This is a genomic window from Streptomyces caeni (assembly GCF_042678285.1).
In the GTDB taxonomy this organism is placed as follows: domain Bacteria; phylum Actinomycetota; class Actinomycetes; order Streptomycetales; family Streptomycetaceae; genus Streptomyces; species Streptomyces caeni.
The window spans coordinates 57,204-102,302 of record NZ_JBHUDX010000016.1 but is presented as its reverse complement, the minus strand read 5'-3'; the positions used below and the strand labels follow the sequence as shown (position 1 = coordinate 102,302).

Genomic DNA, 45,099 nt, shown 5'->3' with positions numbered 1-45,099 from the left:
CACCCCGCCCGCCGGGACCGTGCCGCCGCCGGGCCCCGCGCCGTACGCCCAGCCGCCCGGGCAGTCCGGCCCACCGCCCGGCTACGGTCAGCAGCCCCCGGCCGCTCCGCCCGGCTACGGCCAGCAGCCGCCCGCACCGACGCCGCCCGGCTACGGTCAGCAGCCGCCCGCACCGACGCCGCCCGGCTACGGCCAGCAGCCCCCGGCCGCGCCCCCCGGCTACGGCCAGCAGCCGCCGTACGGTCAGGCCCCGGGCCCGTACCCGGGCCAGCCCGGCGCCCCCTCCCCGTACGGCGCTCCCCAGGGCGTCCCGCAGGGCGGCGCCGGAGTGGCCGCCGCACTGCAGGCGTTCAAGGAGACGCCCACCGGGCAGCGGTGGACGCAGCAGAACAAGAAGCTCGTCCGTGTCGACCTCGGTATCGGCGGCCAGCCGGTGCTGGCCCGCCAGGGCAGCATGGTGCTCTACCAGGGCAAGGTCGACTTCGGCTACAAGGGCGCCGGCTTCGCCGGGCGCATCGTGGGCAACGCCACCGGCCAGGAGATGCAGCTGATGCGCTGCACCGGCCACGGCCAGGTGTTCCTCGCCGAGAACGCCACCCATCTGCACCCGATCGAACTCCAGGGCGACGCCATCTGCGTCTCCGCGGAGAACGTCCTCGCCTTCGACGAGTCCCTCCAGCACGAGGTCCGGCGCATCGAGGGACACGGCATTCCCGGCGGCGCGCTGTTCACGATGCAGTTCCAGGGCACGGGGACGATCGTCGTGAAGACGCACGGCACGCCCGTGGTGCTCCCCGTCACCCCGACGACGTTCGCCGACTGCAACGCCGTCGTCGCCTGGTCGGCCGCCGCCCAGGTGATCGTCTCCAGCCAGGTGCGCATGCGCCGCAACGCCTACCTCGGAGACACCGGGGAGAGCGTGAACCTGCAGTTCCGGGCGGCGCCCGGCAATTTCGTCGTCGTCCAGCCGTACGAGGTCTGAGGGAGCCCGTCATGAACCAGCCGCTCGCGGGCTACGCCCCCGCACCTGTCGGCGCCCGCATGGAGAACCACGGCAGCCACATGCTCAAGGTCGCCATGCAGACAGGGAACGACCTCCTCGCGCGTGTGGGATCCATGGTCGCCTACGAAGGGTTCATCCAGTACGAGCCCAACCCTCCGGCCGTGCGTCAGATCGCGCGGGACTGGATCACGGGCGAGGGCGCGCCGCTCATGAAGTGCTCCGGCGACGGTCTGCTCTACCTCGCCGACTACGGGGCGAACGTCGTCGTCATCAACCTGGGCGGCGACGCGATCTCCGTCAACGCCACCAATCTGCTCGCCTTCGACGCGCACCTGCAGTGGGGCGTCGAACGCGTCAAGGGGCTCGCCAAGTTCGCCGGGCAGGGCCTGTGGAACACGAAGATCTCCGGGCAGGGCTGGGTCGCACTGACCTCCCGGGGCGAGCCGATCGTCGTCGACTGCGGTGGCGGCGAGGACGAGACATACGTCGACCCGGACGCCCTCGTCGCCTGGTCCCCGAACCTGAAGGTGAAGGGCAAGCGCAGCTTCAAGGCGCAGTCGCTCATCGGGCGCGGCAGCGGCGAGGCCTACCAGATGGCGTTCTCCGGGCAGGGCATCGTGGTCGTCCAGCCCAGCGAGGACAGCGCCGACCGCCTCCGGATCCGGGGCTGAGGGGAACCGCACACCATGCAGAGCACGCTTTTCGGCTACAACGAGCAGCAGACCCAGGAGCGCTACAGCCTGCAGAACACGCAGATGCTGCGCATCGTCCTGGAGGGCCACGACGACATCCTGGCGCGCAAGGGCACCATGGTCGCCTACCAGGGTCTCGTCGAGTTCGACGCCGAGTACCAGGACAGCGGTCAGCAGCGCGCGCGTGCGTACACGGGCGAGGGGCTGGACCTGATGCGCTGCCACGGGCAGGGCACCGTGTACCTGGCGAACCTCGCGCAGTACGTGCACATCATGGACGTCGGGCAGGACGGGCTCACCGTCGACAGCAGCTACGTCCTGGCGATGGACTCCTCGCTGCACCACGAGGTCATCGCCGTGGACAGCCAGTACGGCATCTCGGGCTCCGGCAAGTACCAGCTCAACATCACCGGCCGCGGCAAGGTCGCGCTGATGACATCGGGCGTGCCCCTGCTGATGCAGGTCACGCCGGACAAGTACGTCAACTGCGACGCCGACGCGATCGTCGCCTGGTCCACCGGCCTGCGGGCGCAGATGCAGGCCCAGACGCACTCCTCGGGGGTGTGGCGCCGCCGCGGCAACACCGGTGAGGGCTGGGAGCTCAGCTTCATGGGCAGCGGTTTCGCGCTCGTCCAGCCCAGCGAGTTGCTGCCGCCGCAGAACGCGGTGATCGGCCAGGGGCTGCGGGCCCAGTACGGCATGGGGCAGCACGGGGCGCGCGGGCAGAACCAGGGCAACGTCTGGAGCTGACCGGACGGTTCCCCGGGGAAGCCGTCCGGACGCACACGCAGACGCATTTCCGGACGCTCTTCCGGAGGCACATCCGGAGGCACATCCGGAGGCACATCCGGAGGCACATCCGGGCGCACGAGTCCGGACTCACATCCGGACACACGGGTAAGGGGCGGCCGCCCCTGCGGCCGCCCCTTACCCCTGACCGGGAGCGGTGGGGAGGGCCGGGCCGGGCGTCACAGCCTTGCGCGCGTGGCCTCCAGCAGGCGGACGACCGACCCGTCCGCCACGTCCGACACCTCGTGGTAGGGGAACCAGCGCACATCCAGCGACTCGTCGCTGACCGCGTACTCGGCACCGGGCGGCGCCACCACGGCGTACTGCACGTCGAAGTGCCAGTGGCACGGCGCGGGAATCCGATGCCGGTCCAGACGCACCGGGCCGCCCGGAAGCGGCTCCAGCCCGGCGATGCCGGACTCCTCCACGGCCTCGCGCAGCGCCGCCGCCCCGAGCGTCGCGTCGCCCGGTTCGCAGTGGCCGCCCGTCTGCAGCCACATCCTCAGCTTCCTGTGCAAGGTGAGCAGCACCCGGCCGCGCACCGGATCGACGACCAGCGCGCTGGCCGTGACGTGTCCGGCGTGGCACGACTTCCACACGCCGTCCGGGTGCGCCGCAAGGTGGTCCAGATACGCCTGGCGCAGCTCCTGCTGGTTCTCGTACCCCTTGAGCACGAGGACCGCGTCGTCGTGCAGGCTCACTCGGCGTCGTCGTTCTTGTGGAGGTCCGGCTTCTGCGCGGAGCCGCCGTCCGTCGCCGGGCCGCCGCCCGCCGCCTCGCCCAGCATCTTGTCCAGCTCCGAGAAATCCAGCTGCTCGCGGTGCACGAAGCCGTCCGGGTCGTCCAGGTCGGACGCCGTCGGCAGCATGTCCGGGTGCGCCCACAGGGCGTCACGGCCGTCCACGCCGCGCGCGTCCGTGAGCGACGCCCACAGGCGGGAGGCGTCCCGCAGACGGCGCGGGCGCAGCTGCAGACCGATCAGCGTGGCGAACGTCTGCTCGGCCGGGCCACCGGTGGCCCGGCGGCGGCGCAGGGTCTCGCGCAGCGCGTCCGCGGAGGCCAGACGCGGTTTCGCGGCCGCGTGCACCACGGCGTCCACCCAGCCCTCGACAAGCGCCAGCGCGGTCTCCAGACGGGCCAGGGCGGCCTTCTGCTCCGGTGTGTCCTCCGGCTGGAACATGCCCTGCTGGAGCGCCTGCTGCAGCTCCTCCGGATTCTGCGGGTCGAACTGGCCGACCACGTCCTCCAGCTTCGCCGTGTCGACCTTGATGCCGCGCGCGTAGCCCTCGACCGCGCCGAACAGGTGCGAGCGCAGCCACGGCACATGCGCGAACAGCCGCTGGTGGGCGGCCTCGCGCAGCGCGAGATACAGCCGCACCTCCTCCATCGGCACGCTCAGGTCCCTGCCGAACGCCTCGACGTTCAGCGGCAGCAGCGCGGCCTTGCCGGACGGGCCGAGCGGCAGGCCGATGTCGGTCGAGCCGACGACCTCGCCCGCGAGCACGCCCACGGCCTGCCCGATCTGCGTACCGAACATGGCGCCGCCCATGGAGCGCATCATGCCGATGAGCGGGCCCGCCATGGCCTGCATCTCCTCCGGCAGGACATCGCCCATGGCCGCGCCGACCCGCTCGGCGACCGGGTCGACGAGCTCCTTCCACACCGGCAGGGTCGCCTCGACCCACTCCGCCCGGCTCCAGGCCACGGCGGAACCCGCGCCGGACGGCAGCGACGTCGCTCCGTCGAGCCACAGGTCGGCGAGGCGGACGGCCTCCTGGACCGCGGAGCGCTCGCCGGGGCTCACGCTCGCGTCCTTCGTGCCGTCCGCGGTGCCCTGGGAGACCGTCTGGCGGGCGATCTGCTTGGCCATGTCCCAGTTCACCGGGCCGCCCTCGTACGAGAGCATCTGGCCCAGCTGCTGGAAGGCGGCGCCCAGGTCGCTGGGGTTCAGGGACCCGAACATCGCGGCGAGCGGGTTGTCGGCGCCGGCGCCGCCGGCTCCGGACAGCCCGAAGCCGAACGGGTTGGCCGGACCCTGACCACCGCCGCTCTGCTGGTCCTTCTTCTTGCCCTCGTCGCCGTTCTCCGGCTCCTCCGGCGGAAGGCCGAATCCGAATGGGGTGTCACTCACGGGATTCCTCGGCTGGTAAGGCCACCGGCTCCTCCGGCGGCTGGCTGCCCGACAACACCACCCAGCGTAGACACCCCGGCCCGATCGGGCCTGAGTGCTTCGCCGACACCTGGCCTGCGGCAGGATGGATGCCACCTGGTACGCACGCGTGCACCGCGCCCGTACTGAAGACAACCGCTGGAGACGCCCGGTGAGTTCCCCAGATCCGCAGGTTCGCGCAGCGCGAAACCGTTCAGCCCGCCCGTCACCCGACCACGGCCCCCGGGCGGCGCCGCTGCGCGCCGACGAGCCCACGGCGGTCCGCGGACCCGTCGTCGCGGTCACCGGCGCCGCGTCCGGCGTCGGCGCGCTGCTCACCGAGAGGCTCACCGCCTGCGAGGAGATCAAGCAGGTCGTGGCGATCGACGAGCGGCGCGGGGAGTGCGAGGCGGCGCAGTGGCACATCCTGGACGTGCGCGACCCGGCGATCGCGGACAAGCTGCGGGGCGCGGACGTCGTGGTGCACCTGGCCCTCGACCTGGATCTGGAGACCGATCCGGCGGCGCGCACCGCGTACAACGTCCGGGGGACGCAGACCGTGCTGACGGCCGCGGCGGCGGCCGGAGTGCACCGGGTGGTGCTGTGCACGTCCGCGATGGTGTACGGCGCCCTGCCCGACAACGAGCTGCCGATCTCCGAGGACGCCGAGCTGCGGGCGACGGCCGAGGCGACCGCGGTCGGTGACCTGCTGGAGATCGAGCGGCTCGCGCGGCGGGCGCCACGGGCCCATCCGGGACTGAACGTCACCGTGGTTCGGCCGGCGGTCCTGGTCGGAGGCACAGACACGGCGCTGACCAGGTACTTCGAGTCGCCGCGGCTGCTTGTGGTGGCCGGGTCGAGGCCCGCGTGGCAGTTCTGCCACGTCGAGGACCTGTGCAGCGCCCTGGAGTACGCCGTCCTGGAGAAGGTCGACGGTGAACTGGCCGTCGGGTGCGACGGGTGGCTGGAGCAGGAGGAGGTCGAGGAGCTGAGCGGGATCCGGCGGATGGAGCTGCCGTCGGCGGTCGCCCTGGGGGCGGCGGCCCGGCTGCACCGGATCGGGCTGACGCCCTCGCCCGCCGGGGACCTCGCGTACACCATGTACCCCTGGGTGGTGAGCGGCAGCCGGCTGCACGACGCCGGGTGGCGGCCGCAGTGGACGAACGAGGAGGTCCTCGCGGAGCTGCTGGAGGAGGTGGCGGGACGGCACACCGTCGCGGGCCGGCGGCTCGGCCGCAAGGACGCGACGGCGGCGGGGGCGGCCGGTGCGACCGTCGCCCTGCTGGGTGCGGCCGCGGTGGTGCGCCGGGCACGCAAGGCCCGGCGGCGCATCTGAGGGACCCGGCACCGTCCCCCGGCGCGGGCCGCTGGATGCGCCAGGGCTCCCGCCGTCATGGCGCACGACCACCGCAGGTCCGGTACGGCGTGGTACGGCGAGGCGGGACGGGCCGGAAGGGGCCTCGGCCGCGCGGTGCGAACCCCCGAGAAGCCGGCGCAGGCCGCGCGCCGGCCGCGAGAGACCCGCCCCCAGACACGCGCCTCGCGCGCATTTTGAAGGACCGCTGTTTCCCGTCGTCCGCGGTGTGCGGCACGATGGGGCCATGGCACCCAACAGCGACCACCCCGGTGAGTGGGCGGCGGACGACCCCATCAAGCTGCTCGCGATCCGCGACACACCCCTATCCGTCGACGAGGTGTTCCGGGCCGTCGGGGACGACGCCGCCGGGGGCACCGCCCTGTTCGTCGGAACCGTGCGCAACCACGACGGCGGGGCCGACGTCGAGGAACTGGGCTATTCCTGTCATCCCACCGCCGAGGCCGAGATGCGGCGGATCGCCGAGAAGGTGGCCGCGGAGTACCCGGTGCGGGCCCTCGCGGCCGTGCACCGCGTGGGGGACCTGCAGGTGGGCGACCTCGCGGTCGTCGTCGCCGTGGCGTGCCCCCACCGGGGCGAGGCGTTCGACGCCTGCCGCCGGCTGATCCACGACCTCAAGCACGATGTGCCCATCTGGAAGCACCAGAGGTTCTCCGACGGCACAGAGGACTGGGTCGGCGCGTAGCGCCGTCGTTGCGGGGTGGTGGCCGGGCGACGGGAGGGCGGGTCGGCGCGTAGCGCCGTCGTTGCGGGGTGGTGGCCGGGCGACGGGAGGGCGGGTCGGCGCCTGCTGAGCCTGGCTCCGCGCCTCGTTTCGCCTTTCTTTCCATGGTCCCACCGATCTCTCACCGTCCTCCGGTTGCGTAACCGGACCCCTGGCGTGAGCGTTGAGACTGCGGATGACTAATCTGCTGATCAGTCAGTTGCGGTCGCTCATGGGGTTGGGAGGTCGGCATGGCGGTGCTCGCCTGGTTGCTGATTCCGTTTTTGGCCGCGATCGGTGCCGGACTGTGGGGCAGTTGGGTCAGCCGTCACCGCACGACGGCGGGTGACGGCTCCGAGCTCGCCGGGTACGCACGTTTCCGCGAGGCCATGGAGAAGTCCCACACGGGCGGCTGAGCGCCTGGGAACCCAGGGGGCCGTCCGCTCGTACGGACGGCCCCGACGGTGCACCGACGGGACTGTCCCGTACTGTCGTTCCATGCCACGCCGCACCGCGACGATGCTCGCCTCCACCCTGATGCTGATCGCGCTCCTGTGCGCGGGAGTGTTCATCCCAGTGCCCTACTCCGAGCTGTCCCCGGGCCCCACGGTGAACACCCTCGGCGAGCACGGTGGCGAGCCGGTGCTGCAGATCTCCGGGCACAAGACCTATCGGACGACCGGCCATCTGAACATGACCACCGTCCGGGTCACCAGCGCCGACTACAGGATGAACCTCGTCGAGGCCGTCTACGGGTGGCTCGCGCACGACGACAAGATCGTGCCCCATGACACGCTCTACCCGGACGGCAAGACCGAGGAGCAGTCCACCCAGGAGAACGCGGAGGAGTTCAGCCAGTCACAGGAGAGCGCCAAGGTCGCCGCCCTGAACGAGCTGGGCATTCCCGTGAAGTCCTGGGTGATCGTCTCCACCGTCCTCAAGGACTCGCCCGCCGAGGGCAGGCTGCACGCGGGCGATGTCGTCAAGGCCGTCGACGGGACGGCCGTGAAGGCGCCCGACGACGTCGCCGAGCTGGTCACCCGGCACAAGCCCGGCGAGGACGTCGTGTTCACGATCATCACCGCCAGGGAGCAGGCCGCCGCCGAGAAGGCGCACAGGACGGCCACCGCGACCCAGGACGTGACGATCACCACGACGAAGTCCCACGACAGCGGCCGGCCGCGGGCCATCGTGGGGATCTCCGCCGGAACGGACCACACGTTCCCGTTCACCATCGACATCAAGCTCGCCGACGTCGGCGGACCGAGCGCCGGTCTGATGTTCGCGCTCGGCATCTACGACAAGCTCACTCCGGGAAGCCTCACCGGCGGCCGGTTCGTGGCCGGCACCGGCACCATCGACGACGGCGGCACGGTCGGTCCGATCGGCGGCGTCGAGATGAAGACCGTCGGCGCGCGCAGCAAGGGCGCCCAGTACTTCCTGACGCCCAAGGACAACTGCGCGGCCGCCGCCAAGGACGTCCCCGAGGGGCTCACGCTCGTCAGGGTCAACACCCTCGACGACGCCCTGAACGCCCTCAAGGACATCCGTACCGGCAGGACCGCGGACCTGCCGAAGTGCACCACCAAGGGCTGAGCCCGGAGGTCCACAGACCCTGAGGATGGGGAGGCCCGCGGGACGGGATGCCCGCAGGACCGGAGGGCAGGACGCCCCGGAGAAAATCAGTCCTCGAATGTCGCCGACAGCGCCTCCGCGAGGCCCGGCACCAGGTCCGGACCCGTCAGCACCTCCGTCGTGGAGTCCTTCTCGCGCAGCCGCAGCGCCGACTCGCGCGCGCCGTCCCGCAGGACCCCCACGGTCATCCGCACCTCCTGACGCTCGGGGTGACCGGCGACCCACCGCGCGAGCTTCTCGTCGCTGAGCCCCTCGGGGACCTCGGCCTCCGCGGACGGCGGCAGCATCAGCCGCTCCACCGTGAGTGCGCAGCCGGTCACCGCGTCGGGCCAGGCGATGGTGCCGAGGAACTCGTCCAGCGGCCTGTCGGCGGGGATCTCGTCCTGCTCGATCGGGGTGAGCCCGGCGGTCGCGGACTCGTCGGTCAGGCCGAGCTGGGCCGCGAGCGAGGGCTCCTGGGCCCGCAGTCGCGCGGTGTCTACCAGGGCGAACAGGCGGGCGGGCTGGTCCCAGCCGAGGCCGGAGGCGTACTCGTCGATCTCGAGCACGGCCCGGGTGAGGGGGCTCGCTGCCATGGGTGTGTTGGACATGGTCACAATCCTGCCTCGTTCTCACCCGGAAGCGGGAACCGAGTAAAGCGCCAGTAAGTTGCATAGGTGTGGCTCCCCGACCGTGGGGCCTCGTCCATGGTCCGCGATCACGGGGGCCTGACGGATCAACAGCGAACTTCGAGGTGCGCACCTTGGCTTTCCAGATGCCGGACCGCGGCGGAGGCCCGACGGGACCGCGGATCAGAGTGGGCCGCCCGTCCCGGCGGGCCCGGACGTTGCTCATGACCTTGGGCATCCTCGCCGTCCTCGGCATGGCGTTCGTGATGTTCGCCGGCTTCTGGACGGACTGGCTCTGGTACCGGTCGGTGAAGTACTCGTCGGTCTTCACGATCACTCTGTGGACCAAGATCGGGCTCTTCTCCGTCTTCGGACTGTTGATGGCGGCCGCGGTCGGCCTCAACATCTGGCTCGCGCACCGGCTGCGTCCGCCGCTGAGCGCGATGTCCATGGAGCAGCAGAGCCTCGACCGCTACCGGATGGGGATCGCGCCCTACAAGAAGTGGCTGCTCCTGGGGATCACGGTCCTGGTGGGCCTGATCGCGGGGGCGTCCGCGTCCAGCCAGTGGCGGACCTGGCTGATGTGGGTCAACGGCGTGCCCTTCCACCAGAAGGACCCCCAGTTCCACCTGGACGTCGCCTTCTACGCCTTCGACCTGCCCTGGTACCGGTTCCTGCTCGGTTTCGGCTTCGCCGCCACCGTGCTGTCGCTGATCGCCGCCGCGCTCACGCACTACCTGTACGGCGGCCTGCGGATCACCTCTCCCGGGGCGCGAGCCACGGCCGCCGCGACCGGGCACCTGTCGGTGCTGCTCGGCGTCTTCGTCGCCCTGAAGGCCGTCGCCTACTGGCTCGACCGGTACGGACTCGCGGTCAAGTCCAGCGACTTCAAGGCCACCGACAGCTGGACGGGCCTCAGGTATGTCGACGCGAACGCCTATCTGCCGGCCAAGACGATCCTGTTCTGCATCGCCGTCATCTGCGCGCTGCTCTTCTTCGCCACCCTGTGGCGGCGCACCTGGCAGCTGCCCGTCATCGGCTTCGGCCTGATGGTCCTCTCGGCGATCCTCATCGGCGGGCTGTACCCGGCGATCGTCCAGAAGTTCCAGGTCCAGCCGAACGAGCAGGCGAAGGAAGCGCCGTACGTCGCGAAGAACCTCAAGGCGACCCGCGAGGCGTACGGGATCGACGGCGCCCAGGTATCGGAGTACGCGGGCAGGAGCGACACCGAAGACAAGAGCAAGCTGCGCAACGCCGCCGACGCCACGGCGAGCATCCGCCTGCTGGACCCGAACATCGTCTCCCCGACGTTCCAGCAGCTCCAGCAGATGAAGAACTACTACGCGTTCCCGGCCAACCTCGACGTCGACCGCTACACGAAGGCCGGCAAGGACCAGGACACGGTCATCGGCCTGCGCGAGCTGAACCTCCGGGGCATCCCGAAGCGGAACTGGATCAACGACCACTTCCGCTACACACACGGCTTCGGCGTGGTCGCCGCCAAGGGCACCACCGCCGACGCCAACGGCCAGCCCGTCTTCACCGAGTCCGACCTGCCGTCCACCGGTGACCTGGGGACGTACCAGCAGCGGATCTACTACGGCGAGAAGACGACCGCGTACTCGATCGTCGGCGGCCCCCAGAAGGAGATCGACTACTCCGACGACAGCGGCGAGAAGACCACCAGTTATCAGGGCGGGAGCGGGGTCAGCCTCGCCAGCCCGGTCAACCGGGCCGCGTACGCGGTGACGTTCAGCGAGCCGCAGATCCTCTATTCCGGTGCCATCGGCGAGGGCTCGCGGATCCTGTACAACCGCACACCGAAGGAGCGCGTCGAGGCGGTCGCGCCGTGGCTGACCATCGACGGCGACGCCTATCCCGCGGTCGTCGACGGACACATCCAGTGGATCGTCGACGCGTACACGACGACGAACGGCTATCCGTACGCCTCCCGCACCACCCTCGGCGACACGACGGCCGACTCGCTGACCGCGGGCAACACACAGCGCGCGGTCATGGCCCAGCAGAACCAGGTCAACTACATCCGCAACTCGGTGAAGGCGACCGTCGACGCGTACACCGGCGAGGTCAGGCTCTACCAGTGGGACACCGAGGACCCGGTCCTGAAGACCTGGATGAAGGCGTTCCCGGGCACGGTCAAGCCCCGCGGTGACATCCCGCCGTCGCTGATGTCCCATCTGCGGTACCCGCAGGACCTGTTCAAGGTCCAGCGCGAGCTGCTGACCCGTTACCACGTCAAGGACGCGCAGACCTTCCTCAGCGGCAGCGAGGTGTGGCAGGTGCCGGACGACCCGACGAACAAGTCGGGCAACGCGGTGCCGCCGTACTACCTGAGCATGAAGATGCCCGACCAGCAGGCGCAGGCGTTCTCGCTGACGACGACGTTCACGCCCAACGGGCGTGACAACCTCAGCGCGTTCATGGCGGTCGACGCCGAGGCCGGCAGCAGCGACTACGGCAGGATCAGAATCCTGAAGCTGCCGACGAGCACCACCGTCGACGGACCCAAGCAGGTCCAGAGCCAGTTCAACTCCGAACAGGACATCGCCGAGTCCATCAGGCTGCTCAAGGGCGGCGACTCCGACATCGAGTACGGCAACCTGCTGACCGTGCCGCTCGACGGCGGACTGCTGTACGTGGAACCCGTCTACGTACGCGGCGGCGGGCTCAAGTACCCGCTGCTGCGCAAGGTCCTGGTGACCTACGGGGGCAAAACCGCGTTCGAGGACACGCTCGACCTGGCGCTCAACAAGGTCTTCGGCACGCAGGGTTCCACACCGCCGCCGGACACCGGCACCACCCAGCCGCCGGTCACCGGCAACCCGACGGTGCAACAGGCGCTCGACGACGCTCAGAAGGCCTTCGCCGCGGGCCAGGAGGCCCTCAAACAGGGCGACTGGGGAGCGTACGGACGGGCGCAGAAGGACCTCGAAGCCGCGCTGAAGCGGGCCGAGGAGGCCCAGTCCAAGGCCGGCGCGACCACAAGCAGCGGCGGCAGCAAGGGCAACAGCACGCCGTCCGCCGGTGCGAGCAACTCGCCCAGTGGTTCGCCGGGCAGCAGTCCGAGTGCCGGACCGAGCGGTTCGCCGGGCGGTTCGGGCGGCGGCTGAGCAAAGCCCCTCCCGCGCCGTGGTACGGTTGCCGAACAACGGCGCGGGGTGGAGCAGCTCGGTAGCTCGCTGGGCTCATAACCCAGAGGTCGCAGGTTCAAATCCTGTCCCCGCTACTGAAGTCGAGGGCCCGGATCCTGATCAGGATCCGGGCCCTCGACGTGTGTGCGACACGACGAGGCGTACACCGTGACCTGGCGACATTGCGTGAAGTGCGATTCCTTACGGGGGCAGTTGGCCGTTCTGTGTTTGACTTATCTCTCTGTGGGCATGTCGACAAAACGCTGAAGTGACCTCACTGGCTGCGGTATACCAGGTGTACCCGGGTTGCAGGTGGTGCGACGATGGACGTTATGGGGGAGAAGGCAACTCTGTTCGAGACAGGGCGATTTGTGCAGCTCGGCGACCAGCACGCCGATCGGGACGAGGCGGGCGAAGCGGCCGAGGAGGCGCGGCAGCGGCTCGCCGCCGAGGCCGGAGACGTCGAGGCGATGAGCGTCCTCGGGGCCATGCTGCTGCGTCGTGGCGATCTCGACGGAGCCGAGCCCCTGTTGCGTGCCGCCACCGCCGCGGGCGACCGCGCCGCGGCCAACAACCTGGGCGTGCTGCTGCACCAGCGCGGATACGCGGAGGAGGCCGCGGGCTGGTGGCGGATCGCCGCCGTCGCCGGCTCCGCCGCGGCCGCGCACGCGCTCGGACGGCACCACCGCGAGCGCGGCGACGAGCCCGCCGCCGAGTACTGGCTGCGCCAGGCCGCAGAACAGGGACACACCCTCGGTGCGTACGCGCTCGCCGATCTGCTGGAGCACCGAGGCGACGATGGCGGGGCCGAGCGGTGGATGCGGGCCGCCGCCGAACGCGGGCACCGCGAGGCCGCCTACCGGCTGGCGCGGGCCTACGACCGCAAGGCCCTGCGCACGCAGGAGGCCGGTGGCGACAACGGTGTCGCGCCGTCCCTGTTCGAAGAGGCCGAGCAGTGGTACCGGCGGGCCGCCGCGCGCGGGCACCGCCGGGCCGCGCTGCACCTCGGCGCGATCCTGGAGCGGCGGGGTGACCTCAAGGAGGCCGGGCGCTGGTACCTGACGAGCGCCAAGGACGGGGAGGTCCGCGCCGCCTGTGCGCTCGGCTTCCTGCTGCGTGACGCGGGCGACACCGAGAGCGCCGCGGTCTGGTGGCTGCGGGCCGCCCAGGAGGGCGACGGCAACGCGGCGAACGCGCTGGGCGCGCTGCACGCCGAGCGCGGCGAGACCCAGACCGCAGAGCGGTGGTACCGGGCGGCGATGGACGCCGGTGACGTCAACGGCGCGTACAACCTCGGGCTGCTCTGCGCCGAACAGGGACGGACCTCGCAGGCCGAGCAGTGGTACCGGCGGGCGGCGTACGCCGGGCACCGGGAGGCGGCGAACGCGCTCGCCATCCTGCTGCTGCAGGCCGGGGACCCGGCGGGTGCCGGACCGTGGTTCTCCAAGGCCGCGGAGGCGGGGAGCGTGGACGCCGCGTTCAACCTCGGGATCCTGTACGCGGGGCGCGGCGAGGCCGGGACGGCGCTGCGGTGGTACGAGCGGGCGGCGGCCGCAGGGCACACCGAGGCGGCGCTCCAGGTCGGGATCGCCCGGCTGCGCGACGGCGACGAGCGGACGGCCGAGCGGCATCTGCGCTGCGCCGCCGGGGGCGGCAGTCCGGAGGCCGCCTACCGGCTGGCCACCCTGCTGGACGCGCGCCGGCCGCCGGTGCGCGTCCATGAGCTGGGCGAGCCGTCGCACGACAAGAGCGAGTGCGAGGAGTGGTACGAGCGGGCGGCGTCGCAGGGGCACCGGCGGGCACAGGTACGGGTCGGGATGCTGGCGGCCGCGCGGGGCGACGTCGTGGAGGCGGCCCGGTGGTACCGGGAGGCGGCGGAGGGCGGATCGCGGAACGGGGCGTTCAATCTGGGTCTGCTGCTGGCGCGGGAGGGCAGCGAGCCGGAGGCCGCGCTGTGGTGGACACGGGCGGCGGACGCCGGGCACGGCCGGGCCGCGCTGCGTCTCGCCCTGGTCCACGCGCGCCATGGAGAGCTCGCGGAGGGGCAGCAGTGGGCCGACCGGGCGGTGTCGCTCGGTCCGGTGGAGGTCTCCGAGCGGGCGGCGCGGTTGAGTGACGCGCTGCGGCAGGAGCTGTCGGCCTGAGGGCGCGGCGTGACCGTGCGCCGCCTCCGTGCCGTTTCCTAAGTGATTTGCCTCTGTCCGCGTCGTTGACGTAGTGTTGCGTTCACCGACGCGGGGTGGAGCAGCTCGGTAGCTCGCTGGGCTCATAACCCAGAGGTCGCAGGTTCAAATCCTGTCCCCGCTACTGCAGGCCGAGGGCCGGAATCCGTACAGGGTTCCGGCCCTCGGCTGTTCATGACACGACGGGGTCGGCCTCGGCGCCGGTTCGTCCGTCTTCAGACGTCATCTCGTTTGGCGAGTCTGCGGTAGCAGATGAGGGTGCAGGCGATGCTGGTGAAGGCGAGGAAGTGGTCGGCCTTGCGTTCGTAGCGCCGGTGGAGGCGGCGGCAGCCGGCGAGCCAGGACATGGTTCGCTCGATGGTCCAGCGGTGCCGGCCCAGCCGTTGTGAGGACTCGATGCCTTTGCGAGCGATGCGGTGGGTGATGCCGCGTCCATGTAGCCATCGCCTCAGGTGGGGGTAGTCCCTTGTCCGCGTGGAGCTTTCCCGGCTTGCGCCGCCTGGGCCCGCGGCGGGAGCGGATCGGGGGTATGCCCTGGACCAGGGGGATCAGGGCTTGGCTGTCGTGCAGGTTCGCGTCCGAGATTCCGATGGATATGGGCAGACCAGTCCGCTCGGTGATCGAATGGATCTTCGAGCCGTACTTGCCCCGGTCGACAGGATTCGGACCTGTCAGGTCCCCCTATTCAGGGCCCGCATGTTCACCGAGTCGATCGCACAGCGTGACCAGTCCAGCTCGCCGCGGGCACCGAGCTCGTCGAGCACCACGCGGTGGAGCTTCGCCCACACCCGGGCCTTCGACCACTCGCTGAACCGTCGGTGGGCCGTCGCCCCTGACAAGCCGAAGGATGCTGTCGGCAGCTGCTGCCACGTGCAGCCCGACGTGGTCACGAACACGATCGCCGCCAGCACCTCCCGGTCGCCGTGCCGACGTCGGCCACCGCCCTGAGGTCGGACAGGAGCATCCGGCACCACCCGCTGGAACAACTCCCACAACTCGTCAGGCACCAGCCGTTCGACAATCCCCACGTCGGCAGGCTACCGACCGAAGGAGACCCGCAGTCAGCGCCCCTTACGGCGCTGCGCGTCGAAGCGGAGCAGTACCCGCACCAAACGCCACACTCCGGCCGACGCCCCAAGCAGGGCGCCCCCTGTCAGCGTGGCCTTTCCCGCTGGACTAGAGACCCCGAGAGCCAGGGCGGGAAGCAGGGCTACGGCAAAGACTGCCGCAGCCAGCGCGATGGCAGTCACCAGAGCGAAAACGATCTCCACCGTCATGGCGTCCTTCTCCCACCGCGACTCACGTCCCATGTCCATCCCGCAAGTCTCACATCACGGTCAAGCGCGCCGAAAGGCATCACCAAGGCGTCCCAACCAATTGAGATGGCCTCTCAGTGGGCGGGTCAGGTAGGCGAGGAAGTTCGCATCCTTCTTCCGGCCCGCCGCGAACCAGTGCCGACGGCCATATGACGGTTCGTCAGGCCCGGGAAGTCCGTACGCCGGAGCGGGCGCGCGCACGCCGAAAGGCCCCGGCGCCCCCGGGGTGCCGGGGCCTGGAGGTGGGTCGTGGTCAGGCCGCCGCGCAGCCGGGGCACAGTCCGCGGTACGTCACCTCGACGTCCGAGACCGTGAAGCCGAAGCGCTCCGAGTCGGGGAGGTCCGCCAGCGGGTTGCCTGTCGGGTGGACGTCCCGGATCGCGCCACAGTGGGCGCACACCAGGTGGTGGTGCGGCCGGTGCGCGTTCGGGTCGTACCGCTTGGCGCGCTTGTCCGTGGCGACCTCCAGCACCTCGCCGAGGGAGACCAGCTCGCCCAGCGTGTTGTAGACGGTCGCCCGGGAGATCTCGGGCAGCTTGGCGACGGCTCGGGCGTGCACCTCGTCGGCCGTCAGGTGGACGTGCTCACCGTCCAGGACCTCGGCGACGACGCGCCGCTGCGCGGTCATCCGCCATCCGCGTCCGCGCAGCCGTTCCAACAGGTCACTCATGCGGACCAGCCTAACAGCAGGGGGACCAGGTCCCGAACGGGTGTCATTTTGGATCATTACTTGACTTAGACCTCGTCCATCATAGGACCGCGGCCGCTACCGGCCAAGAGTCACGGGGAACGGGCCGGAACCGCGCCGTCGGGGTTCCGGCCCGTTCGCGCGCCCGTTCTAGGAGGCGGTCGCGACCGGGAGGGGCTGCCGGGCCGGTGTCCAGCAGCGGATGATGTCGCGGACCGAGACGATGCCGACCGGCTCGTCGCGGTCCAGGACGATCAGATGCCGGAAACCGCCGTGGGTCATGGCGCCCGCGGCCTCGTCGAGGGACCAGGTGGGGGTGGCGAACACCACGTCGGTGGTGGTGTGGGCGTGGGCGTGCTCGGTGTCCGGGCTCTGGCCCAGGCCGACGGAGTTGAGGATGTCGCGCTCGGTGAGGATGCCGAGGCCGCCGGCGTCCGGGTCGAGGACCACGGCCGCGCCGACGCGACGGGCGGACATCAGGGCTGCTGCCTGGCGGAGTGTGTGTGCGGGGCCGATGGTGAGGACCACCGTGCTCATGGCGTCGCGGACGAGCATGGGTGCGGAGCCACCTCCTAGGGCGCACGGGCTCGGATTCCGGTGGCGGGGGTGCCGTCGCCCGGGGGACTTTGTTCCGTGCTTCACAAATTCACAAATGAGGGGACTTTCAGAGTCGCAGGCAAAGGGCGGGTCAACAAGGGGGCGCACGCAGTGAGTTCCGGGGCGCTCGGGGTGCACGAAAGTATGCGTGCGTTCGGAGGTGTACGAGAGCCCCCCTGCGCTCGGCGGGACGCGGGAGTGCCCCCTGGTGCGCGGGGCGGGGCGCTTCTAGGGGGTGTTTCGAAAGTCCTGTGCGGTGCCCGCGGCGTCCGGTGCGTGTTCTCGGTGTGCCGGACGAAAGCCCTCGTACTGGACGTACTCGGGGTTTCGGCCGGTGCGGCGAGTGGGGGTGCCCCCTGCTCGAAGAGCCTGGGGGAGCGTGCCGGGCGCCGTGGGTGCTGTGCGGGACATCCGAAACACCCCCTAGTGGCGATCGTTCAAGTAGTCGAGCAGCGTGTCGTGCAGGAGACCGTTCGACGCGGCCGCGTTGCCGCTGTGCGGGCCGGGACGGCCGTCGAGTCCCGTGAAGGACCCACCTGCCTCCGTCACGATGATCGCGTTCGCCGCCATGTCCCACAGGGACAGCTCGGGCTCGGCGCAGATGTCGACCGAGCCCTCGGCGACCATCATGTAGGGCCAGAAGTCGCCGTAGGCCCGCGTGCGCCACACCGCGCGCGTCAGATCCAGGAAGCCGCCCAGACGGCCCTGCCCCTCCCAACCCGACAGGGAGGAGTACGCGAAGGACGCGTCGGACAGCTTCGCGACGTGCGAGACCCGCAGCCGTGACGCCGAGGACAGACTGCGGCCCGTGAACGCGCCGTGGTCCTTCGCGGCCCACCAGCGGCGGCCCAGCGCGGGAGCGGAGACGACGCCGACCACGGGCTGGTAGCCCCCCTCGCCCGCCTCCATGAGAGAGATGAGCGTGGCCCACACAGGCACCCCGCGCACGTAGTTCTTGGTGCCGTCGATCGGATCGACGACCCAGCGGCGCGGGCCCGTGCCCTCGATGCCGTACTCCTCGCCGAGGACCGCGTCGCGAGGCCGGGCGCGCTGCAGCTGACCGCGGATCAGCTCCTCGGCGGCCTTGTCGGCCTCGCTCACCGGCGTCATGTCCGGTTTGGTCTCCACCTTGAGGTCGAGGGCCTTGAACCGGTCCATGGTCGCGGCGTCCGCGGCATCCGCGAGCACGTGGGCGAGACGCAGGTCATCGAGATAGTCGGGCATGACCGAACGGTATCTGCCCGGTTCACGGGAGGGCCATACGACCCGGGCGGATCTTTCGGCGGACCCTCCGTATGACCGGGTGCGGTCGTGCCGTGACGGCGCGAGACATCCGGTGCGCACCCCCGGGGACGCCGCGAACCCTTGACAGTGCTGTGGGGCGCGCCAAATCTGTCCGTCAGAGCCGCCGGCCCCGAGGGAGGCGATGATGCCTGCAGCGCGGGAATCCCTACTGGACGCCGCCTACACGGCACTCGCGCGCCGGCCCTGGTCCGCCGTGCGCATGGTGGACGTGGCCGCCGAGGCCGGTGTCTCCCGGCAGACGCTGTACAACGAGTTCGGCAGCAAGGAGGGGCTCGCCCGGGCCCTGGTGCGCCGGGAGGCCGACGGATACCTCGCCGGGGTCGAGCGCGCGCTCAGCGCCCACGCCGAGGCCCGCGAGCGGCTCGCCGCGGTCGCGGAGTGGACCGCGGCGGCGGCCCGCGCCAACCCGCTCGTCCGCGCCATGCTGACCGGCTGCTGGAGCCGGCGCCTCCCCACGCCGACACTCTCGCCGGTGCCCTCGACCTCCGCGGTGCCCGCGCAACGCCGGGCCGACGGACCGCTGCCGTCGCCGACGGACCTCGTCGCCCTGGTGCGCGACCGTGCCGTGGCCGCGATGGCCGGGCCGGGGACGAGCAAGGCGGACGCGGCGGACCTGGCCCACTCCTGTGAGCTGGTGGTCCGGCTCGCCCTGTCGTGCGTGGCGGCTCCGCCGGGGCGGGGCGGGGTCGCGGAACTGGTGCGCAGCGCCCTGCCCCCGCAGCCGCGGTGAGCGACGCACGCCCGCGCGCCTGACCGCGTAGTACTACGGGCCCTGTCGACGACCACGGATGTCTCTGACGACGCATCACGGGCATCCCGAGACGCGTCCACGGCCTCCTAACGGGCGGACCCCGACAGTTGCAGCCCGATCACGCCGATGATCACCAGCGTGATCGAGACGATCTTCAGGGTGGAGACCAGGTCGCCGAGGAAGGCCATCCCGTAGATCGCCGTTCCCGCGGCGCCGATGCCCGTCCACACCGCGTACGCGGGGCCCACGTCGAGCTTCCGCAGGGAGAGCGTGAGCAGACCGAAGCTGCCGAGGGCGAAGGAGGCGAACGCGATCGTGGGCCACAGCCGGGTGAAGCCGTGCGAGAGCTTGAGACAGACGGCGAAACCGGTCTCCAGGAGCCCGGCCACGATGACCAGCAGCCACGCCATGTCTCGTCCTCCCGCGTCCCCACGCCGACTGTCAGCTGGTCGGATCCCGCCCGGTGCGAGTAAGCATTTACCGGCCCGGCAGGCGGGCAAACACCGCGGAGGTCAGTCCCCTTCCCGCCGGTCCCGGGTGGCCAGCAGCCTGCGCAGGGAGTACAGCCGCGCCGGATCGGCGTGCCCGTCGGCCACCCACTCGTCCAGGGCGCAGTCCGGTTCGTCGTGGCTGCACGCCCGTGGACAGCCCTCCGTGCCGGGCTCCAGGTCCGGGAAGGCGTGGATGACCCGGGACGGATCGATGTGCGCGAGGCCGAAGGACCGTACGCCCGGGGTGTCGACCACCCAGCCGTCCGCGTCCCGCAGCGGCAGCGCGAGCGCCGAGGTCGTGGTGTGCCGGCCGCGGCCGGTCACCACGTTCACCTCTCCCGTCGTGCGCTGCCGGTCCCCCGGGACGAGCGCGTTGACCAGCGTCGTCTTGCCCACCCCGGAGTGCCCGACGAACGCCGTGATCTTGCCGTGCAGATGGGCGCGCACCCGGTCCGCGGCGTCGCCGTCGTCCAGCTCCTCGCGGCTGGTGACCACGTACGGGATGTCCAGCGCCCCGTACAGCTCCAGCAGCTTGTCGGGCGGGGCGAGGTCGGACTTCGTCATCACCAGGAGCGGGTCGAGGCCGCCGTCGTACGCCGCGACCAGACAGCGGTCGATCAGACGGGGGCGCGGCTCGGGGTCGGCGAGGGCGGTGACGATGGCCAACTGGTCGGCGTTGGCGACGACCACGCGCTCGTAGGGATCGTCGTCGTCGGCGGTGCGACGGAGGACGGAGGCGCGCTCCTCGATGCGGACGATGCGGGCGAGGGTGTCCTTCGCGCCCGACAGATCGCCCACCAGGGCGACGCGGTCGCCGACCACCGCAGCCTTGCGGCCCAGCTCGCGGGCCTTCATAGCCATGATCGCACGGCCGTCGACGAGGCAGGTGAGCCGACCGCGGTCGACGGTGAGGACCATTCCCTCGGACGCGTCCTCGTGCTTGGGCCGGATGTTGGTGCGCGGCCGGTTGCCCCTGCGGTTGGGGCGCGTGCGGATGTCGTCCTCGTCGGTGTGCTTGCCGTAGCGGCGCATGGTCCCCTCCGCCCGTCAGTTCCCCAGCATTCCGGTCCACAGGTCGGGGAAGTCCGGCAGGGTCTTGGCCGTCGTCGCCACGTTCTCGATCTGCACGTCCTCGACCGCGAGGCCGATGACCGCGCCCGCGGTCGCCATGCGGTGGTCGTCGTACGTGTGGAACACCCCGCCGTGCAGACGGCGCGGGCGGATGTGCAGCCCGTCGGCGGTCTCGGTGACGTCGCCGCCCAGCTCGTTGATCTCCTTGGTGAGCGCCGCCAGGCGGTCCGTCTCGTGCAGCCGCAGATGGGCCACGCCCCGCAGGGTGGACGGCGAGTCCGCGAGGGCCGCGACCGCCGCGATTCCGGGCGTCAGCTCGCCCACCTCGCCCAGGTCCACATCGATGCCGTGGATGGCACCCGAAGCGGTGAATTCGAGGCCGCGCTCGGTCAGTTCGCAGGAACCGCCCATTTCGGTGAAGATCTCACGCAGCCGGTCGCCGGGCTGCGTGGTGCGCGCAGGCCAGTCGGGGATGACGACCGTGCCGCCGGTCACCAGGGCGGCCGCGAGGAACGGCTGAGCGTTGGACAGGTCCGGCTCGACGGTCAGGTCGCGGCCGAGCAGGGCGCCCGGAGTGACCCGCCAGACGTCGGGCTCGCCGCCGGACTCGGGGGTGTCCACCTGGGCGCCGACCGCGCGCAGCATGTCGACGGTCATCCGGATGTGCGGCATCGAGGGCAGCGTCGAGCCGGTGTGGCGGACCTCGACGCCCTGGTTGAAGCGGGGCGCGGACAGCAGCAGGGCGCTGACGAACTGCGAGGACGAGGACGCGTCGACCGACACCGGGCCGCCGTCCAGGGCACCGCTGCCGAGCACGGTCAGCGGCAGTGCGCCTCGCCCGTCGTCGTCGATGCGGGCACCGAGGACGCGCAGGGCGTCGATCACGCCGTGCAGGGGGCGCTCGTACGAACGCGGGTCGCCGTCGAAGCGGACGGGGCCGTCGGCGAGGGCGGCAACGGGTGGCAGGAAACGCATCACGGTGCCGGCGTTGCCGACGTCGACCGTGGCCGGGCCGTGCAGCGCGGCGGGGATCACGCGCCAGGTCTCTCCGGAGCCGTCGGGGCCGACCCCTTCTTCGATCCCGACGCCCATCGCGCGCAGCCCGGCGGCCATCAGCAGTGTGTCGCGGGAGCGCAGTGGGCGGCGCAGCCACCCCGGTTCGGAGGCGAGGGCCGCGAGCACGAGGGCGCGGTTGGTGACCGATTTCGACCCGGGCACGTGGACCGTCGCGTCGACGGCTCCGCTCGCGTGCGGGGCGGGCCAGAGGGCGGTGTGTGCGGGGTTAACGGTCATGCGCCCCACTTTAGTGGCTGGCCCAGCCCGGGGATCTTGATCAAAAGCGGCGAAATACGAGCGAAACCGTGGTCTGATATGCGAGGCGGAATGGGCCGAGCATCTATGCGCGGTCACAAGCGGTCGCGCACGGACAACCGGCCACGGTCACGGGCGCCTCGTGCTCGTCGCCGGTTCCGGTCACAGACGCAGCAGCCACCGTCCGCCTCCGGTGAGCGAGCACAGCGACACCGCGTGGAACAGGAACAGCCACAGCCCCGCCGGCACATGGGTGAGCCGCGACAACTGGTCCGCGTCCGAGTCCCCGGCTCCGCCGCGGGACCGCTTCGCCTGCAGTTCGAACGCCGGGCGCACGCCGCCGACCAGCAGGAACCACACGACCGCGTACGCGAACGCCGCCTGTACCTGCGGGTCGGCCAGCCACGACACCAGCAGGAAGGCGCCCCCGGCGAGGACCACGGTCAGCACGCCGTAGGCGTTGCGGATCATCACCAGCATCACCAGGAGCAGCGCGGTGGCCAGCCACAGCAGCAGGGTGATGTGCCCGGTGGCGAGCAGCGCCGCGCCGCCGAGGCCGAGCAGCGGGGGAGCGGTGTAGCCCGCGGCGGCCGTGAGGATCATGCCGAGGCCGCGCGGCCTGCCGCGGCTGACCGTCAGGCCGCTGGTGTCGGAGTGGAGCCGGATGCCGGTGAGGGTGCGGCCGGTGAGCAGCGCGACCAGTCCGTGGCCGCCCTCGTGCGCGATGGTGATGGCGTTGCGCGATATCCGCCACACCCCCGGCGGCACGACCACGGCGAGCGCGGCGCCCAGGGTGGCGATCACCACCCACAGATCGGGATCCGGCTGGCTGCCGAAGACCCGGTCCCAGAGGCCGGTCAGCGAGAGCGAGGTCGAGGCGAGACTTTCCATACCGGGAGTGGCTCCTGGGCTCGTCGGATCTGGCAGGGTGGCACGCATGTGCGGACGGTACGCGGCGAGTCGCAGCCCCGAGGATCTCGCGGGAATCTTTGAGATCGACAGGACGGAGCCCGAGGAGGCCCTGGCACCCGACTACAACGTGGCCCCGACCAAGGAGGTGTACGCGGTCCTGGACCGTCCTGTGAAGGACGCCGGCGACGACCGGCCGGTTCGCCAGCTGCGCAGACTGCGGTGGGGCCTCGTCCCGTCCTGGGCCAAGTCGCCCGAGGGCGGCGCCCGGATGATCAACGCGCGCGCCGAGACGGTGCACGAGAAGCCGGCGTACCGCCGCGCCTTCGCCGCCCGGCGGTGCATCGTGCCCGCCGACGGCTACTACGAGTGGGTCACCGGCCGTCAGGAGCGCGACCTGGAGGTCGAGGGCCGCAGGAAGCGGCCGCGCAAGCAGCCGTACTTCGTGCTGCCCGCCGACGGCTCGGTCTTCGCGATGGCCGGGCTGTACGAGTTCTGGCGGGACAGGACCCTGCCGGACGACCATCCGCGGGCCTGGTGGGTGACCTGCTCGGTGATCACCACAGAGGCCGAGACGACCCTCCTGGCGACGGCACCGGCCGAGGGGCCGCGCTCCCTGGTGGACATCCACCCCCGCATGCCGCTGATGCTCACCCCGGACCGCTGGGACGCCTGGCTCGACCCGTCCCGCACGGACCCCGACGACCTGCGGTCCCTGCTGGAGCCGCCGCCCCCGGGCCTGATGCGCGCCTACCCGGTCTCGACTGCGGTCAGCAACGTCCGCAACAACGGTCCGGAGCTGCTGAAGGAGCTGGCTGCACCCGAAGAGGGCACACTGTTCTGACGTGGCGGATGTAACGGATGTGGCGGATGTAACGGACGTGACGGATGTGACCGACGCACGACGTGACGGATGTGACGGACGTGACTGATGTGACGGACGTGACGGAGAGTGTCGAGACCGAGGCGGGCACGGCCCGTGTCATCTGGCACCGGGCACGGACGGCGCGGCTCGTGCTCGCGCTCGGCCACGGCGCCGGAGGGGGTGTCGAGGCGCGCGACCTGCAGGCGCTGGCCCGGGTGCTGCCCGCGCACGGCGTGAGCGTCGCGCTCGTCGAGCAGCCCTGGCGTGTCGCCGGGAAGAAGGTGGCGCCCGCGCCGAAGACGCTCGACCTGGGCTGGTGCGGCGTGTGGCCCGTCCTGGAGCGGCCCGGGCGGCCGGTGATCGCCGGCGGGCGCAGCGCCGGGGCCCGGGTCGCCTGCCGTACGGCCACCGCACTCGGCGCCCTGGCCGTCCTGGCGCTGAGCTTCCCCCTGCACCCGCCCGGCAGACCCGAGAGGTCCCGCGCGGACGAACTGCTCGGCGCGGGGGTGCCCACGCTGGTCGTCCAGGGCGGCAACGACCCGTTCGGGCGGCCGGAGGAGTTCCCGCCGGGGCCGTACGGCATGGTCGAGGTGCCCCGTGGTGATCACGGCTTCGCGGTGCCGAAGCGAGCGGACATCACCCAGGAGCGGGCCCTGGGGACGATCACCGACGCGGTGGTGGCGTGGGCTGCGTCACTCGGGTGATGCCGGGGAATGCCCCGGGACGGGCCACTGTTGTGCGGGGCAGACAGCACCGGCCGTGCTGCGCCGACCGTGCGAGAGGAAGTCCGCCGTATGGGTTCGATCATCTGCCCGAACCGTCGCAGCAGCGCTGACCTGGACTGGACGGTGCTGCACGCGGCCAAGGCCGCACCGATTCGAGCGGCGGCGGGCAAGGATGTTCGTCTATTCTCCGATTCCAGTGGGACCGGTTTCGGTCCTGCCACATCGCTGGAGGAGGTGGGTCAGGTCACCGGTACCGACGCAGGGACCGAACACGGCCAGGCGGAGCAGCCCGAGGGCCGGGGCACGGGTGTGGAATCGTCCACCGAGCGCAGCGCGCGCTTCGAACGGGACGCGCTCGAGTTCCTCGACCAGATGTACTCGGCCGCGCTGCGCATGACGCGCAACCCCGCCGATGCCGAGGACCTGGTGCAGGAGACGTACGCGAAGGCGTACGCGTCCTTCCACCAGTTCCGTGAGGGCACCAACCTCAAGGCGTGGCTGTACCGGATCCTCACCAACACGTTCATCAACTCCTACCGCAAGAAGCAGCGCGAACCCCAGCGCAGCGCGGCCGAGGAGATCGAGGACTGGCAGCTCGCGCGCGCCGAGTCGCACATGTCGACCGGTCTGCGCTCCGCCGAGTCCCAGGCGCTCGATCACCTCCCCGACTCGGACGTCAAGGAAGCGCTGCAGGCGATCCCCGAGGAATTCCGCATCGCCGTCTATCTCGCGGACGTCGAGGGGTTTGCGTACAAGGAGATCGCGGACATCATGGGGACACCCATCGGCACGGTGATGTCCCGGCTGCACCGGGGCCGTCGTCAACTGCGCGGCATGCTCGAGGATTACGCCCGTGAGCGCGGGCTGGTCCCGGCCGGTGCCGGAGAGTCGAACGAAGCGAAAGGCTCGGGCTCATGAGCTGCGGAGAGCCGCACGAGACGGACTGCAGTGAGGTGCTCAAGCATCTCTACGAGTTCCTCGACCGTGAGATGCCGGACATCGACCGCACCAAGTTCGAGCACCACTTCGAGGAGTGCTCGCCGTGCCTGGAGAAGTACGGCCTGGAGCAGGCCGTGAAGAAGCTGGTCAAGCGGTGCTGCGGCCATGACGAGGTGCCGACCGACCTGAGGGCGAAGGTCATGGGCCGCATCGAGCTGATCCGCTCGGGCCAGACGCTCCCCGAGCACGACGTGACCGCGACGCCGCAGGAGTCCTGAACTCCAGTTCGGGGAACCCGCGGCCGGGTCGCGGCGCGTATCACCCGAATGTGCTAATCCGCGGGGCGTGCACCCACGGATTCCCCCAAATGCCGCCCTCGTGCGCCGCCCTCCCCTTTAGGCTCCGGAGCCTTGATGGGCATGTCCGGGCCCGCCCCGGTTCGGGGCCGGGCGCGGGTCCGGGGGAGGTACGTCATGGGGCCGGTCCGGCCAGCGGTGCGCGTGTACGTCGGCTGCGCCGTGCTCGGCGCCCTCGTGTGCATGGCTCCCGCCGCGGACCCCCGGCTCCCCTGGCGGGCCGTCCTCCCGCTCGCCGCGCTCTACGCCGCCTTCGAACAGATCCCGCGCTGCCGCCCCGGCGGTCGCCCGGCCCCCGAGGGCCTGGGCCCCTTCTTCCCCGTGCTGCTCGCCGGCGCCTTTCTGCTGCCGCCGCCGGCCGCCGCCCTCGTGCCGCTGCCCGGGGCGCTGCTCGCCCCCGTCGCCCGGCGGCCGCAGTGGCTGCGCCGGAGCTGGCGGGCCGTCCAGCTGGCGCTCGCCGTGGCGGCCGCCTCACGGGTGCACGCGGCGCTGGGCGGCCCGGAAGCGGCCGCCGCCCCGCGCTTCCCGTACGCGCTGCTGCCGGCCGGGGCCGCCGTGGGGGCGTTCTGCCTGGTGCTGACCGCGCTCGACAGCGGGATCCTGGCGCTGGGAGCGGGCGTACCGCCCAGGTCCGCCGGGCAGCCGAGGAGGGGCCGAGAGCTCGGGGGCGCCTGGCGCGGGCTGTTCCTGGGCTCCCTCGCGCCCGTCGCCGTGCACGGTCTCGCCGGGCTGATGATGGCGGTGCTGTGGCGCAGCCTGTACGGACCGGTCGCCGCGCTGCTCGTGCTCCTGCCCATGTACCTGTCGTGCTGGGTGTTCGCCCAGTACCACCGCGAGCGCGCCGCCCACCGGGCCACCATCCGCGCCCTCGTCCAGGCCGTCGACATCAAGGACGGCTACACGCGCGGGCACAGCGAGCGGGTGGGGCAGGCATCGATGATGATCGCGCGCGAACTCGGCATGGACGACGAGCGCGTCGAGGTGCTGCGGTTCGCCGGAATCCTGCACGACATCGGCAAACTCGGCGTCCCCACAAGGCTGTTGAGGAAGGACGGCCCGCTCACGCCGGAGGAGCGGCGGATCATCGAGCTGCACCCCGAGTACGGCCACGAGATGGTCCGCGGGATCGGGTTCCTCGGTGAGGCGCGGTCGGCGATCCTCCACCACCACGAGCGCCTGGACGGCAGCGGATACCCCTACGGCCTGATGGGCACTCAGATCCCGGAGTGCGCACGGGTGGTGGCGGTCGCCGACGCCTTCGACGCCATGACCTCGACCCGCTCCTACCGGCGCGCCCGTCCCGTTGCGGCCGCGCTGCGGGAGCTGGAGCGGTGCGCGGGCGCGCAGTTCGACCCGGCGATGGTGCGGGCGCTGATCCGCGCGCTGGAGCGGTGGGGGTGCCCGGGTTCAGGGGGCTCCCCCCGATCGAGTGAAGCCGAAGGCGGGGGAGAGGCCGGGGGCGGCTGGTATCCGGCGGTGACCTCGGACGAGGAGCGTCCTACCGTGCCGTCGCCGGCCCTGCCCGCGCCCGGCCCGCTGGAGGGACAGCGGCGCGGCGGGGGCGGCGCATGACCGTGCGGGGGCTGCCTCTGGTGCTCGCCCATGCGGCGGCGGCGCTGCTCGCCGTCGGCTGCCTCGGCAGCACCCTCTGGCACGGCCTGGAGGAACCCTCCGTCGCCCTGGCCTTCGGGGTGCTCGTCGCCGTCGGGGAGCTGTCCCGGTGGAGCGACGGAGGGGAACGGGAGCCCGCGCCCCTCGGGGCGGCCGGAGCGCTCTCCTACGCCCTGCTCGGGCAGAACGCCGGGCAGCCCACCCACCACGGGGTGCCCCAGGTCGTCACCGTGGTCCTCGCGGCCGCCCTCGCCGGCTGCGTCCCGCACGTGGCCCGCGGCCGCGGACCCACCGCCGACCACCTCACCCGTCGCCTCCTCACCGCCGGCTTCGCCGCCGTCTGCTTCCAACCGGTCTACGACCATGGCAGTTTGCACGGCGGGGGCGGACCCGCCTACGCGCTGCTCGTCGTCGCCCTGCTCGTGCTCACCACCCTGTGCGACGCCGTGCTCGCCGCCGCCCTCGCGCACTCCCGCACCGGCTGGCCGTTCGGGCCGCTGCTGCGCGACGAACTGCGGGCGAGGCTCGGCATCGACTCGGCGGTGTGCGCGACCGGCGCGGTGATGTCGCTCGCCGTCGGGGTCGTGGGCCTGTGGGCGCTGCCCGTATTCTCGCTGCCGCTGCTGCTCACCCAGCTGTCCTACCGGCGGTACGCGGCCGTGCGCACCACCTACCGGCAGACCATCGCCTCTCTGGCCCGGGCCACCGAGATCGCCGGGTACACGCCCCCCGGGCACGCCCGCCGCGTGGCCGCGCTCAGCCGGGCCGTCGGCCGGGAGCTGGGCCTGTCCGAGCCGGAGCTGACCGTGCTGGAGTACGCGGCCCTCATGCACGACATCGGGCAGCTCAGCCTCGTCGACCCCGTGCCCTCCGGCGCCACCGCCGCGCTGCCCGCCGAGGAACAGCGGCGCATCGCGCTCCTCGGCGGTGCCGTCGTCCGCCAGACCGGGGTGGACGCCGCGGTGGCGGTCGTCGTGGAGCGGCAGGCGGACCTCTACCGGGAGCAACCGGTCAGCGCCAGGATCGTCCGGACCGTCAACGCGTACGAGGAGATGGCGAGGGAAGAGGCAGGACCGGGAGGACCGCTCAGCGCGCTGGAGCGCCTGCGGCTCGGCTGCGCCCGCGACTACCAGCCGGAGGTCGTGGAGTCGCTGGCCAGAGTGCTGCGGCACAGGGGCGGTGCCGCGGTCCACCCGGGCGGCCGGCTCCGGGGGAGCCCCGGTCGGGTGCCGTGGTGAAGACGGACGGGCGGTCTGACCCTGCCGTCATCGGGGTAACCCATGGGTAATGAGCGCCCGTCCGGCGCTACGTGGTTGGATGCGAGGAGAGGGGGCCGGGGGCGCGGCGCGGCCGTGGCCCCGTGGACGCCGAGCGACCGGCAGACGGGAAGCGCAAGGGACTGGCAGGCGGGAATCGTGAGGATCTTCGGCAAGGGACGGCACCGGCCCTCCGCCTCCTGGCGGCAGGCCACCGACCGCGCGTTCACGCTGATCGGCGACGGGCGGTACGAGGATGCGGGGGCGCTGCTGACCCGTGCCGCGGACCTGGAGCCATGGCTGTCGGAGTCCTGGTTCAACCTTGCGCTGCTGCACAAGTTCCGCCACGACTGGGAGCAGGCCCGCACCGCCGGGCTGCGCGCCGTGGCCCTGCTCGACCGCGAGACCGGGGCGCCCGACTGGTGGAACGTGGGCATCGCCGCCACCGCCCTGCAGGACTGGCCGCTGGCCCGCCGAGCCTGGCAGGCGTACGGCCTGCGGGTGCCCGGCGGTGCGACCGCCTCCGGAGAGCCCTTCGGCATGGAGCTGGGCAGCGCGGCGGTGCGGCTGTCGCCGGAGGGTGAGGCGGAGGTCGTCTGGGGGCGCCGGCTGGACCCCGCCCGCATGGAGGTGCTCTCCATCCCGCTGCCGTCCTCCGGGCGTCGCTGGGGCGAGGTGGTGCTGCACGACGGCGTCCCGCACGGCGAGCGCACGACGGCCGCCGGGCACGCCTACCCCGTCTTCGACGAGATCGAGTTGTGGGCGCCCTCGCCGGTGCCCACCTGGGTCGTGCTGCTGGAGGCCGAGACCGAGGACGACCGGGACGCACTGGAGCAGCTGGCCGCCGACGCGGGCTTCGCCGCCGAGGACTGGTCCTCGTCCGTGCGGCTGCTGTGCCGGATGTGCTCCGAGTCGCGGATGCCGTCCGACGAGGGCGACGGCGAGCACCTGGACCCGCACGACCACAGCGAGCCCGGGCACCCGGGACCGCTGGGGCACCGCACGGACGGGCAGCTGTGGGTGCCCGAGCGCGAGTGCGGCATCGCGGCGCCCGCCTCCCTGGTGCGCGGGCTGCTCGACGGCTGGGTCGCGGACAGCCCGGACTCCCGGGACTGGCGGGACCTCGAAGAGGTCTGCTGACACCGTCCCGCCCCAGGATCCCGGGGAAGGCACCCGGCCCCGCCCCGTAGGCTGTACGGGCAGGTTTCTCCAAGGTTGCAGGAAGGCGTACGTCGTCATGGCGCAGCAGGACACCGATCAGCAGCACGCGGGCGTGCTCCCCGTGGACGACGAGGGCTTCGTCATCGACACCGAGGACTGCCAGGAGCGCGAGGCAGCCTGGCGCGAGCGCGGCACCTCGCGGCCGATCACGGTGGTCGGTAACCCGGTGCTGCACAAGGAGTGCGCGGACGTCACGGAGTTCGGCGAGGAACTGGAGCGGCTGGTGGCGGACATGTTCGCCAGCCAGCGCACCGCCGAGGGCGTGGGACTCGCCGCCAACCAGATCGGCGTCGACCTGAAGGTCTTCGTCTACGACTGCCAGGACGACGAGGGCGTCCGGCATGTCGGCGTCGTCTGCAACCCACGGCTCGTGGACCTGCCCGCCGACCGGCGCCGCCTGGACGACAGCAACGAGGGCTGCCTGTCCGTGCCCACCGCGTACGCGCCGCTCGCCCGCCCCGACTACGCCGAGGTGACGGGGCAGGACGAGAAGGGCAACCCCGTCAAGGTGCGCGGTACCGGGTACTTTGCCCGGTGTTTGCAGCACGAGACGGACCACCTGTACGGCTACCTCTACATCGACCGGCTGTCCAAGCGGGAGCGCAAGGACGCCCTGCGGCAGATGGCCGAGAACGCGCCGCGCTACCCCGTGGTGGCCAACGACTGAGCCGGCCGAGGGGGCGGGAGAGCCCCCGACGCCGATACCGACGCCGACGCCTGGCCGGGTTCCCCCGGCCAGGCGTCGTTCATATGTGCGACGCACATTCGAGCCCTTGGACATGCCAATTGATCAATAATCAGTCACCGAGGGGGCATTCTCGGCACAGTGGGGTAGTGCGTGGAGCAAATCCGTTCCCACAGCGGTCAGTTGTGGTGCTGAATGGAAAGCGCTGAGATACGCAACGGGCGCACGCCCGGCACGGCAGGGGGGGCGGAGCGCCGACTGGCGGCTGAGAGGGGTTTGTCCGTGCCAGCTTTCCCGTACAGCACTTCATCCATGACAAGGGTGGTCGCGGTTCCACCGGCACTCTCCCTGCCGGTGATCGAGGCCGCGTTTCCCCGCCGACTGCACCCGTATTGGCCCCGTCTGCAGGAGAAGACGCGTTCCTGGCTGCTGGAAAAGCGGCTCATGCCGGCGGACAAGGTCGAGGAACACGCCGACGGCCTGCGCTACACCGACCTCATGGCGGGCTACTACATCGGCGCGCCCGACGACGTCCTGCAGGCGATCGCCGACTACAGTGCGTGGTTCTTCGTCTGGGACGACCGGCACGACCGCGACATCGTCCACCGGCGGCCCACCGCCTGGCGGAGGCTGAAGCTGCAGCTGCATGCCGCCCTCGACTCCCCACGGACCCACCTGTACCACGTGGATCCCCTGGTCGCAGGGCTCGCGGACAGTGTGATGCGGCTGTACTCGTTCCTCAGTGAGAAGTGGAACGCCCGCTTCGCCCGGCACTTCCACGCGGTGATCGAGGCGTACGACCGCGAGTTCCGCAACCGCACCTCGGGCACCGTCCCGACCGTCGACGCCTATCTCGAACTCCGGCGGCTCACCTTCGCGCACTGGATCTGGACCGATCTGCTTGAGCCGAGTGCGCGGCACGAAATGCCCGACGCCGTACGGAAACACCCCGCGTACCGGCGGGCGGCACTGCTGAGCCAGGAATTCGCCGCCTGGTACAACGACCTGTGTTCGCTTCCCAAGGAAATCGCGGGCAAAGAGGTCCACAATCTCGGAATCAGTCTCATTCACCATCGGGGACTGACGCCCGAAGAGGCCGCCGAAGAGGTGCGGCGAAGGGTCGAGGGCTGCATATCCGATTTCCTCGCCGCGGAGAAGGATGCGCTGCGGTTCGCGGACGCACTCGCCGACGGGACCGTGCAGGGAAGCGAATTGAGCACCGCAGTGAAGAGGATCGTCGCGAATATGCGGAACTGGTTCAGCACCGTGTACTGGTTCCACCACGAGTCCGGCCGGTACATGGTCGACAGCTGGGACGACCGCTCGACACCCCCGTACGTCGACAATCAAGCGGCAGGTGAGAAATGACCCGGAAATCCTCTCCCAACCCCCCGGCTCCCCCCGGCGAGCCGGCGCCCCCGCGGCCCGGTCCATCGGCGGAGGGGCGGCTTGCGCCCCTCGCGGCCGGCGGTGTCCCCGGGCTCGGGCACGGCTGGAAACTGGCCCGCGACCCACTGGGCTTCCTGTCCCGGCTCCGCGACGACGGCGACGTCGTACGGCTGAGGTTCGGCCCGAAGACGGTGTACGCCATCACCACCCCGGCGCTCACCGGGGCGCTCGCGCTGAACCCCGACTTCCACATCGGCGGCCCCCTGTGGGAGTCCCTGGAGGGCCTGCTCGGCAAGCGGGGCGTGGCCACCAGCAACGGCCCGCTGCACCAGCGTCAGCGGCGGGCGATCCAGCCCGCCTTCCGGCAGGACGCCATTCCCGGCTACGGACCGGTCATGGCGGAGGAGGCGCAGGCGCTCGTGGAGCGCTGGCGGTCCGGCCGGCCCTTCGACGTCACGGCGGAGGCGTTCCGGGTGGCCGTCCGCGTCACCGCCCGCTGCCTGATGGGCGGCACATACATGGACGCGCGGGCCGACCGGATCTGCGCCGCCCTCGCGACGCTCTTCAGCGGCATGTACCAGCGGATGGTCATGCCGCTCGGGCCGCTGTACCGGCTGCCGATTCCGGCCAATCGCGAATTCAACCGGGCTTTGGCCGATTTGCATCTCCTGGTCGACGAGATCGTCGCCGCCCGCCGGGCGTCCGGTCAAAAACCGAACGATTTGCTGATGGCTTTGCTGGAAGCGAAGGACGAGAATGGCGAGCCCATTGGGGAGCAGGAGATCCACGACCAGGTCGTCGCGATAGTCACGGCAGGCAGCGAAACAGTCGGCTCCATGGTCATGTCGCTCCTCCAGGTCCTCACCGATCACCCCGAACAGGCGGACAAGATCCACGACGAGGTGAAAACTGTCGTGGGTGACCGGGCGGTCGTATTCGAGGACATCCCGAAGCTGACGCACACCGCGAATGTCATCGTCGAGACAATGCGTTTGCGTCCCGCCGTATGGATATTGACGCGGCGGTCGGTCGCCGACACGCAACTCGGTGGGTATCGCATTCCGGCCGGGTCGGACGTCGTGTACAGCCCCTACGCGATCCAGCGCGATCCACGGTCGTACGAGCGCCACGAGGAGTTCGCCCCCGACCGCTGGCTGCCGGAGCGGGCCAAGGACGTGCCCAAGTACGCGATGAGCCCCTTCGGGGTGGGCAACCGGAAGTGCCCGGGCGACCACTTCTCGATGGCCGAACTCACGCTCATCACGGCGGCGATGGCGTCGGCGTACCGCTTCGAGCAGGCGCCGGGCTCCGACGACAGGCTCCGTATCGGGATCACGCTCCGCCCGCGCCGGCTGCTGCTGAAGGCCCTGTCCCGGTGAGGCGCGGGCGCACGTTCAGGCGGCCTGCGGGCCCCTGAACGTGCGCCTGTAGGCGTTCGGCGTCGTGCCCAGGGCGCGGACGAACTGATGGCGCAGCGCCGCCGCCGTGCCGAAGCCGGTGCGGTCGGCGATCGCGTCCATCGTCTCATCGGTGCGCTCCAGCAACTCCTGGGCGAGCAGTACCCGTTGGCGCAGGATCCAGCGGTACGGGGTGGTGCCGGTCTCCTGCTGGAACCGGCGGGCGAAGGTGCGCGGCGACATATGGGCGCGGGCGGCGAGTTGCTCGACCGTCACCTCCTCGTCGAGGTGCCGCTCCACCCACGCCAGCACCTCCGCGACCGTGTCGCACTGCGACCGCGGCAGCGGCCTCTCGATGTACTGGGCCTGGCCGCCGTCGCGGTGCGGCGGTACCACCATGCGCCGGGCGATCCTGTTGGCGACGTCCGGCCCCTGCTCCTTGCGCACGATGTGCAGGCAGGCGTCGATGCCGGCCGCGGTGCCCGCGGAGGTGATCACCGGATCCTCGTCGACGTACAGCACGTCCGGTTCGACGACGGCCCGCGGGAAGCGCCGGGCGAGTGTGTCCGCATGGCGCCAGTGCGCCGCGCAGCGCCGCCCGTCCAGCAGCCCGGCGGCGCCCAGCACGAAGGCGCCGGAGCAGACACTGAGCACCCGGGCCCCGCGCCCGGCGGCCCGGCGCAGCGCGTCCAGGAGCTCCGGCGGGTACGACCGCGACACATAGGTCTCCCCGGCCGGCACGGCGATCAGGTCGGCCTCCTCCAGCCGTTCGAGCCCGTGCGCGGCGGACAGGGTGAATCCGCAGTTGGCACGGAGCACGGGCCCCTCGGCCGAGGCGACCGCGAAGTCGTACACGGGCAGTCCCTCGTCGCTGCGGTCGATGCCGAACACCTCGCAGACGACGCCGAGTTCGAAGGGGTGCACGCCGTCGAGGAGGACGGCCGCCACGTTCTTCAGCATGGGACCAGTGTGCCGCAGAAGTGGCAGTAATTCGAGGGTGTGCGGCAGTCCTGCCACTCACGGTAAGGGGCATCCGGCGGGACAGTGGTGTCCATGGATGCGACACACGCAGAAGCCCTCACCGGAATGCTCACCGTCCTCGTCCTCCTCGTCCTCCTCGTCCTGCCCTCACTGATCGGCATCGCGCACGAACGCCGTGTCGACCGCCGGATCAGGCAGGCCGGGGAGGCACGCGAGGAGGCAGGTGGTCAGAAGTCCTCGTCGAGGTCGACGGTCCCCTCCACCGCGACCTGGTACGCCGAAGGGCGCCGCTCGAAGAAGTTGGTCAGCTCCTGAACGCCCTGGAGCTCCATGAAGGAGAAGGGGTTCTCCGAGCCGTACACCGGGGCGAAGCCCAGGCGCATGAGGCGCTGATCGGCGACGCACTCCAGGTACTGCCGCATCGATTCGGTGTTCATGCCCGGCAGGCCGTCACCGCACAGGTCGCGCGCGAACTGCAGCTCGGCCTCGACGGCCTCCCGCAGCATGTCGGTGACCTGCCGCCCCAGCGCGTCGTCGAAGAGGTCCGGCTCCTCCTTGCGCACCGTGTCGACCACCTCGAAGGCGAATCCCATGTGCATTGTCTCGTCGCGGAACACCCAGTTGGTGCCCGTGGCCAGACCGTGCAGCAGGCCGCGGCCGCGGAACCAGTAGACGTACGCGAAGGCCCCGTAGAAGAACAGGCCCTCGATGCAGGCCGCGAAGCAGATGAGGTTGAGGAGGAAGCGGCGGCGGTCGGTCGCCGTCTCCAGCCGGTCGATACTCTCCACCGAGTCCATCCACCGGAAGCAGAACCGTGCCTTCTCGCGGATCGACGGGATGTTCTCGATCGCCGCGAAGGCGGCTGCGCGCTCCTGCGGATCGGGGAGATAGGTGTCCAGCAGCGTCAGATAGAACTGGACGTGCACGGCCTCCTCGAAAAGCTGGCGGGACAGGTACAGCCGCGCCTCGGGGGAGTTGATGTGCTTGTACAGGGTCAGCACGAGGTTGTTGGCCACGATCGAGTCGCCCGTCGCGAAGAACGCGACCAGCCGGCCGATCAGGTGCCGCTCCGCGGGGGTGAGTCTGGCGAGGTCGGCGACGTCCGAGTGGAGGTCGACCTCCTCGACGGTCCAGGTGTTCTTGACGGCGTCCCGGTAGCGCTCGTAGAAGTCGGGGTAGCGCATGGGGCGCAGGGTCAGTTCGAAGCCAGGGTCGAGCAGGTTCGCGCTCTTCTTCGGCGGGTGGAGGGACATCACTGGCATGCCTCGCAGGACTCGGGGTTCTCAAGGGAGCAGGCGACCGCGCCGGGGTCCGCGGCGGCCTGCTGCACGGGGACGGCCGCCCGGGCGGCACGGGCGATGCGGGTCGCCGGGCGCGAGCGCAGGTAGTACGTCGTCTTCAGGCCCCGCTTCCAGGCGTATGCGTACATCGAGGAGAGCTTGCCGATGGTCGGCGTCTCCATGAACAGGTTCAGGGACTGGCCCTGGTCCAGGAACGGGGTGCGGGCGGCGGCCATGTCGATCAGCCCGCGCTGCGGGATCTCCCATGCCGTGCGGTACAGCGTCCGCACGTCCTCGGGGATCCAGGCGAAGTCCTGCACCGAGCCGTTCGCCTCGCGCAGCGCCTCCCGGGTGCGGGCGTCCCAGACGCCCAGCTTCTTCAGATCCTCGACCAGGTAGGAGTTGACCTGGAGGAACTCCCCGGACAGCGTCTCGCGCTTGAACAGATTGGACACCTGCGGCTCGATGCACTCGTACACACCCGCGATGGACGCGATGGTGGCGGTCGGCGCGACGGCGAGCAGCAGCGAGTTGCGCATGCCGACGGCCGCGATCCGTTTCCGCAGCGCCGCCAAGCGCTCCGGCCAGGCCGGTTCGACATCGTAGTGGTCGGGGTGCAGCACACCCTGCGCGGTACGGGTCTTCTCCCAGGCCGGCAGCGGGCCGTGGACCTCGGCGAGGTCGGCGGAGGTCTCGTACGCGGCGAGCATGATGCGCTCGGCGATACGGGTGGACAGCGCCTTCGCCTCGGGTGAGCCGAAGGGCAGGCGCAGCTTGAAGAACACGTCCTGCAGACCCATCACTCCCAGGCCCACCGGGCGCCACTCGGAGTTGGAGCGGCTCGCCTGCGCGGTCGGGTAGTAGTTGATGTCGACGACGCGGTCCAGGAAGGTGACGGCGGTACGGACCGTGGCGTCCAGCCGCTCCCAGTCGAGGTCACCGCTCGCCGCGTCGGCGAACGCGCCGAGATTGACCGACCCCAGATTGCAGACCGCCGTCTCCCCGTCGTGCGTGACCTCCAGGATCTCGGTGCAGAGGTTGGAGGAGTGGATGACGTGGCCCGGTCGTGCCGTCTGGTTGCCGGTGCGGTTGGCGGCGTCCTTGAAAGTCATCCAGCCGTTGCCGGTCTGGGCGAGCGTGCGCATCATGCGGCCGTACAGATCGCGGGCCGGGATGGTCCTGCGGGCGAGCCCGGCGGCCTCCGCCGCCCGGTAGGCGGCGTCGAACTCCTCGCCCCACAGGTCGGCCAGCTCCGGCACGTCGGACGGTGAGAACAGCGACCACGGCCGGTCGGCCTCGACCCGGCGCATGAACTCGTCCGGGACCCAGTGCGCGAGGTTGAGGTTGTGGGTGCGGCGGGCGTCCTCACCGGTGTTGTCCCGCAGTTCGAGGAACTCCTCGATGTCGGAGTGCCAGGTCTCCAGGTACACCGCGGCGGCGCCCTTGCGCCGGCCGCCCTGGTTCACCGCGGCGACCGAGGCGTCCAGGGTCTTCAGGAACGGGACGATGCCGCCTGAGTGCCCGTTGGTGCCGCGGATGAGGGATCCGCGGGAGCGGATGCGGGAGAACGACAGCCCGATGCCACCGGCGTGCTTCGAGAGGCGGGCGACCTGGTGGTAGCGCTCGTAGAGGGAGTCCAGCTCGTCCTTCGGGGAGTCGAGGAGGTAGCAGGACGACATCTGGGGGTGCCGCGTGCCGGAGTTGAAGAGCGTGGGGGAGGAGGGGAGGTAGTCGAGGCGGCTCATCAGCCGGTAGAGCGCGGCGACCTCGTCCACGGGCCGGGAGCCCGGCTCCGAGCCGAGCACCGTGTCCTCGGCGAGGCCGCAGGCGACGCGCAGCATGAAGTACTGCGGTGTCTCGACGGTCCTGCGGGTGATCGGGTGCCGCAGGAGGTAGCGGCTGTGCAGGGTGCGCAGCCCGAAGTAGCCGAAGCGGTCGTCGGCAAAGGGGTCCACGAGCGCGTCGAGCCGGTCGGCGTGCAGGCGCACGAACGCGGCGGTGCGGTCGGAGATGAGCCCTTCCCGGTGGCCGGCGGCGATGGACTCGGTGAACGAGGTGACGCCCTGTGAGGCGGCCTCGGCGCGGATCCCGATCGTCAGCAGCCGGGCGGCCAGCCTTGAGTAGGAGGGGTCCTCGGAGATGAGGCCGGCGGCCGCTTCCGTGGCCAGCTCGCGCAGCTCCGACTCGTCCGCATGCGCCGACCGGCCGCGCAGCGCGGCGGCGGTGACCCGGCCCGGGTCGGCGTCCGGAAGGTCGGCGGTCAGCTCGGTCAGGGTCCGCAGCAGCGCGGCACCGGGACCGTCCCTTTCGCCGGTCACCGCCGGTGTCGTGGACGCAGTCGCTGAAACCGGGTCGGCTGGCGCGATGGTCACGTAGGGCTCTCCCTCGCTCGGCACGGGGCCTTGCGGAGGGCGGGGCGGTTCACGAGCGCACGCGGCGTCGCGTCACCGGCCCATTCCACGAGGCCCGGACGTCAGGGCGCCGGGCCGGACGGCCGGGCGCGCTGTCGGCAGGTCCTCGGACTGACGCTCGTGCGCGCACACGGGGGCGAGCATGCACAAGTACACCGTTGCGGGACAGTTCCGGATTCGCACCGGATTCCCCTGCGGCGACAGCGAGCATGAGCATACATCTTGTGTCGGGGTTCGATGCCACCCCCAGATGTTGTGTCTTGTCGGCTTCGGGGTGCGTCAGAGGGGCAACTCATAGGTGAGGAGGGCGATGTCGAGGTGCGGGACGGGGGTCCAGTCGCGCCCGGGGGTGCGGACGAAGCCCAGGCGCTCGTAGATGCGGTGGGCGGTGCGCATCGTGCGCTGGGTCGACAGGACGATCCGGACACAGCCGTCCGTGGCCCGCGCCCGGTCGACGCAGGCGCGTACGAGGGCCTCGCCGATCCCCTGGCCCCGGGCCGCGTGGGAGACGGCGAGCATCCTCATCTCGGCCTCCCCGGGGCGGGCGATGTCGGCCATGGGGCCCCCGTCCGGCACGAAGGTCACCCCGCCGAGCACGCTCCCCCGGGCAGAGGGGACGCTCGTGCGCTCGATCGCCACCAGCACCTCCGCGGCGGCGGCCCGCTTGGCCACGTCCCTCAGCTCACCGAGGTACTCGTCGCTCTCCCCGAAGTCCAGGAGGCCGTCTCGCAGGTACGCCTGTGCGGTGATCTCCCCGAGCGTCTCGTAGTCCCCGGGTTCCGCCTGCCGGATCGCGATGTCCATGAGGGTCAGTGTGCAGGACGGGTACGACAACGGGCCGCCGGATCACTCCGGCGGCCCGTCCTCAGGTCCGGCTCAGTGTGCGGTGCCCGCCGTGGCCGGCGGCAGTTCCACCTGCACCCCGGGGTCGCCCGCGTCCGCCGTGTAGTCGCCCGGCTGGGTCTCGTCGACGCCTTCCGGAGCCTTGACCGCCTTCAGGACGAGGGTCAGCACCACGGTGACCGCGACGTTCAGCACGAACGCCGTCAGGCCGATGTAGCCGATCTCGCCGATGCCGGGGATCTCCTTCGCCGAGCCGCCGAAGTGCTTCTTGGTCGGGGAGGCGACGCCGTACGCGGCGACCGTGCCGTACACCATGCCGACCGCCCAGCCCGCCAGTAGCGCCCAGCGGTGGAACCAGCGGGTGAACAGGCCGCCGACCAGGGCCGGGAAGGTCTGCAGGATCCAGATGCCGCCGAGCAACTGGAAGTTGATGGCCACCGTCTTGTCCATCGTCAGGACGAAGAGCAGGGCGCCCACCTTCACCAGCAGCGACACCGCCTTGGAGACCCTGGTCTCCTGGTGGGGTGTGGCGTCCGGCTTGATGAAGTCCTTGTAGATGTTGCGGGTGAACAGGTTCGCCGCCGCGATCGACATGATCGCCGCGGGGACGAGCGCCCCGATGCCGATCGCCGCGAACGCCACGCCCGCGAACCAGTCCGGGAACATGTCCTCGAACAGCTGCGGGATCGCCAGCTGGCCGTTCTTCACGTTGACACCGGCCGCGATGGCCATGAAGCCGAGCAGCGCGAGCAGACCCAGCATCACCGAGTACAGCGGCAGGATCGTGGTGTTGCGGCGGATCACCTCACGGCTGCGTGAGGACAGCGTCGCGGTGATCGAGTGGGGGTACATGAACAGCGCGAGCGCCGAGCCCAGCGCGAGGGTCACGTATGTCCACTGGCCCGCCTCCGGCGTCACCAGCGCCCCGCGCGGCTTGCCCGTCGCCGGGTTCGTCTGCGAGAACGCCTGGCCGGCCTTGGCGAAGATGTCGTCGAAGCCGCCCAGCTTGATCGGGATGTAGATGATCGCCACCGCGATGACGATGTAGATCAGCGCGTCCTTCACGAACGCGATCAGGGCGGGCGCCCGCAGACCCGAGGAGTACGTGTACGCCGCCAGCACGCCGAAGGCGATCAGCAGCGGCAGGTCCTTCACGAACCAGTGCGTGCTCTCGCCGCCACCCACGCCCATCACGTCCAGCACGGCCTGGATGCCGACCAGCTGGAGCGCGATGTACGGCATCGTCGCCAGGATGCCGGTGACCGCCACCGCCAGCGACAGGCCCTTCGAGCCGAAGCGGCCGCGTACGAAGTCCGACGTCGTCACGTAGCCGTGCCGGTGCGACACCGACCACAGACGGGGCAGGAACATGAAGATCAGCGGGTAGACCAGGATCGTGTACGGCACCGCGAAGAAGCCCATCGCGCCCGCCGCGTAGATCGCCGCCGGCACGGCCACGAAGGTGTACGCCGTGTAGAGGTCGCCGCCGAGCAGGAACCAGGTGATCCAGGTGCCGAACGACCGTCCGCCCAGGCCCCATTCGTCCAGGGTGTGCTCGTTGTCGGCCTTGCGCCAGCGTGCCGCCAGGAAGCCCATGACGCTCACGGCCAGGAAGAAGAAGACGAAGACGCCGAGCGCCACGCCGTTCACGCCGTCCTTCATTCCGCCGCACCGCCCTTCTGCGAGGCCTGGGCGCGCTGGTCACGCTGCCACAGCTTGTACGCGATCATCGTCAGCGCCGTGGAGATCAGCACCCACAGCATCTGGTACCAGTAGAAGAAGGGGATGCCGATGAAGGCCGGGTCCGTCTTGGCATAGGACCCGACCCACAGCATCGCGACAAAGGGAGCTAGGAGGCAGAGGGCGATGATGACGCGCACAGGCGTCACCACCGCCGTTCCTCTTGCAGTGGGCTCGTTCGACATGGGCGGCTCCGTCTCCTCACTGATCACTGGTGGTAACGCGCAGGCAATGTAGGTGACGGTGTCTGGAATGCGGAAGCCCCCTCCGCATATCGGTTTCCAACAGCAATAGGAACCCCCGGGGGTATATACCTCTGGGTAGTCCGTACGCACCCGTAGGAGTGCGCAGCGTGACGGAACGGGGGCAGGGAAACGTTCTGGGTGGGCACCGGGCCGTCCTCCCGTCCGTGCGGCGACGGGAGGACCGTAGAGCAGCTTCGGGGGCGGCGCCATACCGCCCGCAGCGTTGTTCTACTCGGTGGGCCGCTTCAGCCTCGCCACGAACTTGTAGCGGTCGCCGCGGTAGACGGACCGCACCCACTCCACCGGCTGGCCCTCCCGGTCCAGGGAGTGCCGCGAGAGCATCAGCATCGGCAGGCCCACGTCCGTGCCGAGCAGGCCGGCCTCGCGCGGGGTGGCCAGCGACGTCTCGATGGTCTCCTCGGCCTCGGCGAGGTGGACGTCGTAGACCTCCGCGAGCGCCGTGTACAGCGAGGTGTACTTCACCAGCGACCGGCGCAGCGCCGGGAAGCGCTTCGCGGACAGGTGTGTCGTCTCGATGGCCATCGGCTCGCCGCTCGCCAGCCGCAGCCGTTCGATGCGCAGCACCCGGCCGCCGGGCGCGATGTCGAGCAGCCCGGCGAGCATGTCGTCGGCGGTGATGTAGCCGATGTCCAGCAGCTGCGAGGTCGGCTCCAGGCCCTGGGCCCGCATGTCCTCGGTGTACGAGGTGAGTTGCAGCGCCTGCGAGACCTTCGGCTTGGCGACGAACGTGCCCTTGCCCTGGATGCGCTCCAGGCGGCCCTCGACGACCAGTTCCTGCAGGGCCTGGCGCACCGTTGTGCGCGAGGTGTCGAACTCGGCCGCCAGCGTGCGCTCGGGCGGCACCGGCGTCCCGGGCGGCAGCGTCTCCGTCATCTCGAGCAGATGCTTCTTCAGGCGGTAGTACTTAGGCACGCGCGCGGTGCGGACGGTCGCCCCGCCCTCGCTCTCCGCACTGCTGACGTCGGTGCTCATGCTCTGCCTTCCCGGCTCCGGATGCCGAAGCGACCGACAGGCCCGTCGGTCACGGCTCACATCGTGGCACGGCTTCACGGGGGCGGATGCCCCCGGACGCTTCGTGATCCCCGTTACACGGCCGGGGATCCCCTCTGTATACCGCCGGTGTCCCAGATGGTCTAGTCCATCTCGCCCATGTGGTCCAGTCGGGCCCGCTCGCTCGGACCGTGCCCGTTTTTGCTGGGTTCCTACTTAAAGGTCCTTGCATATGTAGGTCCCGTAACGGACGCCGGGAGTGCTTCACGCGCCCTTGACACGCCTATTGGTCTGGGCCAAGCTCCCCGGTACTGGTCTACACCATTGGTCCAGTCCCGGCCCCACGTGCCGTACTCGTCGTCAGTCGCCGCGGGGACAAGGGGGGTTTGTGGCATCCCTGAGGAGGGTGGCGTGAAGCGCAAGCTGACAGCCGCGATCGGTATCGCGGGCATGATGGTCTCCATCGCGGCGTGCGGGGGCGGTGACGGCAAGTCCGGGGACAAGGGAGCGGACGCCAAGGAGCTCACCGTCTGGCTGACGGTCGACGCGCAGAACAACTGGCCGGCGCTGGTGAAGGCGGCCGACGACGCGCTGGTGAAGAAGCACCCCGGTCTCACGATCAAGCACGAGTACTACGGCTGGCCGGACAAGAACACCAAGCTCGACGCGGTGCTCGCCACCGACAAGGCGCCCGACGTGGTCGAGATGGGCAACACCGAGATGCTCGGCTACATGGTCAAGGGCGCCTTCGCCCCCGTCGACCCGGCCGCGTTCGACAACTCCGCCCAGTGGCTGGACGGCCTCAAGGCATCGGTGACGTACGACGGCAAGACCTACGGAGTCCCGTACTACGCCGGCGGCCGCGTCGCCAACTGGCGCAAGGACATCGCCGCTTCGGTCGGCGTGAAGACGCCCCCGAAGACGTACCGGGAGCTGACCGCCGTCCTGGACAAGATCCAGAAGCGGGAGGGCGGCACGTTCAACGCCTGGTACCAGCCGACGCGCGACTGGTACGCGGCCATGTCCTTCGTCTACGACGCGGGCGGCTCCATCGCCGAGGAGGAGGGCGGCCGGTGGAAGGCCGGCCTCTCCTCGCCCGAGTCCCTCAAGGGCCTCACCGAGTTCAAGACGATCGTCGACAAGTACATGCACGGCGACAAGACCAAGGACGAGTCCGACCGCTACATCGTCTACGGCCAGGGCAAGTCCGCCATGATCTTCGGCGCCGCGTGGGAGGGCGCGACGGCGGCCGACCCGAAGAACGACAAGACCGGCAAGCTGAAGAACAACCTCGAGAACTTCGTGATGCCCGGTCCGTCCGGCAAGAACATCCCGGTCTTCCTGGGCGGTTCGGACCTCGCGATCCCCGTGAAGTCCAAGGCGCAGGCGCTGGCCGCCGAGTGGATCAACGCCTTCACCGGCTCCGAGGGGCAGAAGGGCCTGATGGCCAAGGGCAACCTGCCCAACAACAAGACCGACCTCGCCACCCTGAAGAACGACCCGGCGACGGCGGTCCCGGCCACGGCGGCCGAGTCCAACTGGTTCGTCCCGATGGCACCGGGCTGGGGCCAGGTCGAGAAGGCGCAGATCCTGCAGACCATGCTGCAGGCCATCGGCACCGGCAAGAAGTCGGTCGAGGCCGCCGCGAAGGACGCGGACGTCGCCATCGACAAGGTCATCAACACCAAGTGACGGCAGCGCGGGGCCCGTTGACCCGGGGGGTGTTCGGGGCGGGCCCCGCACCGTACGGCCGCTGAGGAGCGCGCGATGAGTGCCGCAGACACGACCACCCCTGCCAAGCCGCCGCCGTCGCGGCCGGCGCCGCCACCGGACGCCGTCGTCAGGCCGCGCAGACAGCGGACGCCGGGCGGGGCCGCCGTCCCCTGGGCGCTGCTCGCCCCCTGTCTGCTGGTCCTCGCCCTGGTGATGGGCTATCCGCTGGTACGCCTGGTCACCCTGGCCTTCCAGAAGTTCGGCCAGTCGCAGCTGTGGGGCTTCCAGCCCCCCGAGGCGGTCGGCCTCGCCAATTTCACCGGCGTCCTCGGTGACGGCGAGTTCTGGGCGGTCGTGGTGCGCACGATCCTCTTCGCCGCCGGCTCGGTGGTCTTCACCATGGTCGCCGGCATGCTGATCGCGCTGCTGCTCCAGCGGGTCTCCGGCTGGGTGAAGACGCTCGTCAACATCGTGCTCGTAGCCGGCTGGGGCATGCCGGTCATCGTCGCGACCACGGTCTTCAAGTGGCTCTTCGACTCGGACTACGGCGTCTTCAACGCGCTGCTCAGCAAGCTGCCGGGGGTCGACATGATCGGTCACAACTGGTTCGCGAGCGGGCCCCAGGGGCTGGCCGTGATCATGCTGCTCGTGGTGTGGGGCGCCGTCCCGTTCGTGGTGATCACGCTCGGCGCGGGCCTCACCCAGGTCCCGAAGGAACTCCAGGAGGCGGCACGGCTCGACGGCGCGGGCTCCTGGGGCGTCTTCCGCCATGTCACCCTCCCGGTCCTCAAGCCGGTCATCGTGATGCTCACCACTCTGTCCGTCATCTGGGACATGGGCGTCTTCCCGCAGGTCTTCGTGATGCGCGGCGGCCACCCCGAGGCCGAGTTCCAGTTGCTCACCACGTACTCGTACGACAAGGCGTTCGTCGTCAACGACTACGGGCAGGGCTCCGCGATCGCGCTGCTCACCGTGCTGCTGCTGCTCGGCGTCGTCGCCGTCTACATGCGTCAGATGCTGAAGATCGGAGAGGTGGAATGAGCGCGACAGCGCTGTCCGGGCGCACCGCCGCCCGCCGCCGGGGGACCTCCAGGCTCGGCTGGAACCTCCTTGGCCTGCTGGTCTTCGTCACCGCGGGCTTCCCCGTCTACTGGATGGCCGACACCGCCTTCAAACCGGCGAAGGACGCCATCGACCCGGACCCCAGCCTGCTGCCGACCGGGGTCACGCTGGACAACTTCAGCCGCGCGCTGACCATCGCGGACTTCTGGGGGCCGGTCGCCCGCAGCCTGATCGTGTCGTTGTCGGTGGTCGCGATCGGCATCGTCGTCGGCATGCTGGCCGCGCTCGCCATCTCCCGCTTCGCCTTCCGCGGCCGGAAGATCGTGATCGTGGGCATCCTGGCGGTCCAGATGATCCCGCTCGTGGCCATGATCATCCCGGTTTTCCTGCTCCTCAACGACCTCGGCCAGTACGACAGGCTGTCGGGCCTGATCATCACGTATCTGACCTTCATCCTCCCCTTCACGGTGTGGACCCTGCGCGGCTTCATCGTCAACATCCCGCGCGAGCTGGAGGAGGCGGCGATGGTGGACGGCTGCTCACGCACCGGCGCCTTCCTGCGCGTGGTCTTTCCGCTGCTCGCCCCCGGCCTGGTCGCCACGTCGGTCTACGGCTTCATCCAGGCGTGGAACGAGTATCTG

Annotated in this window: 42 protein-coding genes, 2 tRNA genes, 1 pseudogene and 1 riboswitch (1 of these 46 cut by a window edge); of the genes and pseudogenes, 26 read left to right on the top strand and 19 right to left on the bottom strand. The window is 70.8% G+C overall.

Features of this window, described 5'->3' with window-relative positions; genetic code table 11:
- The 3 genes from ACFSL4_RS06735 to ACFSL4_RS06725 form a co-directional block, all read left to right on the top strand.
- On the top strand, positions 1-982 hold a 982-nt coding region (locus tag ACFSL4_RS06735; RefSeq protein WP_381079551.1), incomplete at its 5' end, for an AIM24 family protein.
- Between the two features lie 11 nt (positions 983-993).
- On the top strand, positions 994-1,674 hold the full coding sequence (locus ACFSL4_RS06730) for an AIM24 family protein (protein WP_381079549.1): 681 nt from the start codon (positions 994-996) through the stop codon (positions 1,672-1,674).
- A gap of 15 nt (positions 1,675-1,689) precedes the next feature.
- A complete protein-coding gene (locus ACFSL4_RS06725) occupies positions 1,690-2,445 on the top strand; it encodes an AIM24 family protein (RefSeq protein ID WP_381079547.1) in 756 nt (251 codons plus the stop codon).
- Positions 2,446-2,663: 218 nt separating this feature from the next.
- On the opposite strand, the gene ACFSL4_RS06720 is transcribed toward ACFSL4_RS06725, so the two are convergent.
- Positions 2,664-3,185: an NUDIX hydrolase gene (locus ACFSL4_RS06720; protein ID WP_381079545.1), complete on the bottom strand. Its 522-nt coding sequence runs from the start codon at positions 3,183-3,185 to the stop codon at positions 2,664-2,666.
- A complete protein-coding gene (locus ACFSL4_RS06715) occupies positions 3,182-4,615 on the bottom strand; it encodes a zinc-dependent metalloprotease (RefSeq protein ID WP_381079543.1) in 1,434 nt (477 codons plus the stop codon). The genes ACFSL4_RS06720 and ACFSL4_RS06715 overlap by 4 nt, the downstream gene beginning before the upstream one ends.
- 190 nt (positions 4,616-4,805) lie before the next feature.
- Between ACFSL4_RS06715 and ACFSL4_RS06710 the strand changes: the two genes are divergently transcribed.
- From ACFSL4_RS06710 to ACFSL4_RS06695, 4 genes are all read left to right on the top strand, one after another.
- Positions 4,806-5,969 carry an SDR family oxidoreductase gene (locus ACFSL4_RS06710; protein ID WP_381079541.1) on the top strand — a complete coding sequence of 388 codons (1,164 nt, stop codon included), beginning with the start codon at positions 4,806-4,808 and terminating at the stop codon, positions 5,967-5,969.
- 265 nt (positions 5,970-6,234) lie between these two features.
- Positions 6,235-6,693: a molybdenum cofactor biosynthesis protein MoaE gene (locus tag ACFSL4_RS06705; RefSeq protein ID WP_381079539.1), complete on the top strand. Its 459-nt coding sequence runs from the start codon at positions 6,235-6,237 to the stop codon at positions 6,691-6,693.
- 269 nt (positions 6,694-6,962) lie between these two features.
- Complete coding sequence (locus ACFSL4_RS06700) at positions 6,963-7,127, top strand: hypothetical protein (protein ID WP_381079537.1); 165 nt, start codon at positions 6,963-6,965, stop codon at positions 7,125-7,127.
- Between the two features lie 82 nt (positions 7,128-7,209).
- Positions 7,210-8,307, top strand: a complete 1,098-nt coding sequence (locus ACFSL4_RS06695; RefSeq protein WP_381079535.1) for a YlbL family protein — start codon at positions 7,210-7,212, stop codon at positions 8,305-8,307.
- Positions 8,308-8,393: 86 nt separating this feature from the next.
- Here ACFSL4_RS06695 and ACFSL4_RS06690 read toward each other — a convergent pair whose 3' ends face one another.
- Complete coding sequence (locus ACFSL4_RS06690) at positions 8,394-8,936, bottom strand: PPA1309 family protein (RefSeq protein WP_381079533.1); 543 nt, start codon at positions 8,934-8,936, stop codon at positions 8,394-8,396.
- Between the two features lie 164 nt (positions 8,937-9,100).
- Here ACFSL4_RS06690 and ACFSL4_RS06685 point away from each other — a divergent pair, with 164 nt between their 5' ends.
- The 4 genes from ACFSL4_RS06685 to ACFSL4_RS06670 all read left to right on the top strand — a co-directional run bounded on the left by ACFSL4_RS06685 (position 9,101) and on the right by ACFSL4_RS06670 (position 14,413).
- Entirely contained in the window at positions 9,101-12,085 is a 2,985-nt protein-coding gene (locus tag ACFSL4_RS06685) for a UPF0182 family membrane protein (protein WP_381079563.1), read from the top strand.
- 42 nt (positions 12,086-12,127) lie between these two features.
- Positions 12,128-12,201, top strand: a tRNA-Met gene (locus tag ACFSL4_RS06680).
- Positions 12,202-12,429: 228 nt separating this feature from the next.
- Positions 12,430-14,250, top strand: coding sequence for a tetratricopeptide repeat protein (locus ACFSL4_RS06675; protein ID WP_381079531.1), 1,821 nt, complete (start codon positions 12,430-12,432; stop codon positions 14,248-14,250).
- Between the two features lie 89 nt (positions 14,251-14,339).
- Positions 14,340-14,413, top strand: a tRNA-Met gene (locus tag ACFSL4_RS06670).
- A 91-nt stretch (positions 14,414-14,504) separates the two neighbouring features.
- Here ACFSL4_RS06670 and ACFSL4_RS06665 read toward each other — a convergent pair.
- The 5 genes and pseudogenes from ACFSL4_RS06665 to hisN form a co-directional block, all read right to left on the bottom strand.
- Positions 14,505-15,311: pseudogene (locus ACFSL4_RS06665) on the bottom strand (IS5 family transposase).
- 39 nt (positions 15,312-15,350) lie between these two features.
- Positions 15,351-15,605 (bottom strand): DUF6332 family protein, encoded by a 255-nt coding sequence (locus ACFSL4_RS06660; protein ID WP_381079529.1) that lies wholly within the window; start codon positions 15,603-15,605, stop codon positions 15,351-15,353.
- A 253-nt stretch (positions 15,606-15,858) separates the two neighbouring features.
- On the bottom strand, positions 15,859-16,275 hold the full coding sequence (locus ACFSL4_RS06655; RefSeq protein WP_381079527.1) for a Fur family transcriptional regulator: 417 nt from the start codon (positions 16,273-16,275) through the stop codon (positions 15,859-15,861).
- A gap of 168 nt (positions 16,276-16,443) precedes the next feature.
- Positions 16,444-16,848 carry a CBS domain-containing protein gene (locus ACFSL4_RS06650; protein ID WP_381079525.1) on the bottom strand — a complete coding sequence of 135 codons (405 nt, stop codon included), beginning with the start codon at positions 16,846-16,848 and terminating at the stop codon, positions 16,444-16,446.
- A gap of 465 nt (positions 16,849-17,313) precedes the next feature.
- The gene (gene hisN, locus ACFSL4_RS06645) at positions 17,314-18,114 is read right to left on the bottom strand and encodes a histidinol-phosphatase (protein ID WP_381079523.1); all 801 of its coding nucleotides are present in this window, start codon (positions 18,112-18,114) and stop codon (positions 17,314-17,316) included.
- A 202-nt stretch (positions 18,115-18,316) separates the two neighbouring features.
- Between hisN and ACFSL4_RS06640 the strand changes: the two genes are divergently transcribed.
- A complete protein-coding gene (locus ACFSL4_RS06640; protein WP_381079521.1) occupies positions 18,317-18,925 on the top strand; it encodes a TetR/AcrR family transcriptional regulator in 609 nt (202 codons plus the stop codon).
- 107 nt (positions 18,926-19,032) lie between these two features.
- On the opposite strand, the gene ACFSL4_RS06635 is transcribed toward ACFSL4_RS06640, so the two are convergent.
- The 4 genes from ACFSL4_RS06635 to ACFSL4_RS06620 form a co-directional block, all read right to left on the bottom strand.
- Complete coding sequence (locus ACFSL4_RS06635; RefSeq protein WP_381079519.1) at positions 19,033-19,356, bottom strand: DMT family transporter; 324 nt, start codon at positions 19,354-19,356, stop codon at positions 19,033-19,035.
- Positions 19,357-19,458: 102 nt separating this feature from the next.
- Positions 19,459-20,469, bottom strand: coding sequence for a ribosome small subunit-dependent GTPase A (gene rsgA, locus ACFSL4_RS06630; protein WP_381079517.1), 1,011 nt, complete (start codon positions 20,467-20,469; stop codon positions 19,459-19,461).
- Positions 20,470-20,484: 15 nt separating this feature from the next.
- Positions 20,485-21,801: a 3-phosphoshikimate 1-carboxyvinyltransferase gene (aroA, locus tag ACFSL4_RS06625; RefSeq protein WP_381079515.1), complete on the bottom strand. Its 1,317-nt coding sequence runs from the start codon at positions 21,799-21,801 to the stop codon at positions 20,485-20,487.
- Positions 21,802-21,981: 180 nt separating this feature from the next.
- A complete protein-coding gene (locus tag ACFSL4_RS06620) occupies positions 21,982-22,710 on the bottom strand; it encodes a M50 family metallopeptidase (protein WP_381079513.1) in 729 nt (242 codons plus the stop codon).
- Positions 22,711-22,756: 46 nt separating this feature from the next.
- Here ACFSL4_RS06620 and ACFSL4_RS06615 point away from each other — a divergent pair, with 46 nt between their 5' ends.
- From ACFSL4_RS06615 to ACFSL4_RS06570, 10 genes are all read left to right on the top strand, one after another.
- On the top strand, positions 22,757-23,572 hold the full coding sequence (locus tag ACFSL4_RS06615; RefSeq protein ID WP_381079511.1) for an SOS response-associated peptidase: 816 nt from the start codon (positions 22,757-22,759) through the stop codon (positions 23,570-23,572).
- Positions 23,573-23,643: 71 nt separating this feature from the next.
- Complete coding sequence (locus ACFSL4_RS06610) at positions 23,644-24,297, top strand: alpha/beta hydrolase family protein (protein WP_381079561.1); 654 nt, start codon at positions 23,644-23,646, stop codon at positions 24,295-24,297.
- A gap of 255 nt (positions 24,298-24,552) precedes the next feature.
- The gene (gene sigR / locus ACFSL4_RS06605) at positions 24,553-25,236 is read left to right on the top strand and encodes an RNA polymerase sigma factor SigR (RefSeq protein WP_381079559.1); all 684 of its coding nucleotides are present in this window, start codon (positions 24,553-24,555) and stop codon (positions 25,234-25,236) included.
- On the top strand, positions 25,233-25,535 hold the full coding sequence (gene rsrA, locus ACFSL4_RS06600) for a mycothiol system anti-sigma-R factor (protein WP_381079509.1): 303 nt from the start codon (positions 25,233-25,235) through the stop codon (positions 25,533-25,535). The genes sigR and rsrA overlap by 4 nt, the downstream gene beginning before the upstream one ends.
- Before the next feature lie 195 nt (positions 25,536-25,730).
- On the top strand, positions 25,731-27,185 hold the full coding sequence (locus ACFSL4_RS06595) for an HD-GYP domain-containing protein (RefSeq protein WP_381079507.1): 1,455 nt from the start codon (positions 25,731-25,733) through the stop codon (positions 27,183-27,185).
- Positions 27,182-28,462 carry an HD-GYP domain-containing protein gene (locus tag ACFSL4_RS06590; protein ID WP_381079505.1) on the top strand — a complete coding sequence of 427 codons (1,281 nt, stop codon included), beginning with the start codon at positions 27,182-27,184 and terminating at the stop codon, positions 28,460-28,462. The genes ACFSL4_RS06595 and ACFSL4_RS06590 overlap by 4 nt, the downstream gene beginning before the upstream one ends.
- 177 nt (positions 28,463-28,639) lie before the next feature.
- Positions 28,640-29,620: a tetratricopeptide repeat protein gene (locus ACFSL4_RS06585; protein WP_381079503.1), complete on the top strand. Its 981-nt coding sequence runs from the start codon at positions 28,640-28,642 to the stop codon at positions 29,618-29,620.
- Between the two features lie 97 nt (positions 29,621-29,717).
- On the top strand, positions 29,718-30,368 hold the full coding sequence (gene def, locus ACFSL4_RS06580) for a peptide deformylase (RefSeq protein WP_381079501.1): 651 nt from the start codon (positions 29,718-29,720) through the stop codon (positions 30,366-30,368).
- Between the two features lie 330 nt (positions 30,369-30,698).
- Positions 30,699-31,754, top strand: a complete 1,056-nt coding sequence (cyc1, locus tag ACFSL4_RS06575) for an epi-isozizaene synthase (RefSeq protein WP_381079499.1) — start codon at positions 30,699-30,701, stop codon at positions 31,752-31,754.
- Positions 31,751-33,154: a bifunctional albaflavenone monooxygenase/terpene synthase gene (locus ACFSL4_RS06570; RefSeq protein ID WP_381079497.1), complete on the top strand. Its 1,404-nt coding sequence runs from the start codon at positions 31,751-31,753 to the stop codon at positions 33,152-33,154. The genes cyc1 and ACFSL4_RS06570 overlap by 4 nt, the downstream gene beginning before the upstream one ends.
- A gap of 15 nt (positions 33,155-33,169) precedes the next feature.
- Here ACFSL4_RS06570 and ACFSL4_RS06565 read toward each other — a convergent pair whose 3' ends face one another.
- Complete coding sequence (locus ACFSL4_RS06565) at positions 33,170-34,132, bottom strand: GlxA family transcriptional regulator (RefSeq protein WP_381079495.1); 963 nt, start codon at positions 34,130-34,132, stop codon at positions 33,170-33,172.
- A gap of 93 nt (positions 34,133-34,225) precedes the next feature.
- Between ACFSL4_RS06565 and ACFSL4_RS06560 the strand changes: the two genes are divergently transcribed.
- The gene (locus ACFSL4_RS06560; RefSeq protein WP_381079493.1) at positions 34,226-34,468 is read left to right on the top strand and encodes a hypothetical protein; all 243 of its coding nucleotides are present in this window, start codon (positions 34,226-34,228) and stop codon (positions 34,466-34,468) included.
- Here ACFSL4_RS06560 and ACFSL4_RS06555 read toward each other — a convergent pair.
- The 6 genes from ACFSL4_RS06555 to ACFSL4_RS06530 form a co-directional block, all read right to left on the bottom strand.
- A complete protein-coding gene (locus tag ACFSL4_RS06555) occupies positions 34,381-35,415 on the bottom strand; it encodes a ribonucleotide-diphosphate reductase subunit beta (protein ID WP_381079491.1) in 1,035 nt (344 codons plus the stop codon). The genes ACFSL4_RS06560 and ACFSL4_RS06555 overlap by 88 nt on opposite strands.
- The gene (locus ACFSL4_RS06550; protein WP_381079489.1) at positions 35,406-37,805 is read right to left on the bottom strand and encodes a ribonucleoside-diphosphate reductase subunit alpha; all 2,400 of its coding nucleotides are present in this window, start codon (positions 37,803-37,805) and stop codon (positions 35,406-35,408) included. Before ACFSL4_RS06550 ends, ACFSL4_RS06555 begins: the two co-directional genes overlap by 10 nt.
- A 119-nt stretch (positions 37,806-37,924) precedes the next feature.
- Positions 37,925-38,061, bottom strand: a riboswitch (cobalamin riboswitch).
- Positions 38,062-38,123: 62 nt separating this feature from the next.
- A complete protein-coding gene (locus ACFSL4_RS06545; protein WP_381079487.1) occupies positions 38,124-38,648 on the bottom strand; it encodes a GNAT family N-acetyltransferase in 525 nt (174 codons plus the stop codon).
- A 72-nt stretch (positions 38,649-38,720) separates the two neighbouring features.
- Positions 38,721-40,349 (bottom strand): monocarboxylate uptake permease MctP, encoded by a 1,629-nt coding sequence (gene mctP, locus ACFSL4_RS06540; protein ID WP_381079485.1) that lies wholly within the window; start codon positions 40,347-40,349, stop codon positions 38,721-38,723.
- Entirely contained in the window at positions 40,346-40,579 is a 234-nt protein-coding gene (locus ACFSL4_RS06535) for a DUF3311 domain-containing protein (RefSeq protein WP_381079483.1), read from the bottom strand. Before ACFSL4_RS06535 ends, mctP begins: the two co-directional genes overlap by 4 nt.
- Positions 40,580-40,900: 321 nt before the next feature.
- Positions 40,901-41,665 carry a GntR family transcriptional regulator gene (locus tag ACFSL4_RS06530; protein WP_381079481.1) on the bottom strand — a complete coding sequence of 255 codons (765 nt, stop codon included), beginning with the start codon at positions 41,663-41,665 and terminating at the stop codon, positions 40,901-40,903.
- A gap of 429 nt (positions 41,666-42,094) precedes the next feature.
- On the opposite strand from ACFSL4_RS06530, the gene ACFSL4_RS06525 reads away from it, so the two are divergent.
- The 3 genes from ACFSL4_RS06525 to ACFSL4_RS06515 all read left to right on the top strand — a co-directional run.
- Positions 42,095-43,375 (top strand): extracellular solute-binding protein, encoded by a 1,281-nt coding sequence (locus ACFSL4_RS06525; RefSeq protein WP_381079479.1) that lies wholly within the window; start codon positions 42,095-42,097, stop codon positions 43,373-43,375.
- A 75-nt stretch (positions 43,376-43,450) separates the two neighbouring features.
- Entirely contained in the window at positions 43,451-44,437 is a 987-nt protein-coding gene (locus ACFSL4_RS06520) for a carbohydrate ABC transporter permease (protein WP_381079477.1), read from the top strand.
- Positions 44,434-45,099, top strand: the 5' portion of a protein-coding gene (locus ACFSL4_RS06515) for a carbohydrate ABC transporter permease (RefSeq protein WP_381079475.1). Its footprint extends 195 nt past the window's final position; the window shows 666 of its 861 coding nt (coding positions 1-666); the start codon lies at positions 44,434-44,436; its stop codon lies off the right edge, out of view. The genes ACFSL4_RS06520 and ACFSL4_RS06515 overlap by 4 nt, the downstream gene beginning before the upstream one ends.

Bases quoted from the DNA above. Each gene is read 5' to 3' on its own strand.
- ACFSL4_RS06700 (WP_381079537.1), top strand. From the start codon at position 6,963: ATGGCGGTGCTCGCCTGGTTGCTGATTCCGTTTTTGGCCGCGATCGGT.
- ACFSL4_RS06725 (WP_381079547.1), top strand. From the start codon at position 1,690: ATGCAGAGCACGCTTTTCGGCTACAACGAGCAGCAGACCCAGGAGCGC.
- ACFSL4_RS06685 (WP_381079563.1), top strand. From the start codon at position 9,101: ATGCCGGACCGCGGCGGAGGCCCGACGGGACCGCGGATCAGAGTGGGC.
- ACFSL4_RS06650 (WP_381079525.1), bottom strand. From the start codon at position 16,848: ATGCTCGTCCGCGACGCCATGAGCACGGTGGTCCTCACCATCGGCCCC.
- ACFSL4_RS06590 (WP_381079505.1), top strand. From the start codon at position 27,182: ATGACCGTGCGGGGGCTGCCTCTGGTGCTCGCCCATGCGGCGGCGGCG.
- rsgA (WP_381079517.1), bottom strand. From the start codon at position 20,469: ATGCGCCGCTACGGCAAGCACACCGACGAGGACGACATCCGCACGCGC.
- ACFSL4_RS06570 (WP_381079497.1), top strand. From the start codon at position 31,751: ATGACCCGGAAATCCTCTCCCAACCCCCCGGCTCCCCCCGGCGAGCCG.
- rsrA (WP_381079509.1), top strand. From the start codon at position 25,233: ATGAGCTGCGGAGAGCCGCACGAGACGGACTGCAGTGAGGTGCTCAAG.
- ACFSL4_RS06620 (WP_381079513.1), bottom strand. From the start codon at position 22,710: ATGGAAAGTCTCGCCTCGACCTCGCTCTCGCTGACCGGCCTCTGGGAC.
- ACFSL4_RS06615 (WP_381079511.1), top strand. From the start codon at position 22,757: ATGTGCGGACGGTACGCGGCGAGTCGCAGCCCCGAGGATCTCGCGGGA.
- ACFSL4_RS06560 (WP_381079493.1), top strand. From the start codon at position 34,226: ATGGATGCGACACACGCAGAAGCCCTCACCGGAATGCTCACCGTCCTC.
- ACFSL4_RS06705 (WP_381079539.1), top strand. From the start codon at position 6,235: ATGGCACCCAACAGCGACCACCCCGGTGAGTGGGCGGCGGACGACCCC.
- ACFSL4_RS06675 (WP_381079531.1), top strand. From the start codon at position 12,430: ATGGACGTTATGGGGGAGAAGGCAACTCTGTTCGAGACAGGGCGATTT.
- hisN (WP_381079523.1), bottom strand. From the start codon at position 18,114: ATGCCCGACTATCTCGATGACCTGCGTCTCGCCCACGTGCTCGCGGAT.
- mctP (WP_381079485.1), bottom strand. From the start codon at position 40,349: ATGAAGGACGGCGTGAACGGCGTGGCGCTCGGCGTCTTCGTCTTCTTC.
- ACFSL4_RS06660 (WP_381079529.1), bottom strand. From the start codon at position 15,605: ATGGACATGGGACGTGAGTCGCGGTGGGAGAAGGACGCCATGACGGTG.
- ACFSL4_RS06545 (WP_381079487.1), bottom strand. From the start codon at position 38,648: ATGGACATCGCGATCCGGCAGGCGGAACCCGGGGACTACGAGACGCTC.
- ACFSL4_RS06565 (WP_381079495.1), bottom strand. From the start codon at position 34,132: ATGCTGAAGAACGTGGCGGCCGTCCTCCTCGACGGCGTGCACCCCTTC.
- ACFSL4_RS06530 (WP_381079481.1), bottom strand. From the start codon at position 41,665: ATGAGCACCGACGTCAGCAGTGCGGAGAGCGAGGGCGGGGCGACCGTC.
- ACFSL4_RS06655 (WP_381079527.1), bottom strand. From the start codon at position 16,275: ATGAGTGACCTGTTGGAACGGCTGCGCGGACGCGGATGGCGGATGACC.
- cyc1 (WP_381079499.1), top strand. From the start codon at position 30,699: ATGACAAGGGTGGTCGCGGTTCCACCGGCACTCTCCCTGCCGGTGATC.
- ACFSL4_RS06595 (WP_381079507.1), top strand. From the start codon at position 25,731: ATGGGGCCGGTCCGGCCAGCGGTGCGCGTGTACGTCGGCTGCGCCGTG.
- def (WP_381079501.1), top strand. From the start codon at position 29,718: ATGGCGCAGCAGGACACCGATCAGCAGCACGCGGGCGTGCTCCCCGTG.
- ACFSL4_RS06640 (WP_381079521.1), top strand. From the start codon at position 18,317: ATGATGCCTGCAGCGCGGGAATCCCTACTGGACGCCGCCTACACGGCA.
- ACFSL4_RS06555 (WP_381079491.1), bottom strand. From the start codon at position 35,415: ATGCCAGTGATGTCCCTCCACCCGCCGAAGAAGAGCGCGAACCTGCTC.
- aroA (WP_381079515.1), bottom strand. From the start codon at position 21,801: ATGACCGTTAACCCCGCACACACCGCCCTCTGGCCCGCCCCGCACGCG.
- ACFSL4_RS06635 (WP_381079519.1), bottom strand. From the start codon at position 19,356: ATGGCGTGGCTGCTGGTCATCGTGGCCGGGCTCCTGGAGACCGGTTTC.
- ACFSL4_RS06690 (WP_381079533.1), bottom strand. From the start codon at position 8,936: ATGTCCAACACACCCATGGCAGCGAGCCCCCTCACCCGGGCCGTGCTC.
- ACFSL4_RS06520 (WP_381079477.1), top strand. From the start codon at position 43,451: ATGAGTGCCGCAGACACGACCACCCCTGCCAAGCCGCCGCCGTCGCGG.
- ACFSL4_RS06730 (WP_381079549.1), top strand. From the start codon at position 994: ATGAACCAGCCGCTCGCGGGCTACGCCCCCGCACCTGTCGGCGCCCGC.
- ACFSL4_RS06695 (WP_381079535.1), top strand. From the start codon at position 7,210: ATGCCACGCCGCACCGCGACGATGCTCGCCTCCACCCTGATGCTGATC.